Annotated in this window: 44 protein-coding genes (1 of these 44 running past the window's edge); 26 read left to right on the top strand and 18 right to left on the bottom strand. The window is 70.5% G+C overall.

Features of this window, described 5'->3' with window-relative positions; all coding sequences use genetic code 11:
• From GHC57_RS08065 to GHC57_RS08080, 4 genes are all read left to right on the top strand, one after another.
• Positions 1-794 (top strand): methyl-accepting chemotaxis protein (locus GHC57_RS08065; RefSeq protein WP_246152209.1); only part of this gene is annotated, 794 nt, incomplete at its 5' end.
• Between the two features lie 729 nt (positions 795-1523).
• A complete protein-coding gene (locus GHC57_RS08070) occupies positions 1524-3761 on the top strand; it encodes a CHASE3 domain-containing protein (protein ID WP_153343009.1) in 2238 nt (745 codons plus the stop codon).
• A gap of 964 nt (positions 3762-4725) precedes the next feature.
• Positions 4726-7464 (top strand): Rne/Rng family ribonuclease, encoded by a 2739-nt coding sequence (locus GHC57_RS08075; protein WP_153343011.1) that lies wholly within the window; start codon positions 4726-4728, stop codon positions 7462-7464.
• 255 nt (positions 7465-7719) lie between these two features.
• On the top strand, positions 7720-10398 hold the full coding sequence (locus tag GHC57_RS08080) for a penicillin-binding protein 1A (protein WP_153343012.1): 2679 nt from the start codon (positions 7720-7722) through the stop codon (positions 10396-10398).
• Here the strand turns inward: GHC57_RS08080 and GHC57_RS08085 are convergent, their stop codons facing one another.
• From GHC57_RS08085 to GHC57_RS08095, 3 genes are all read right to left on the bottom strand, one after another.
• Entirely contained in the window at positions 10399-11604 is a 1206-nt protein-coding gene (locus tag GHC57_RS08085) for an acetate/propionate family kinase (protein WP_153343014.1), read from the bottom strand.
• Positions 11605-11737: 133 nt separating this feature from the next.
• Complete coding sequence (locus tag GHC57_RS08090) at positions 11738-13222, bottom strand: bifunctional enoyl-CoA hydratase/phosphate acetyltransferase (RefSeq protein ID WP_153343015.1); 1485 nt, start codon at positions 13220-13222, stop codon at positions 11738-11740.
• A gap of 197 nt (positions 13223-13419) precedes the next feature.
• Complete coding sequence (locus tag GHC57_RS08095; RefSeq protein WP_153343017.1) at positions 13420-15408, bottom strand: methyl-accepting chemotaxis protein; 1989 nt, start codon at positions 15406-15408, stop codon at positions 13420-13422.
• Between the two features lie 220 nt (positions 15409-15628).
• Here GHC57_RS08095 and GHC57_RS08100 point away from each other — a divergent pair, with 220 nt between their 5' ends.
• Together GHC57_RS08100 and GHC57_RS08105 are read left to right on the top strand one after the other, a co-directional pair.
• Positions 15629-16060, top strand: coding sequence for a MaoC family dehydratase (locus GHC57_RS08100; RefSeq protein WP_153343019.1), 432 nt, complete (start codon positions 15629-15631; stop codon positions 16058-16060).
• A 203-nt stretch (positions 16061-16263) separates the two neighbouring features.
• Positions 16264-16458, top strand: coding sequence for a DUF1192 domain-containing protein (locus GHC57_RS08105; RefSeq protein ID WP_246152210.1), 195 nt, complete (start codon positions 16264-16266; stop codon positions 16456-16458).
• A 33-nt stretch (positions 16459-16491) separates the two neighbouring features.
• On the opposite strand, the gene GHC57_RS08110 is transcribed toward GHC57_RS08105, so the two are convergent.
• Complete coding sequence (locus GHC57_RS08110; RefSeq protein WP_170294760.1) at positions 16492-16830, bottom strand: type II toxin-antitoxin system PemK/MazF family toxin; 339 nt, start codon at positions 16828-16830, stop codon at positions 16492-16494.
• A complete protein-coding gene (locus tag GHC57_RS08115) occupies positions 16820-17044 on the bottom strand; it encodes an AbrB/MazE/SpoVT family DNA-binding domain-containing protein (RefSeq protein WP_153343023.1) in 225 nt (74 codons plus the stop codon). The genes GHC57_RS08110 and GHC57_RS08115 overlap by 11 nt, the downstream gene beginning before the upstream one ends.
• Positions 17045-17301: 257 nt before the next feature.
• Here GHC57_RS08115 and GHC57_RS08120 point away from each other — a divergent pair, with 257 nt between their 5' ends.
• From GHC57_RS08120 to GHC57_RS08150, 7 genes are all read left to right on the top strand, one after another.
• The gene (locus tag GHC57_RS08120) at positions 17302-19173 is read left to right on the top strand and encodes an ABCB family ABC transporter ATP-binding protein/permease (RefSeq protein WP_153343083.1); all 1872 of its coding nucleotides are present in this window, start codon (positions 17302-17304) and stop codon (positions 19171-19173) included.
• A gap of 15 nt (positions 19174-19188) precedes the next feature.
• A complete protein-coding gene (locus GHC57_RS08125) occupies positions 19189-19461 on the top strand; it encodes a hypothetical protein (protein WP_153343025.1) in 273 nt (90 codons plus the stop codon).
• 232 nt (positions 19462-19693) lie between these two features.
• The gene (locus GHC57_RS08130) at positions 19694-20644 is read left to right on the top strand and encodes a bifunctional riboflavin kinase/FAD synthetase (RefSeq protein ID WP_153343027.1); all 951 of its coding nucleotides are present in this window, start codon (positions 19694-19696) and stop codon (positions 20642-20644) included.
• A 3-nt stretch (positions 20645-20647) separates the two neighbouring features.
• Positions 20648-23470: an isoleucine--tRNA ligase gene (ileS, locus tag GHC57_RS08135; protein ID WP_153343029.1), complete on the top strand. Its 2823-nt coding sequence runs from the start codon at positions 20648-20650 to the stop codon at positions 23468-23470.
• Positions 23471-23487: 17 nt separating this feature from the next.
• Positions 23488-23982, top strand: coding sequence for a signal peptidase II (gene lspA / locus GHC57_RS08140; RefSeq protein ID WP_153343031.1), 495 nt, complete (start codon positions 23488-23490; stop codon positions 23980-23982).
• 23 nt (positions 23983-24005) lie between these two features.
• Positions 24006-24572: a DUF3035 domain-containing protein gene (locus GHC57_RS08145; RefSeq protein ID WP_153343032.1), complete on the top strand. Its 567-nt coding sequence runs from the start codon at positions 24006-24008 to the stop codon at positions 24570-24572.
• 70 nt (positions 24573-24642) lie between these two features.
• Entirely contained in the window at positions 24643-24984 is a 342-nt protein-coding gene (locus tag GHC57_RS08150; protein ID WP_153343034.1) for a hypothetical protein, read from the top strand.
• A gap of 1319 nt (positions 24985-26303) precedes the next feature.
• Here the strand turns inward: GHC57_RS08150 and pbpC are convergent.
• Both pbpC and GHC57_RS08160 read right to left on the bottom strand, forming a co-directional pair.
• Positions 26304-28430: a penicillin-binding protein 1C gene (gene pbpC / locus GHC57_RS08155; RefSeq protein WP_343031140.1), complete on the bottom strand. Its 2127-nt coding sequence runs from the start codon at positions 28428-28430 to the stop codon at positions 26304-26306.
• Positions 28415-28693, bottom strand: a complete 279-nt coding sequence (locus tag GHC57_RS08160) for an acylphosphatase (RefSeq protein WP_170294762.1) — start codon at positions 28691-28693, stop codon at positions 28415-28417. Before GHC57_RS08160 ends, pbpC begins: the two co-directional genes overlap by 16 nt.
• Positions 28694-28816: 123 nt before the next feature.
• Between GHC57_RS08160 and GHC57_RS08165 the strand changes: the two genes are divergently transcribed.
• The 3 genes from GHC57_RS08165 to GHC57_RS08175 all read left to right on the top strand — a co-directional run bounded on the left by GHC57_RS08165 (position 28817) and on the right by GHC57_RS08175 (position 31236).
• Positions 28817-29503, top strand: a complete 687-nt coding sequence (locus tag GHC57_RS08165; RefSeq protein WP_246152211.1) for a septation protein A — start codon at positions 28817-28819, stop codon at positions 29501-29503.
• A 148-nt stretch (positions 29504-29651) separates the two neighbouring features.
• The gene (gene radC / locus GHC57_RS08170; protein ID WP_153343038.1) at positions 29652-30431 is read left to right on the top strand and encodes a RadC family protein; all 780 of its coding nucleotides are present in this window, start codon (positions 29652-29654) and stop codon (positions 30429-30431) included.
• Between the two features lie 70 nt (positions 30432-30501).
• Positions 30502-31236: an Nmad3 family putative nucleotide modification protein gene (locus tag GHC57_RS08175; RefSeq protein ID WP_153343041.1), complete on the top strand. Its 735-nt coding sequence runs from the start codon at positions 30502-30504 to the stop codon at positions 31234-31236.
• 27 nt (positions 31237-31263) lie between these two features.
• On the opposite strand, the gene GHC57_RS08180 is transcribed toward GHC57_RS08175, so the two are convergent.
• Entirely contained in the window at positions 31264-31923 is a 660-nt protein-coding gene (locus GHC57_RS08180; protein WP_153343043.1) for a thiamine phosphate synthase, read from the bottom strand.
• A 42-nt stretch (positions 31924-31965) separates the two neighbouring features.
• On the opposite strand from GHC57_RS08180, the gene GHC57_RS08185 reads away from it, so the two are divergent.
• Complete coding sequence (locus GHC57_RS08185) at positions 31966-32670, top strand: YggS family pyridoxal phosphate-dependent enzyme (protein WP_153343045.1); 705 nt, start codon at positions 31966-31968, stop codon at positions 32668-32670.
• Between the two features lie 111 nt (positions 32671-32781).
• A complete protein-coding gene (locus tag GHC57_RS08190; RefSeq protein WP_153343047.1) occupies positions 32782-34935 on the top strand; it encodes a TRAP transporter permease in 2154 nt (717 codons plus the stop codon).
• 61 nt (positions 34936-34996) lie between these two features.
• Here GHC57_RS08190 and GHC57_RS08195 read toward each other — a convergent pair whose 3' ends face one another.
• The 3 genes from GHC57_RS08195 to GHC57_RS08205 all read right to left on the bottom strand — a co-directional run bounded on the left by GHC57_RS08195 (position 34997) and on the right by GHC57_RS08205 (position 41293).
• Positions 34997-36154 (bottom strand): iron-containing alcohol dehydrogenase, encoded by a 1158-nt coding sequence (locus GHC57_RS08195; protein WP_153343048.1) that lies wholly within the window; start codon positions 36152-36154, stop codon positions 34997-34999.
• A 5-nt stretch (positions 36155-36159) separates the two neighbouring features.
• Positions 36160-37542, bottom strand: a complete 1383-nt coding sequence (locus tag GHC57_RS08200; RefSeq protein WP_153343050.1) for an aldehyde dehydrogenase family protein — start codon at positions 37540-37542, stop codon at positions 36160-36162.
• A 199-nt stretch (positions 37543-37741) separates the two neighbouring features.
• Positions 37742-41293: an FAD-dependent oxidoreductase gene (locus tag GHC57_RS08205; RefSeq protein ID WP_343031141.1), complete on the bottom strand. Its 3552-nt coding sequence runs from the start codon at positions 41291-41293 to the stop codon at positions 37742-37744.
• Between the two features lie 410 nt (positions 41294-41703).
• Here GHC57_RS08205 and GHC57_RS08210 point away from each other — a divergent pair, with 410 nt between their 5' ends.
• From GHC57_RS08210 to GHC57_RS08220, 3 genes are all read left to right on the top strand, one after another.
• Entirely contained in the window at positions 41704-42909 is a 1206-nt protein-coding gene (locus GHC57_RS08210; protein ID WP_153343053.1) for an MFS transporter, read from the top strand.
• Between the two features lie 96 nt (positions 42910-43005).
• Complete coding sequence (gene msrA / locus GHC57_RS08215) at positions 43006-43494, top strand: peptide-methionine (S)-S-oxide reductase MsrA (RefSeq protein WP_153343055.1); 489 nt, start codon at positions 43006-43008, stop codon at positions 43492-43494.
• Between the two features lie 113 nt (positions 43495-43607).
• Positions 43608-44624 carry a DnaJ C-terminal domain-containing protein gene (locus GHC57_RS08220; RefSeq protein WP_153343057.1) on the top strand — a complete coding sequence of 339 codons (1017 nt, stop codon included), beginning with the start codon at positions 43608-43610 and terminating at the stop codon, positions 44622-44624.
• Positions 44625-44649: 25 nt separating this feature from the next.
• On the opposite strand, the gene GHC57_RS08225 is transcribed toward GHC57_RS08220, so the two are convergent.
• Positions 44650-45201 (bottom strand): MamS/MamX family magnetosome protein, encoded by a 552-nt coding sequence (locus tag GHC57_RS08225; RefSeq protein WP_153343059.1) that lies wholly within the window; start codon positions 45199-45201, stop codon positions 44650-44652.
• Positions 45202-45491: 290 nt separating this feature from the next.
• Between GHC57_RS08225 and GHC57_RS08230 the strand changes: the two genes are divergently transcribed.
• The 5 genes from GHC57_RS08230 (at position 45492) to GHC57_RS08250 (ending at position 50318) form a co-directional block, all read left to right on the top strand.
• The gene (locus GHC57_RS08230) at positions 45492-46700 is read left to right on the top strand and encodes an ABC transporter substrate-binding protein (protein ID WP_211369149.1); all 1209 of its coding nucleotides are present in this window, start codon (positions 45492-45494) and stop codon (positions 46698-46700) included.
• A gap of 208 nt (positions 46701-46908) precedes the next feature.
• Positions 46909-47823 (top strand): branched-chain amino acid ABC transporter permease, encoded by a 915-nt coding sequence (locus GHC57_RS08235; RefSeq protein WP_153343061.1) that lies wholly within the window; start codon positions 46909-46911, stop codon positions 47821-47823.
• A complete protein-coding gene (locus GHC57_RS08240) occupies positions 47816-48847 on the top strand; it encodes a branched-chain amino acid ABC transporter permease (protein ID WP_153343063.1) in 1032 nt (343 codons plus the stop codon). The genes GHC57_RS08235 and GHC57_RS08240 overlap by 8 nt, the downstream gene beginning before the upstream one ends.
• Positions 48844-49617 (top strand): ABC transporter ATP-binding protein, encoded by a 774-nt coding sequence (locus tag GHC57_RS08245; protein ID WP_153343065.1) that lies wholly within the window; start codon positions 48844-48846, stop codon positions 49615-49617. The genes GHC57_RS08240 and GHC57_RS08245 overlap by 4 nt, the downstream gene beginning before the upstream one ends.
• Entirely contained in the window at positions 49602-50318 is a 717-nt protein-coding gene (locus GHC57_RS08250; protein ID WP_153343067.1) for an ABC transporter ATP-binding protein, read from the top strand. The genes GHC57_RS08245 and GHC57_RS08250 overlap by 16 nt, the downstream gene beginning before the upstream one ends.
• Positions 50319-50329: 11 nt before the next feature.
• Here the strand turns inward: GHC57_RS08250 and GHC57_RS08255 are convergent, their stop codons facing one another.
• The 6 genes from GHC57_RS08255 to gcvPA form a co-directional block, all read right to left on the bottom strand.
• Positions 50330-53038 carry a sensor histidine kinase gene (locus GHC57_RS08255; protein WP_246152212.1) on the bottom strand — a complete coding sequence of 903 codons (2709 nt, stop codon included), beginning with the start codon at positions 53036-53038 and terminating at the stop codon, positions 50330-50332.
• A complete protein-coding gene (locus GHC57_RS08260) occupies positions 53035-53337 on the bottom strand; it encodes a hypothetical protein (protein ID WP_153343069.1) in 303 nt (100 codons plus the stop codon). Before GHC57_RS08260 ends, GHC57_RS08255 begins: the two co-directional genes overlap by 4 nt.
• Entirely contained in the window at positions 53334-53705 is a 372-nt protein-coding gene (locus GHC57_RS08265; RefSeq protein WP_153343071.1) for a response regulator transcription factor, read from the bottom strand. Before GHC57_RS08265 ends, GHC57_RS08260 begins: the two co-directional genes overlap by 4 nt.
• Positions 53706-53762: 57 nt before the next feature.
• On the bottom strand, positions 53763-54569 hold the full coding sequence (locus GHC57_RS08270) for an alpha/beta hydrolase (RefSeq protein WP_153343073.1): 807 nt from the start codon (positions 54567-54569) through the stop codon (positions 53763-53765).
• Between the two features lie 362 nt (positions 54570-54931).
• Positions 54932-56446, bottom strand: a complete 1515-nt coding sequence (gene gcvPB, locus GHC57_RS08275) for an aminomethyl-transferring glycine dehydrogenase subunit GcvPB (RefSeq protein WP_153343075.1) — start codon at positions 56444-56446, stop codon at positions 54932-54934.
• Positions 56443-57671 carry the 3' portion of an aminomethyl-transferring glycine dehydrogenase subunit GcvPA gene (gene gcvPA / locus GHC57_RS08280; RefSeq protein WP_153343077.1) on the bottom strand. The gene runs 127 nt beyond the window's last position, so only the last 1229 of its 1356 coding nucleotides appear in the window; the start codon falls outside the window, past its right edge; the stop codon is at positions 56443-56445. Before gcvPA ends, gcvPB begins: the two co-directional genes overlap by 4 nt.

Here is a 57671-nt window from a genome sequence, read left to right on the forward strand (position 1 = left end):
TCCTGGAGGCCGTGGCCGCCGCCGCGACGCAGTTGCAGTCCTCCGCGCAGAGCATGGCCTCGATCGCCGAGGAGACCAATACGCAGGCCACCACCGTCGCCGCCGCGTCGGAGGAGGCGTCGAGCAACGTGCAGACGGTGGCCTCGGCGGCCGAGGAACTGTCCTCGTCGATCCACGAGATCGGCCGTCAGGTGCAGCAGTCCAACGACATCTCGCATCAGGCCGCCGAGGAGGCCCAGCGCACCAACGCGGTGGTCTCGGGTCTGGCCGACGCCTCCAAGAAGATCGGCGAGGTGGTGGACCTCATCACCGACATCGCCGACCAGACCAACCTGCTGGCGCTGAACGCCACCATCGAGGCCGCCCGCGCGGGTGATGCGGGCAAGGGCTTCGCGGTGGTCGCCAACGAGGTCAAGAGCCTCGCCACCCAGACCGCCAAGGCCACCGAGGACATCGGCCGCCAGATCGGCGCGGTCCAGTCCGAGACCCGGACGGCCGTGGGCGCCATTGAGTCCATCTCGGGCATCATCAACAAGATCACCGAGGTCGCCACCACCATCGCCTCGGCCATGGAGGAGCAGGACGCGGCGACCCAGGAGATCGCGCGCAACGTGCAGCAGGCCAGCCAGGGGACGGCCGAGGTCTCCCAGACCATCGTCGGCGTGACCGAGGCGGCGCGCGAGGCCGGGTCGGCCGCTGAAAGCGTGCTCCAGGCTACGGGCTCGCTCAACGAGCAGTCCACGCAGCTCAAGGCGATGGTGGAACGCTTCCTGGCGGACGTCCGCGCGGCGTGACCCCCAAGCGGGCCGGGCGGGGCGGCGTGCCCCGCCCCGCCCCGCCCGGCGCTGGTCCGGCGTCGGGCCGGCGCGGGTGGCCCCAATGGCCGGGAGATGGGGCGCGGGGGCCGGTGCCGAACCAGGCGGACACGGACGGGTCGCGCGCGCTGGCTCATGGCGGGACACGGATCGGCGATGAACCGGACGGATTCGGGTCACCGGCGCCGCCGACGCCGCGTCTCGGAGCCGGCCCAGTGGCGCCGGTGCCGCGACAAAAGATCACTCAGTTCTTCGCGTTGGATGATTTGGGGAGACTCGCAGTCTTGTGCGGGTCGGCGAAATCGCGGTCCTGTTTGTCGCGTGTCCGGTTCGGCCGCACGACCTCACCGCGACCCCAAGGCCGGACCCCACGGCCGGACTTGGCCCTGATTCATCGTCATCATGGCCAGCCACGTTCGTACAACCAAAGACCCGTTTTTTGTATTGCGGTCGCAGGGGTTGTCGGGTCCTGCCAAGTCGTAGGCCAAGTTTATTATCGAATGTTATAGGAAGGTTCTTTTTTAGTGATGGTGGGCATGCTCTTTCCGCACATGTCATCTTTTGGTGCGGCAGGGCATTCGTTTGATCTTGCGCGGCTCGTTCTTTTGCAAAATAGGAAGGCCGCACTAATTGTGCCATAATTCAAGCATGTTGAGAGCTTGGTCTCCGGGCTTGGAGCCCGGCTGCCAAAATTGAGGAGCGCAGTCGATGAGTGCGGCCTGGCAAAACCTGAAAACAAAACCCAAGATTCTGATCGGCGTGCTGTCGCCTCTCACGCTTCTTGTTTTGGTTGGCGTCATCAGCCTCTACAACATCAACTCCATCATTCGAACGAACACCGCCGTCGATCATACCCGAGAAGTCCTGTTGGACGCTTCCGACATTGTCGGGTACGCCGTCGATATGGAAACCGGGATGCGCGGCTACCTTTTGGCTGGAACGGACGGGTTCCTGGCGCCCTACCTGGCAGGAGAGGAGCGGGCGTTCGGGGCGATCGAAGACCTGCAGCGGCTGGTCTCGGACAATCCCGCGCAGGTGGCGCGGCTGGGCAAGGCCGCGGCCGTTCTGAAGGACTGGGAGGCCAATGTGGCCACCCCGTATATCGCGCTGCGCCGCGAGATCGGGGACGCGCCCACCATGAATGACATGGCGGCGTTGGTCGGCCAGGCGCGTGGCAAGGCCTTCTTCGACCGCTTCCGCGATCAGATGGCCACGTTCCTGGGGCGCGAGACCGCTCTGCTCGACACGCGCCGTGCCGAGGTGGAGGCGACCTGGGACGAGGTCAACGCGCGCATGTCCGCCCGATCCCGGTTCCTTGGGGACGCCGCGGGGACCGAGGGCTTGGCCGACTCGCTGGACGCCCTGGAAGAGGACCAGCGCTGGATCGTCCATACCTACAGCGTCATTCAGGCCGCCAACGCCCTGATCGCCAGCGCCGTGGACATGGAAACCGGCATGCGCGGCTATCTTCTGGCGGGCGACGAAGCGTTCCTGGACCCCTTCACGGCCGGCCGGGCGCGCTTCCAGAGCCAACTGACCGCGCTCCAGGAGACCGTCAGCGACAATCCCGCCCAGGTCGAACTGTTGACGGAGGTCGGCGCGAGCATCACGGGCTGGCTGACGGAGGTGGTCGAGCCGACCATCGACCTGCGCCGCGCGATCGGCGATGCGAAGACCATGGACGATGTCTCCGACCTGATCGCGAAAGCCGAGGGCAAGCAGTATTTCGATGCCTTCCGCCAGCACATGGCGGATTTCGTGGACGAGGAAATGGGCTTGCTGGAACAGCGCCAGGCCGCCAACGCGGCCACGGTCTCGATGACGTCCATGCTGATCTGGGGGTGCATCGTCGGTGGGCTTGCGATCGGCGTCATCCTGGCCCTGGTGCTCGGGGGGAGTATTTCCCGCCCGATCCTTGCCATCACGGGCGCCATGCACCGTCTCGCGGATCGCGACATGACCACGGACATCCCGGGGGCCGGCCGCAAGGACGAGATCGGCGAAATGTCCGACGCCGTCCGGGTCTTCAAGGAAAGCATGCAGAAGGCGGACGCCCTCGCCGCCGAGCAGGCGGCCGAGGTGGAGCACCGCCAGGCCCGCGCGGCGCGCATCGAGGAGTTGAACCACGAGTTCGACGTGGGTGTGAGCGGCGTCCTGGAGGCCGTGGCCGCCGCCGCGACGCAGTTGCAGTCCTCCGCGCAGAGCATGGCCTCGATCGCCGAGGAGACCAATACGCAGGCCACCACCGTCGCCGCCGCGTCGGAGGAGGCGTCGAGCAACGTGCAGACGGTGGCCTCGGCGGCCGAGGAACTGTCCTCGTCGATCCACGAGATCGGCCGTCAGGTGCAGCAGTCCAACGACATCTCGCATCAGGCCGCCGAGGAGGCCCAGCGCACCAACGCGGTGGTCTCGGGTCTGGCCGACGCCTCCAAGAAGATCGGCGAGGTGGTGGACCTCATCACCGACATCGCCGACCAGACCAACCTGCTGGCGCTGAACGCCACCATCGAGGCCGCCCGCGCGGGTGATGCGGGCAAGGGCTTCGCGGTGGTCGCCAACGAGGTCAAGAGCCTCGCCACCCAGACCGCCAAGGCCACCGAGGACATCGGCCGCCAGATCGGCGCGGTCCAGTCCGAGACCCGGACGGCCGTGGGCGCCATTGAGTCCATCTCGGGCATCATCAACAAGATCACCGAGGTCGCCACCACCATCGCCTCGGCCATGGAGGAGCAGGACGCGGCGACCCAGGAGATCGCGCGCAACGTGCAGCAGGCCAGCCAGGGGACGGCCGAGGTCTCCCAGACCATCGTCGGCGTGACCGAGGCGGCGCGCGAGGCCGGGTCGGCCGCTGAAAGCGTGCTCCAGGCTACGGGCTCGCTCAACGAGCAGTCCACGCAGCTCAAGGCGATGGTGGAACGCTTCCTGGCGGACGTCCGCGCGGCGTGACCCCCAAGCGGGCCGGGCGGTGCGGCGTGACCCGCCCCGCCCCGCCCGGCGCTGGTCCGGCGTCGGGCCGGCATCACCGGCCTCATCCCGAAATCCTTCGCGCCCTTAGGGCGCTCAGGATGACAAACTCTATTAAAAGTGTGCCATCCTGAGGGAGCCCCCGCGACCATCGTTCCGATGGTCGCACGCCTTTGCGGCGACGCGACGCGTCGCTGGGGGCGACCGAAGGACCTCGTGAGGCAGGTTCCCCCCATCCGTGTCACAGAACGGCAATCCGGATTCGGGGCCCTGGGCTTCATCACCTAGCTCTTCATCACCTAGCTATTGTATCCGAGGGTCTGCCCGACTATTCTCTTCGAGGTTTTCTGTCGTCGCTCGCACAGGGGCCGCGCAGGCGGGTGCGTCATATTCATCCGTCGACCGTGATGCGTCGGTTCGCGCAGGGGACGCGAACGCGGCGCCGGCCTGGATCGCGGTGGCCCTCGTGGCCGTCCGCAGACGGGGTGCGCCGAGGAGCACGGGGGCCGTTCGGCCCGGGGCGCGCCGTCAGGTCAAGGCAGGGGGAGCCGGGGACGGGGTGGCGCCTGCGCCGCATCGGCCCTCGGTCGGGCCTCCGTCGCGACCCGCCCGGCCCCGTCGTTGAGCGACAGACCGAGAGTTCGCTTCACTCATTCGAGACCGGACCGGAAGGGTCCGGATCAGAAGGGTCCCGTCATGCCGCTCACCCGCCCCCCGCACCCGTTCGGACCCGCGTCCCGGTCGCTCGCGACCGGGCCGCTTGGCGTCGGGCGGTGTGGCCTAGCGCGGGGCGCGGCCAGGGCGGCGCGCCTCGCTGCGGCGATGCGCGCCACGGCCCGACGGGGGCCTCTGGCCCGTTCTTCCGGCGGTCTCTTGTCAGGATCAGGTCCCGGCGCCCCCGCCCAGGCGGGGTCGGCGCCGGCGACCCCACGGAGTTCGTCCTTGAATGGCAAAGAGACTATTGATCGACACGGGCCACCCGGAAGAAACCCGGGTCGTCGTGCTGGATGGAACACGCCTCGAAGAATTTGATGTCGAGACCAGTACCAAGAAGCAGATCAAGGGCAATGTTTACCTGGCCAAGGTTGTCCGGGTCGAGCCTTCGCTTCAGGCCGCCTTCGTCGAGTACGGCGGCAACCGGCACGGTTTTCTCGCCTTCAGCGAGATTCATCCCGACTACTATCAAATTCCGGTCGCCGACCGTCAGGCGCTGATCGCGGAACAGACCGAGCGCCAGCGCGCCGCCGAGGCCGAGGACGACCACAACGGCGATGGGGACGCCGGGGACGGGGACGACAGCGACGGCGACGGTGGCGACGCCCCCGATGGCAACGGCAACGGCGCCCCCCGCGAGGTCGAGGACCTGGGCGGCGAGGAGACCGTGACCGCGGCCTCGCCGCGCACCCAGGCCAACGCCCTGCGCAACTACAAGATCCAGGAGGTCATCAAGCGCCGCCAGATCCTGCTGGTGCAGGTCGTCAAGGAGGAGCGCGGCAACAAGGGCGCGGCCCTGACCACCTATCTGTCGCTCGCCGGGCGCTACTGCGTGTTCATGCCCAACACGGCGCGCGGCGGCGGCGTGTCGCGCAAGATCAGCAGCCAGACCGACCGGCGCCGCCTGAAGGCGATCCTGTCCGATCTGCACGGTCCGCCCGGCGGCTCGGTGATCCTGCGCACGGCCGGCGCGGAACGCAGCAAGGCCGAGATCAAGCGCGACTTCGAGTACCTGACGCGGCAGTGGGAGCTCATCAAGGAGACCACGCTGCAGTCCATGGCGCCGGCCCTCATCCACGAGGAAGCGAATCTCATCAAGCGCGCGATCCGCGACATCTACACGCGGGACGTGGAGGAAATCCTGGTGGACGGCGAGGACGGGTACCGCGCCGCCAAGGACTTCATGAAGATGCTCACCCCGTCGCACGCGCGGAAGGTGAAGCCCTATCGCGAGACGGCCATGCCGCTGTTCCACCGCTTCCAGGTGGAAAGCCAGCTCGACGCCATGCACAGCCCGGTGGCGCAGTTGCGCTCGGGCGGCTACGTGGTCATCAACCAGACCGAAGCCCTGGTCGCGATCGACGTCAACTCCGGCAAGTCCACCAAGGAACGCCATATCGAGGAGACGGCCCTCAAGACCAACCTTGAGGCCGCCGACGAGATCGCGCGCCAGCTCCGCCTGCGCGACCTGGCCGGGCTGATCGTCATCGACTTCATCGACATGGACGACAACCGCAACAACGCGGCGGTCGAGCGGCGCCTGAAGGAGGCCCTGAAGCAGGACCGGGCGCGCATCCAGATGAGCCGGATCAGCGCCTTCGGCCTGCTGGAGATGTCGCGCCAGCGGCTGCGGCCCAGCCTGATGGAAACGGCCTTCCACACCTGCCAGCAGTGCCACGGCACGGGCGTGGTGCGCTCCATCGAATCCACGGCCATCGCCATGCTGCGCGTGATCGAGGAAGAGGGGGTCCGCCGCCGTTCGTCGGAGGTCACGCTGCGGGTGCCGACGCCGGTGGCGCTCTACATCCTCAACAACAAGCGCGCCATGCTGACGGCCATCGAGAGCCGCTACGACTTCCGGGTCAATATCGAGGGTGACGACAGCCTCATCATCCCGGCCTACACCATGGACCGGATCAGGGCCGAGGGCCGGCCCGATGCGCCGCCGGAGACGACCACCGCGCCGCCCGCGATCATTGCGCCGGACGACGAGGACGACGACGACCCGGGCACCGAGACGGACACGGACGCCGAGGCGGACGATGCCCGCCCGTCCGACCGGGGACGCGGTCGCGACCGGGACACCGGCGAGCGGGACGAGGACGACGGCGGCAGCCGCAAGAAGCGGCGGCGGCGGCGGCGCAAGCCGCGTCGTGAGGGCGACCGCGAGACCGACCGCGACGGCGAGAGCAACGGGGACGGCGGCGACGATCAGGACGGCGGCGCAGACGACGCCGGCCAGGGTGACGCGGCGGACGGCGATGCCGGGGGCGAGTCCGATGCCGAGGGCCGCCAGGACGGCGAGGGCGCCGACGAGGACGGCAACGGTCCGCGCCGCTCCCGGCGTCCCCGTCGCCGCCGGGGCGGGCGTCGCAACCGCACCCGCGCGAACGGCGAGGGCACGGGGGAGACCGAGGGGGGCGAGGCCGGTTCGGACGCCGAGGCCGACACCGACACCGACACCGACACCGACACGGAAACCGACCGATGGGACGGCGACGAGCCGAGCCGCGCCGACGAAGGGGCCTTCGTCGAGGCGACGTCCGACACGGCCGCGTCGCATGCGGACGACTCCGGCTCGGATCCGACGGACGAAGGCGCGCCGGCGACGGCCGATGGGGCCGCGTCCGTCGCGCCGGTGGCGGCCAACGACACCGACGCCGTGGCAGACGCGGGGGCAGACGCGGGGGCCGAAGCTGGGGCGTCAGTCGATGCGCCCTCCGACGCGGAATCTCTGGTCGAGCCGGACGCGCCGCCGCCGTCCGCTTCGAGCGACGACACCAACGACCCCGGCGACCCCGCCGAGTCCGCCGAGGTCGATGACCATGGCGCGGACGAGGACGGGGCGGCCGGCGAGGAGGCCGTCGCCGATGCAGGGGACGGGGACGCTCAGCCCACAGAGGCCGAAACCGAGACCGAGGCGGAGTCCGACGAGACCCGGCCGGTCCGCCGGGGCTGGTGGCGGCGCTGACGGACCGGGTGCGGCCGGACCCATGGCGCGCGTCACGGGTGGGGTGATGGCACCCCGCCCGGGCCGCCCTCTTGGAGCGCCGGGCCATGGGCGGGAAGCCTTGAGCGCGCCACATTCCGCGCGTATCACGGCGACCATCAGACGCGGGCGCGCGGGCGCGGCCCGGGCCCGCAGGTGGATGTGCGCCGGTGCGTCACCGGACGGTCCGGTTGCGCCGATCCCCCGCGTTTTCCCTGATAACTGTGCGGCGGCCCCATGTTGAAGGTTTTTCGGCTCTTCCTGAGCACCGCGATCGTCCTGGGTCTGGTCGGCCTGGCGTCCGTCGGCTACGTGTTCTACCACTTCAGCCAGGATCTGCCGGCCTACGGCCACCTCAAGGAATACGAGCCGCCGATCACGACGCGCGTCTATGCCAACGACGGGCGGCTGATGGCGGAATACGCCATCGAGAAGCGCGTGTATCTGCCGATCGAGGCGATCCCCGAACGGGTGACGAACGCCTTCCTGTCGGCCGAGGACAAATCGTTCTATTCCCACCCCGGCATCGACGTGCAGGGTCTGATCCGGGCGATCATCACCAACGTCCAGAACCTGAACACCGACCGGCGGCCGGTGGGGGCCTCGACCATCACCCAGCAGGTGGCGAAGAACTTCCTGCTGACCAACGAGGTTTCCATTGAGCGCAAGATCAAGGAAGCGCTGCTGGCCTTCCGCATCGAACAGGCGTTCAGCAAGGATCATATCCTTGAGCTGTACCTGAACGAGATCTATCTGGGGTTCCGCTCCTACGGGGTGGCGGCGGCCGCGCTGAACTACTTCAACAAGTCGGTGGATGAACTGACCATCGGCGAGGCCGCCTTCCTGGCCGGCCTGCCCAAGGCGCCCAACAACTATCATCCGATCCGCCGCCCGGACGCCGCCATCGAGCGCCGCAACTACGTCATCGGCCGCATGCTGGAAGATGGGCACATCACGCCCGCGCAGGCCGAGGCGGCGCGCGCCGAGGAGATCATCCTCCGCAATCGCGACGAGACCCAGACCGTGTACGGGGCTGGCTTCTTCTCGGAGGAGATCCGCCGCACCCTGGCCGCGCGCTACGGCGAGGACGCGCTGTACCAGGGCGGTCTGGCCGTGCGCTCGACCCTGGACCCGGACCTGCAGAAGATCGCCGGACGGGTGCTGCGCAAGGGCCTGATCGCCTATGACCGCCGCCATGGCTGGCGCGGCCCGGTCACCACGCTTCCGGTCGAGACGGGCTGGGCCGAGGCCCTGGCCGACCTGGAGCGGCCCGCCGGCGCGCCCGACGACTGGCGCCTCGCGCTGGTGCTGCGGGTTGAGCCGCGCACCGTCACCCTGGGCTTCGGCACCGGCACCCAGGGCAGCATGGCCCTGGAGACCATGACCTGGGCGCGGCCCTGGCGGGAGGATCAGCGCGTGGGGCCCGAACCCAACAGCGCCGACGATGTGGTTTCGGTCGGCGATGTGATCCTGGTCGAGGCGGTCGGGGGGGAAGACGGCGAAGAGGCCGAAGAGGGCGAAGAGGGCCAGGCCGACCCGAACACCTTCGCGCTGCGCCAGATCCCCAACGTCGAGGGCGCGCTGGTCGCCTTGGACCCGCACACCGGCCGCGTGCTGGCGATGATGGGCGGCTTCTCCGCCGAACGCTCCGAGTTCAACCGCGCCACCCAGGCGCTGCGTCAGCCCGGGTCGGCGTTCAAGCCGTTCGTCTATCTGGCCGCGCTGGAAAACGGCTACACCCCGGCGTCGATCATCCTGGATGCGCCGTTCGTCTACGACCAGGGCCCCGGTCTGGCCAAGTGGAAGCCGAAGAACTATTCCAACAAGTTCTACGGTCCCTCCACCCTGCGCATGGGCATCGAGAAATCCCGCAACCTGATGACCGTGCGGCTGGCCCAGGCGGTCGGCATGGAAGAGGTCGCGGACATCACCGAGCGCTTCGGCATCAACGACGACATGCCGCAGTATCTGGCGGCGTCGCTGGGCTCCATCGAGACCACCGTGCTGCGGCTGACCACCGCCTATGCGATGATCGTGAACGGCGGCCACCGCATTGATCCGACCCTGATCGACCGCATCCAGGACCGCCACGGCGAGACCATCTACCGTCACGACGGCCGCCCCTGCCTGGACTGCCAGACGGTGGGGTGGAGCGGGCAGGGCGTGCCCCGGCTGCAGGACGCCCGACCGCAGATCCTGGACCCGCTGACGGCGTATCAGATGGTCTCGATCCTGGAAGGCGTGGTCCAGCGCGGCACCGGCGTGCGCGTGGGCCGGATCGTGCAAAAGCCGGTCGCGGGCAAGACCGGCACGTCGAACGATTCGTTCGACACCTGGTTCGTGGGCTTCTCGCCCGATCTGGCCGTGGGTGTGTTCGTCGGCTTCGACGAGCCGCGCACCCTGGGCTCGCGCGAGCAGGGCGCCTTGACTGCCGGTCCCATCTTCGCCGAGTTCATGAAGGCGGCGCTGGAAGACGTGCCGGCCCGGCCCTTCCGGGTGCCGCCGGGCATCGAATTCGTGACCATCGACCGGGTCTCCGGCCAGCGGTCCAGCGGCGGCGAAGGCACCATCACCGAGGCGTTCAAGCCCGGCGAAGGCCCCGCGTCCGATCCCACCGTGCTGGACGGGACCGGCTCGCTGGCCGGGTACGGCGGCGACTATCCGGGCGGCTACGGCGGCGGCTACGGGGTGCCGTCGGCCGCCGGTGTGGGCGTGGTGCCCTCGCCGGGGGCGGTCAATCTGGGCAGCGGGTCACAGTCACAGGGTCAGCCGGGCCAGCAAGGCGCCGGTCAGCCGTCCTCGGGCCAGCCGTATCCGGGCCAGCCGTCGGGCGCGTCGAGCGGGCAGGTGGGCGCGGCCCCTCCGCCGCGCCCGTCCGGCGGCGGCGCCGCGCCCCAGGCCGGCGGGCTGTATTAGTCAGGCCATCAGCGCCCGGGTGTGGGCGGCGATCATGGCTTCCTCGTTGGTCTCGATGACATGGACGGCGACCCCGGCGCCGTCGGCCGAGATGCGACCGGCGTCCGCGCCGGCGATGTTGCGGGCCGGATCCAGCGTCACCCCCAGGAAGCCCAGGCCGCCGCAGATGCGCGCGCGCAGGCCGCTGGCGTTCTCGCCGATGCCACCGGCGAACACCAGGCCGTCGAGCCCGCCCAGGGTGGCGGCCAGGGCGCCGATCTCCCGGCGCACGCGGGCCTCGAAGTAGGCCACGGCGCCGGCGGCCTCGCGGGTGCCGGCGGCCTCCAGGGTGCGCATGTCGTGGCTGAGACCGGACAGCCCCTTGAGCCCCGACTGCTTGTACAGCAGGTCGGAAACGGCCTTTGTGTCCATGCCCTTCTCGTCCATCAGCCACAGCACCACGCCGGGGTCGAGCTGGCCGCAGCGCGTCCCCATGGCGAGGCCGTCCAGCGCGGTGAAGCCCAGCGTGCATTCGATGGAGCGGCCGCCCTGCATGGCGCACAGGCTGGCGCCGTTGCCCAGATGGGCGACCACGACCCGGCCCGCGAGCACATCGGGGGCCGTGCGGCCGAGCGCACCGGCGACGTATTCATAGGACAGGCCGTGGAACCCGTAGCGCCGCACGCCCTCGTTGTAGTATTCGGCCGGCAGGGCGTAGGTGTCGTTCACCCAGGGGTGGCCGCGATGGAACGCGGTGTCGAAGCAGGCCACCTGGAGGGCGTCCGGAAACGCCGCGCGGGCCGCATGGACACCGCGCAGGTTGTGCGGCTGGTGCAACGGCGCCAGCGGCACCAGCCGGTCCAGCCGGCCCAGGGTGGTGTCGTCCAGGACGATGGGGCGGTCCAGCTCCGGCCCGCCGTGCACCACCCGGTGGCCGATGGCGGCGATGTCCAGGTCGCCGACGTGCTCGCGCTTCCAGGTCAGGATCAGGTCCAGGGCGCCCTTGTGGTCGCCCGGGCCGTCCGGATCGCCTGCCGCCCAGCGGTGCTCGGTCAGCACGGCCCCGCCCGGCCCCTTCAGCACGAAGTGGGGCGCGCTGCCCAGGTTCTCGATCTGGCCGTGGGCCAGTTCCTCCAGGTGGTCCGGGGTCTCGCCCAGGTGCCACAGGGACACCTTGAGGCTCGAAGACCCCGCGTTGAGGGTCAGGATGTGGCGGGTGTCGGTCATGGGGAGTCCCTGGCGTTGAAACCGGCCGACACGAGAGTGTCGGGTGTCGGGCGGCCGGTGCGACCGCACCGGCGCGGCGAAGCCGCGGAGGCGATGACCCGGACGCGTCCGGGGCATCGCCGATCCATCAAGACTACTGCGCGGCCTGCCTGGGGGGCGTGGCGGCCTCCGCCTGGGCCTTGGCGGCGGCGCCGGCCTCCTCGTCGAGGCGCGACGTGCCGGTGGCCGTCCAGTGCTGGTACAGCAGCGCCACCGCGCAGGAGACCAGGCGGGCCTTGTCGTTGTCGGCGCGGCTGGTGACCATCAGCGGCACCTTGGCGCCGAGGACCAGCCCGGCGCTCTCCGCGTGGGCGACGAAGGCGAGTTCCTTGGCCAGCATGTTGCCCGACTCCAGGTTGGGCACGATCAGCACCTCGGCGCGGCCGGCCACCAGCGAGGTGATGCCCTTGGTCTCGGCGGCGTGGATGTCGATGGCGTTGTCCATGGCCAGGGGGCCGTCCACGATGCCGCCGGTGATCTGGCCGCGCTCGGCCATCTTGGACAGGATGGCGGCGTCGAGGGTCGAGGGGATCTTGGGGTTCACCGTCTCCACCGCCGACAGAACGCCGACACGCGGCTGACCCAGACCCAGGGCGCGGCCCACGTCGATGGCGTTCTGGGTGATGTCCACCTTGGCGTCCAGGTCGGGCGCGATGTTGATGGCGGAATCCGAGATCAGCAGCAGGTGGTCCAGCCCCGGCACATCCATCACGAACACGTGGCTGATGCGCCGGCCGGTGCGCAGCCCGCCGTCCCGCTTGGTGACCTGGCCGAGCAGGATGTCGGTGTGCAAGTGGCCCTTCATCAGCGCCTTGGCCTGGCCCTTGTTGGCCAGCTCGACGGCCTTGGCCGCCGCCGCCAGATGGTCGGGCACATCGATCACCTCGAACCCGTCCAGCGAGCGGCCCATGCCGGCCGCGACCTCGGCCATGCGCACGGCCTCGCCGATCAGGATGGGCGCGATCAGGCCGTGATCGGCGGCCATCAGGGCGCCGGCGAGAGCCGACTCCTCCTCGGGCGCGACCACTGCGGTGGGCAGCGGCGGCAGGCCCTCGCAGGCGCGCAGCAGGGCTTCGAAGTGGCGGTGGCTCTCCACCAGCAGATCGGGCAGCACGCTGCCGCCCACCTCGACCTTCTCGGTGGGCGCGACCACCTCGGCCAGCCCCTCGCAGATCAGGGTCTCGCCCCGGCCGTCCTCGTCCGGGTCGCGGACCACGATGCACGACAGCACGACCACGTTGTCGGGCCGCTTGTCCACCACGGTCACGCGCACGCTGAGCGGGTCGCCCACATGGGCGCGGTCGTGGAACTTCAGGGTCTGGCCCAGATAGAGCGTGCCAAAGCCGGGCAGCAGGTTGCCCAGCACGGCGGAGAACAGCGAGCCCACCCACATGCTGGGGGCCACGATCTGCGTTTCGTCGCCCCGGTTCGCCTGCGGCAGGTGCACCGGGTTGTAGTTGCCGGAGGCATGAGCGAACACGATCATGTCCCGCGCCGTGCAGACGCGCCGGATCGTGGCCTCGTCGCCCACGGCGATCTCGTCATAGGTCCGGTTCGCGCGGGTCTGGCTGGCGGTCATGGCTGGTCCCCTTCTGGTGGCGGGGCGCGGGCCGCGCGGTCATGCCGCGCTGCACAGGCCCTGTTCGCATGTGCGAAGTGCTGGCCCAGACTGTTTGCTTCCGGGTCCCGTCCGTCAAGGGGCCAGGGGTCGCGCCGTCTGCATGCGGGCATTGCCCTGTGTGCGGGGCGCAACAGGCGGGCGCCGCCCGAGAGGGATCAGGTCTCCGTCTTCATGAAGTCCAGGAAGCTTTGCACCTCCCGGCTCAGGGTGTCCGCCTGCCGGGACAGGTCCTGGGTGGCGGCTCGCACGCGCTCCACGACCTCCAGGGTCTCGCGCGACAGGGTGGCGAGGCCCGAGACATCGCTGGACACCAGCCGGGTGCCGCCGGCGGCGTCCTCGACCGTGCGCCCGATCTCGGCGGTCGCCTCGGCCTGCTGGCCCATGGCGTCCGAGATCGATCCGGCGACCGCCTCCAGGCCCTGGATCACCTCCGCGATGGCGGTGATGGCCTGGGCGATGGCGCCGGTCTGCGTCTGCATGTCGCCCACCTGGGTGGCGATCTCGTCCGTGGCGCGGCTGGTCTGGTTGGCGAGGGTCTTGACCTCGTTGGCCACGACGGCGAAGCCCTTGCCGGCCTCGCCGGCGCGGGCGGCCTCGATGGTGGCGTTCAGCGCCAGCAGGTTGGTCTGCGCCGCGATATCGGTGATGATCTGCACCACGGTCCCGATGCGGTCGGCGGCGGTGCGCAGGGAGTCCATGACCGTCTGGGCGCGTCCGGTCTCCTCCACGGCGCGGCCGGTCATGGCGCCGGCCTCCGCGACCCGGCGGTTGATTTCCGCGATGGCGGCGGTCATTTGCTCGGCCGAGGCGGCGGCGGCCTGGACGTTGGCCGACGTTTCCTCTGCCCCCGACGCCGCCGAGGTGGTGCGGACCTCGCTCTGACGCGCGGTCTGCTCCAGCGTTTCGGACAGGCCCGCCATGGTGCGGGCGGCCTCGGCCACCGAGTCGGTCACGCCCTTGACGTTGGCCTCGAAGGTGTCGCTCATCGCCACCGCGCGGGTGATGTCGGTCCAGGTCAGCATGGGGGCGACGAAGGTGCCGTGCCGGTCGTGGATGGCCGAGACCTTGCTCTCGATGGTCAGCCCGGCGCGCGTGAACCGGCTGGTGTGGGGCAGCCGCGCGGGATCGCCGAGCACGGGGCGCAGATCGCGGGCCTCCGGCGCGATGTCCAGGACGGTGCGGCCCAGCGGGTCCGTCACCGCGCCTCCGGTCAGGCGGCCGATCAGGTCGCGGGCCGGCGGATTGACGTAGGTGATGGCGTGGCTCGACGGGTCACAGGTCAGCACGGGGGACGGCTGGGTCTCCACCATGCGTTCCAGGCGGAAGGCGACCTCGCTCTCCCGGTGCAGGTCGCCCAGCGCGCGGGCCATGTCGCCGACCTCGTCGCCGCGCTCGGCCATGGGCACGGCGCCCCGGAAGGTGCGCGCCGACATCTCCCCCATGACCCGGGCCAGGCGGGGCAGGGGGCGCAGCAGGACCTGGAACACCAGGAACGCGATCACGGACAGCCCCACGGCGGCCACGACCGCCGCGATCAGGATGTTGCGGGTGACGGCATCCAGCACGGCGTCGATCCGGGTCTTCTGGACCCCGGCGTACAGGATGCCGACGACGGAGCCGCCCGGGCCGTGGATCGGCTCGTAGATGGTGTAGTAGTCGCGGCCCAGGATATTGGCCTCGCCGCGATAGGTCTCGCCGGCCGTGACCACGGGGTAGACGGCCCCGTCCCGGCCCAGCGGTGTGCCCACCGCGCGGGTGCCGTCGGCCTTGACGATGTTGGTGGTGCGGCGCCAGAAGTCCCGCGTCTCGTCGTCCCAGACGAACACGGTGGCGGTCTCGCCGGTCATCCGGCCGATGGTGTCGATCAGGTCGTGGTCATCGAACGCGGGCATGGACTCCACCGACAGGCGGCGGATGTCCCCGCCCGCATCGCGCGCCACCGTGAGGTCGTCCAGGCGCTCGTCCAGCATGGTCGCCGCGACCCGCAGGCTGGTGCCCTGGCGCTCCACCACCTGCTGGCGCAGTTCGCCGCGCACCCCCTGGATGGCCGCCAGCCCGACCGCCAGCGCGGTCAGCAGGATCAGCAACATGGTGGTGATCGTGGTCTTGGTCGTCAGGCGCAGCCGCCGGATGGCGTTCATCATGGACCTGTGTTCCCCTCCCGGGGAGCCCGGCCGGCGCCGAGGCCTTTTTTCAAGAGACCTTTTCGGCCGGGGGCTCCCGTGTCCGCGTGCCTGTTCAGGGTAACGGACGCGGTTCGTTTTTCAACCGGGCGGCAGGACCTCTGGTCCCCTGCCGGATTCTTGCGCGGCCGCCGGGTTGGCACTACGGTAAGGCCGCATTGCAACACGCCGGGAGGGGCCGATGATCGAGAGTCCGGTTCACACGTTTTTCGAGGATCTGGAGGTCGGCCAGAAGGGCAGCCTGGGCCGCACCGTGGGGGAGGCGGACATCGTCGGCTTCGCCGGAATCTCGGGCGACACCAATCCCGCGCACCTGGACGAGGAATACGCGTCCGGCACCATGTTCAAGGGCCGCATCGCCCACGGCATGCTGAGCGCCGCCTACATCTCCGCGCTGGTCGGCACCAAGTTTCCGGGGCCGGGCTGCATCTATGTCTCGCAGACCCTGCGCTTCAAGGCGCCGGTGCGCATCGGCGACACCGTGCGGGTGTCGGCCGAGGTGATCGACCTGAAGCCGGAAAAGAGGTTCGCCACCTTCCGCACCATCTGCACCGTGCGCGAGACCGTGGTGGTGGACGGCGAAGCGACGCTCATGCTGCCCTCGCGCGGGTGATCTGATACCGGCCAACGGAAAGGTTCATCCTTTTCGTCGGCTGGCCGGCCCGACTGGGCCGGCGCCGCGAAGCGGCGGAGCCGCGCGCCCCAAAGGGGCGCTGCGGCGATAAAAACAATGACTCATCCTGAAAGGCCGTCGCAGCGACCCTGCGTCGCAGGAATCATCCTCATCGTCGGCCGGTATCACCTGGAGGCGCGGCCATGGCCATGGATACCGACGATCTGGAACCCCGGCGCCCGACGCTGGCCGCGCCGCCGAACCTGGAGGTGATGTCGGTCGGCGACCTGGAGCACTACATCACCCAGCTTGAGGCGGAGATCGCCCGCGCCCGCGCCATGATCGAGGCCAAGGGCGGGGCCAAGACTGCCGCCGAGTCCGTGTTCAGGAAGGGGTAGGGGCGGCCCCCATCCCGGGCCCCCCCGTGCCGGTCACGCCCGGTCGAACACCGTTCGCAAGGTCACCCGAACAGCCTCGATATCCCCGTCCGAAAGGTGGCCGACCCGGCGCAGAATAAGGGCCGTATCCAGGGTGAACACCTTTGCCCGCATGTGGCATGGAACGGTCAGCCCTGCCGACCGCCAGTCCGCGAGGGGAACGTCACTCGGCCAGGGATCGGCCCGGCTCGACGTAATCATCGCCAGAACGACCTGGTCATGCGCCGCATTGAAGGCATGGGAGGACAGTACCAACGCCGGGCGCCGCTTGCTCGCCGCCCGATCCGAAAAGGGGAAGGGCACGACCACCACGTCAAAGGGATCAAAGATCACGCCACGCGGCCTCGTCCTCGGGCGAGTCCCATTCCGACAGGGTGGCGCCCACCGCATCCGTCCAGGCGTCTTCGTCCGCCGCAGCCTTGCGCACGATGACCCGGTCGCCCTCAACGGCGAACGTCAGCGTCTCGCCACCCCGCAGGCCGATGGCCTCGCGGATGGCCTTGGGGATGGTGGTGCGGCCCGTGGCCGTCAGCCGTGCGTGTTCCATGGCCGGGTCCTTGAGTCCGTCCTGTCCATACGCTAAGCCGCCCGTGCCCGATCGGCAAGCGGCGCGGTCGGACACAGGCTCTCGCGGATCGTGTGGACCCGCCGCCCGTGGACGAGATTTCCAGAGACACCGCACCCGCCGCGTCCCCCGCCTTGCGCCGGGCGCGCCGGGGCGCTAGGTGAGTCGGACTGTTGGCCTCTCCCAGGCCACGGCCCTTTGACCCGGGACACCGACCCTTGAGAAAGCACCCGACCGAGATGCCCCCCGCCAGGCCCGAGGGCGTGCGCGGCGACTGGCGCGTGTTGCGCCGCCTGATGCCGCACCTGTGGCCCAAGGACGAACCCGCCCTGCGCGCGCGCATGGCGGTCTCGATGGTCCTGCTGGTGCTGGCCAAGGGGGCCACGGTCTATGTGCCGCTGTTCTACAAGGACGCGGTGGACGCCCTGACGGTCCCCGACGTGGTGGTGGCGATTCCGCTGCTGGCCATCCTGTCCTACGGCCTCGCCCGCGTCGGCGTGGTGCTGTTCAACGAACTGCGCGACCTGGTGTTCGCCCGCGTGGTCGAGCGCGCCATGCACGTCGTCGGGCTGGAGACCTTCCGCCATCTGCACGCCATGTCGCTGCGGTTCCACATGGACCGTCAGACCGGCGGCCTGTCCCGGGTGATCGAACGCGGCACGCGCGGCATCGAGATCGTGCTGCGCCTGTTCGCCTTCCGCGCCGGCCCGGCCCTGATCGAACTGGGCATGGTCTGCGTCATCCTGTGGAGCCTGTACGACTGGACCTTCGCGGCGGCCATCGTGGTGACCATCGCGGTCTACATCGCCTGGACGCTGGCCATCACCGACTGGCGGCTGTCCTTCCGGCGCACCATGAACCACCACGACGCCGAGGCCAACACCAAGGCCATCGACAGCCTGCTGAACTACGAGACCGTCAAGTACTTCGGCAACGAGGAGCACGAGGCGCGCCGCTTCGACCGCGCGCTGACGGCCTACGAGAACGCCGCCGTGAAGTCGCACGGCTCCCTGTCGCTGTTGAACATCGGGCAGGGCGCGATCATCGCCGCCGGGCTGGTGGTCATCATGTCCATGGCCGGGCGCGGCATCGTCAACGGCACCATGACCGCCGGCGACTTCGTGCTGGTGAACACCTACCTGATGCAGCTTTACATGCCGCTGAACTTCCTCGGCATGGTCTACCGCGAGATCAAGCAGGCGCTGGTGGACATGGAGATCATGTTCGGCCTGAAGGACCAGCCGCCCGAGGTCGCCGACCATCCGGGCGCCGGGGATCTGGCGGTGGAGGGCGGCACGGTGCGGTTCGAGGGGGTGCGCTTCGCCTACGGCCCCGACCGCGATGTGCTGCGCGGCATCGATCTGGAGGTGCCGGCCGGGCGGACGGTGGCCATCGTTGGGCCGTCGGGCGCGGGCAAGAGCACCATCGGCCGACTGCTCTATCGGTTCTACGACGTCACCGGCGGGCGGGTGGCCATCGACGGCCAGGACGTGCGCGACGTCACCCAGGCGTCCCTGCGCCGGGCCATCGGCGTCGTGCCCCAGGACACCGTGCTGTTCAACGACACCATCGGCTACAACATCGCCTATGGCCGCCCGGACGCGCCGTGGGAGGACGTGGAGCGCGCCGCCCGGCTGGCGTCGCTGCACGACTTCGTCACGAGCCTGCCCCGGGGCTACGACACGGCGGTGGGCGAGCGCGGCCTGAAGCTCTCCGGCGGCGAGAAGCAGCGGGTGGCCATCGCCCGGGCGATCCTGAAGGACCCGGCCATCCTGCTGTTCGACGAGGCCACCAGCCAGCTCGACAGCCATACGGAAAAGGACATCCAGGCGGCGCTGCGGCAGGTCTCGGCCGGGCGCACCACGCTGGTGATCGCGCACCGGCTGTCTACCGTGATCGACGCCGATCGCATCGTGGTGCTGGACGAAGGCCGGGTGGCCGAGAGCGGCACCCATCAGGCTCTGCTGGACCAGGGCGGGCGCTATGCGGCGCTGTGGCGGAAGCAGCAGGAGGCCCAGGACCTGGAAGCCCGCCTGGAGGTCGCCGCCCGCGACCCGGACACCGACCAGGAGGCGCTGCCGCCGGGCGGGGGGTGGGAGACGACGGAGTGAGGGGGGGACGCGGACATGATGGATGTGATGATCGGGGCGGGCATCGTCCTGGCCATGGGTGTGCTGGCCGTGGTGGTGGTGCGGACGAACCTCGCGCGCCGCCGCCGTCGCGGATCCGGGGCGGGGGCGGGCGCCCTGCACGCCCGGGCCGCCACGCCCGGCGGCCCCCGCTGGGATGATCGCAACCGGAACCCGATGTGGGACCGGGACCGGCCGGGTGACGCCGACGACAGCGGTCGCGGCGGGTCGGACTCGAATGGCGATGGGGACGGCGGCGGGGACGACTGACCCCGCATTGCGCCTTGCGTGCGCGGGCCGGATCGCCTACCCATGTCAGCCTTCCGCCGGAAGACCCTGTCTCCGGCCCCCCGACCGTGCCTGAAGTCAGTCCGCTTCCGGCCAGTCCTGACTTGGCGGAAGCGGCCGGCCCGACCGGGCCGGCGCGGCGCCGCCGCGTATGGCCTCGAACCCTGGCCCGTCAGGGTCAAGGCACACCAGGAACAAGGAGCCGACGCCGGCCATGCGCGTGCTGCGCCACTACGACGAGTTTCCGCCCGACCTGCGCGGCGGAGCGGTGGCGCTGGGCAACTTCGACGGCGTCCACCGGGGCCATCAGGCGGTCATCCAGGCCACCCGCGATGCGGCGGCCGCGCTGCCGGGCGATGCGCCGGTGGGTGTGATGACCTTCGAGCCCCACCCCCGCCGGGTGTTCCAGCCCGATCTGCCGCCGTTCGCCCTGTCCACGCTGCGCACCAAGGCCCGCCGAATCGAGGCCATCGGGGCGGACTTTCTGTACGTGCAGCACTTCGATGCGGCCTTTGCCAGCCATGCCGCCGAATGGTTCGTCGAGACCGTGCTGGTGCAGGGCCTGGGCGTGCGGCATGTGGTGATCGGCGAGGACTATCATTTCGGCCGGGGCCGGGGCGGCAACGCCGCGCTGCTGAAGCGGATGGCGGACAGCCTTGCGTTCGGCGTGACCACGGTGCCGCCGGTGCACGGGCCCGACGGCCGGGTGCTGTCCTCGACCCGGGCGCGCCAGGCGATCAGGGAAGGCCGCGTGGCCGATGCCGCCGCCGTCCTGGGCCACCCGTGGGAGGTGGAAGGCCGGGTGGAGCACGGCGACGCGCGCGGCCGCACCATCGGCTTTCCCACCGCCAATCTCACGCTGGGCGAGTACATCGAGCCGGCGGCGGGGGTCTACGCCGTGCGCGCGGGGGTCGATGCGGGGGCGGACACGGTGTGGCTGGACGGCGTGGCCAACTACGGCCGCCGCCCCACATTCGAGGCGGCGCACCCCCTGCTGGAGGTCCACCTGTTCGACTTCAGTGGGGACCTGTACGGCCAGCACCTGCGGGTGCAACTGATCGGCCATCTGCGGCCGGAACGGAAATTCAACGGCCTTGAGGCGCTCAAGGCCCAGATCGCGGCGGACGCCCAGGCGGCGCGCCAGATGCTCTCAGCGAAGGCTTGAGCCATGAGTGTGGACTACAAGAAGACCGTCTTCCTGCCCCGCACGGACTTCCCGATGAAGGCCGGCCTGGCGAAGAAGGAGCCGGAGATCCTGGCGCGCTGGCAGCGCATGGACCTGTACCGGCGCCTGCGCGCGCAGTCGAAGGGGCGCGAGAAGTTCATTCTCCACGACGGTCCGCCCTACGCCAACGGCCACCTGCATATGGGCCACGCGCTGAACAAGATCCTCAAGGACGTGATCGTGCGCGCCCACCAGATGCTGGGCAAGGATTCCAACTATGTGCCCGGCTGGGACTGCCACGGCCTGCCGATCGAATGGAAGATCGAAGAGGGCTACCGCAAGCGCGGCCAGGACAAGGACAGCGTGGACCCCGTGGCCTTCCGCAAGGAATGCCGGGACTTCGCCGAAAACTGGATCGATGTGCAGCGCGAGGAGTTCAAGCGCCTGGGCGTCATCGGCGACTGGGACAATCCCTACACCACGATGGCTTTTCCGGCCGAAGCCCAGATCGCCCGCGAACTGGGCGCGTTCCTGATGAACGGCAGCCTGTACCGGGGCGCCAAGCCGGTGATGTGGTCGGTGGTCGAGAAGACCGCCCTGGCCGATGCCGAGGTGGAATACGCCGACCACACCTCCACCACCATCTGGGTGCGCTTCCCGGTCCATCGGGCGCCGCTGGCCGAACTGGAGAACACCAGCGTCGTGATCTGGACCACCACACCCTGGACCATGCCCGGCAACCGCGCCGTGGGCTATGGCGAGGATGTGGACTACGCCGTGGTGCGCGTCACCGCCGCCCGGGAGGACAGCCTCGCCGTGCCCGGCGAGCGGTTCGTGGTCGCCCGCGATCTGGTCGAACAGGTCTGCGCGGATGCCGGCATCACCGGGCACGAGATCGCCCATGTCGTCCCCGGACGGGAGATGGCCGGCACCGTCTGCCACCACCCGTGGCACGGCAAGGGCTACGACTTCCCGGTGCCGCTGCTGCCCGGGGACTTCGTCACCACCGACCAGGGCACGGGCTTCGTCCACATCGCCCCGGGCCACGGCGAGGACGACTACTGGCTGGGCACCGCCCATGGCATCGCGGTGCCCGACACGGTGGGCGGCGACGGTCTGTACTTCCACCACGTGCCCCTGTTCGCCGGGCAGCACGTGTTCAAGGTCGCTCCGGCCGTGCTGGACGCCATGCGGGACGTGGGCGCGCTGCTGGCCCATGGCAAACTGGTGCACAGCTATCCGCACTCCTGGCGCTCCAAGGCGCCGCTGATCTTCCGCAACACGCCGCAGTGGTTCATCTCCATGGAGACGAACGACCTGCGCAAGAAGGCGCTGGCGGCGATCGAGTCCACCCGCTGGGTGCCTGCGGCGGGCCGCAACCGCATCGGCTCCATGATCGAGAGCCGGCCGGACTGGTGCGTGTCGCGCCAGCGGTCGTGGGGCGTGCCCATGCCGATCTTCGTGCACAAGGCGTCGGGCGAGCCTTTGCGGGATCAGGCCGTGCTGGACCGCATCGCCGATGCGTTCGAGGCCGAGGGCTCGGACTGCTGGTTCCACGCCGACGCCAAGGCGCGGTTCCTGGGCAGCGACCACAACCCGGACGACTACGACAAGGTCACCGACATCGTGGAAGTCTGGTTCGACAGCGGCTCGACCCATGCCTTCGTGCTGGAGGCGCGCGACGATCTGCAATGGCCGGCCTCGCTGTACCTGGAGGGCTCGGACCAGCATCGCGGCTGGTTCCACTCCTCGCTGCTGGAAAGCTGCGGCACGCGCGGCCGCGCGCCCTACGAAGCCGTGCTGACCCACGGCTTCATCCTGGACGAGAAGGGCGAGGACAAGATGTCCAAGTCCAAGGGCAACGTGATCTCGCCCAAGGACGTCTGGGAGGACATGGGCGCGGACATCCTGCGCCTGTGGGTCGTTTCGTCGGACTATTCCAACGATCTGCGCTTCGGCAAGTCGATCCTGAAGCAGGTCGGGGACAGCTATCGTCGCCTCCGCAACACCCTGCGCTACATGCTGGGCAACCTGGACGGCTTCACCGAGGCCGAGCGCCTGCCCGTGGCCGAGATGCCGGAGCTGGAACGCTGGGTGCTGCACCGGCTGACCGAGCTGGACGCCATGGCCCGGCAGTGCATCCACGATTTCGACTTCCATGCCCTGTTCCAGGAGCTGCATCACTTCTGCGCCAACGACCTGTCGGCGTTCTATTTCGACATCCGCAAGGACGCCATCTACTGCGACGCGGCCGACGATCCCCGCCGACGGGCCGCGCGCACGGTGCTGGACACCCTGTTCGACCACCTCGTGCGCTGGCTGGCGCCGTTCATCAGCTTCACGGCGGACGAGGCGTGGCTGATCCGCCATCCGGGTGAGGACGAGACGGTCCACGACAAGCTGTTCCCGACCGTCCCGGCGGACTGGCGCGACGAGGCCCTGGGCGCCAAGTGGGCGCGGGTGCGCCGGCTGCGGCGGGTGGTCACCGGCGCGCTGGAGAAGGCGCGCGCGGCCAAGGAGATCGGCGCCAGCCTGCAGGCCCATCCCGTCGTGTACGCCACCGCCGATCTGGTCGCGGCCTGCGAGGGGCTGGGCATGGCGGATCTGTGCATCGTCTCCGACATCACCCTGAAGGCGGACGAGACCGCGCCCGACGGCGCCTTCCGCCTGGAGGGCGAGGACGCCGTGGCGGTGGTGGTCGGCCTCGCCGAGGGCGAGAAGTGCCAGCGCTGCTGGAAGGTGCTGCCCGACGTCGGCACGCATTCGCACGACGGGGTGTGCGGCCGCTGCGACGGCGTGGTGGCCACCCAGGCGGCGGCGGAGTGATGGCCCCGGCGTCTCCGATGACCCGCCGTCCCCTGACCTGGGGCCTGCTGCTGGCGCTGATCGTGGTCGTGCTCGACCAGGTGACCAAGTACGCGGTGTTCGCGGGTGTTCAGCCGCCCATCGGCGGCGTGGCCGTGACCGGGTTCTTCAATCTGGTCATGGTGTGGAATCGGGGGGTCTCGTTCGGGCTGTTCGCCTCCGGCTCGCCCTGGACGCCGGTGCTGCTCACCGGGCTGGCGCTGGCGGTCTCCGCCGCGCTGGCGTGGTGGCTGCGCAAGGCCGACAGCCGCCTGATGGTGATCGCGCTCGGGCTGGTCATCGGGGGCGCGCTGGGCAACGCCATCGACCGCACGCTGTACGGCGCCGTCATGGACTTCCTCGACGTCCATGTGGCCGGCTACCACTGGCCGGCGTTCAACATCGCCGATTCCGCCATCACCGTCGGCGCGGCCCTGCTGGTGTGGGACGCCTTGTTCGGCGGTGGCAAATCGCATAAGACTGCGGATCGTTAGAGCCACAGACTGGAGCCGTGAGCATGCGAGGCTGGATCGCCGCAGGGGTCGCCGTGGGCCTGCTCGTGGGCCTGACCGGGTGCGACAATCCGAAACGCGCGCTCGGCCTGGAAAAGCAGGCGCCGGACGAGTTCGCCGTGGTCACCCGCGCCCCGCTCAGCCTGCCGCCGGACTTCAACCTGCGTCCGCCGCGTCCCGGGGCCGCGCGCCCGCAGGAGGGCACGCCCCGCGACCAGGCCCGGCGCGTCATCACCGGCACGCCGCTGCAGGGCGGCGTTCAGCCCCAGGCGCTGCCGCAGGGGGCCTCGCCGGGCGAACAGGCGCTGCTGGGGCGGGCCGGCACGGATCGGGCCATTCCGGACATCCGGCAGGTGGTGGACGAGGAAACCAGCGTGCTGGCCGAGGAAAGCCGCAGCTTCACCGATGTGCTGCTGTTCTGGCGCGAGCCCCAGACCTTCGGCACCGAGTTGGATGCATCCGCCGAGAGCCGCCGCCTGCGGGAGAACCGGGCGCTCGGCCAGCCGCCGACCACCGGCGCTTCGCCCTCCATCCAGCGCCGCGAGCAGGGGATCCTTGAGGGATTGTTCTAAGGCCGCACCCGCCGCCCGGCGACCACGCGCCCCCTGCTCCCGTCTCACGCGTCGCAACAGGACCCCTTCCATGCCCCCCAAGGCCAACCCGAAGAAGCTGAACACCCTTCAGCTCAAGACCCTGACCCTGGTCCAGGAACTGGCCAAGGATCCCGAGGCCGCGACCCCGGACCCGGCCACCGGCAACATCCGGATCGGCCGCCTGCCGCGTCCGCACGGCAACCATTTCCACCTGGGGCCGTATGTGGTCTCGAAGGCGGACGCCACCGGCCTGGACAACCAGGGGGTCTGGATGGCGCTGATCCGCAAAGGCCTGATCGAGCCCACGGACCAGGGCATGGCCCTGACGCCCGAGGGCCAGGACTACGAGACCGGCCTGCGCGAGACCATCCTGCACGGCTCGGATCATTGATCTTCAGCGGTGAGTGGACCCGACTCCCGCCGCCCCCCAGCGGCTCGGGATGACGAACCTATGGGTTCATCACGGAGTTCCGGGAGACCAGAAGGGCTCCGCTGGCATCGCGCTTCGAGCCTGAACTCCCTCCCGACCTCCCCCCGACCTCCCCCCGACCTCCCCCATGTATGGGCGATCTGATTCACACGTCTTTGGCGGGAGGGCGCTGGACGATCCTGCAGGGCCGGAAAAATCACCACAAAGACACGAAGAACACCAAGAGCGCGGCGAAATTTTCATAGGGCTCGCCCGCCATCATCGTGCGGGAGGGGAACTGCGGGTCCGTCAAGGCGCCAGGGCTCCGAAGCCAGATGACAGGGGGTGTCATGGTTCGTGCCTCATCCCGAGATTCTTCGCGCCCTTAGGGTGCTCAGGATGACAGGTTCTATTAATAGTGTGCCATCCTGAGGGAGTCCCCGCGACCATCGTTCCGATGGTCGCCCCCGGCGACGCGACGCGTCGCCTGGGGCGACCGAAGGACCTCGTGAGGCGGGTTCCCCCCCATCCGTGTCACGGAACGGCAATCCGGATTCGGAGCCCTGGTCAAGGCGCCGACCCCTTTGTGTCTTGGTGTCTTGGTGGTTCATCCTCTTGCCGAAGACGGCCGCTCTCGTTCGAAAATGTCTGAACGTGATAGCCTCGCAAGGGAAGGGCGGTCGGTCTGCACCCGACGCAAGGCCGAGGAACGCCTCATCGCCCCGACTGTCCGGGATGCACCTTGTCTTGGGGGGCGTCGCGGACATCCGGCGGCGCAGGGTCATGAGGCCCGGCCTGCTCTCTTCGGGCGGCGGCCCGAAGGGGGGCCCCGGACACAAGAAAGGCCGGGCGCGGAGGGGAACCGCGACCGGCCTTTTCTTGACGTCTTGTAGATCGCAACGTGGCTGAAGCGTTCGATCCGGCGGAGGGGTCTTCGTGGTGCGAACCGTTCCGTGGCTGAGGCGGTCGGGTCCGTGTCGGAGGTGCTCTTGTGCGGGGTCTCGCGTGGCTGAGGCGCGGGATCCGCGGGTCGGAGGTCTTGGGTGCGGAGTCTCACGTGGCTGAGGCGTGGGGTCCGCGGGTCGGGGGTCTGCTGGATTTCGTACGGTTCGCGTCGGAGTGCTCTGGTGTCTTTGCTGAGATCGTCGGTGGCCGTGGAGCGCCGCCTTCGATGGAACCTTTATGCCCGACCCCACGTGACGGGTATTTTTCCGCACCATGACAAATTCGTCATCTTTGTTGGGATGATTCTAAATTTTTTTGCCGACGCCATCGGATGATGGGCGTTGCAGCGCCCCGCCTCAATCCAGCCAGATCTCGGCGCTGACGGACCGTCCGTCCCGGTCGATGACGGTGATGCGCGCCCGCCCCCGGCCGTCCGGCCGCCACTGCGCGCCCCGGTGCCAGGGCGCGGTGTCCAGCGGGCGGCCATTGACCAGCCAGGCGTAGGGCCGGTCTCCGCCGGCGGCCTCCAGCGCCAGGCCCAGGGCGGCCTGGTCCCAGTCCAGCGTCGCGCCGTCCGGTGGAAAGCGCAGCCGCAGGGGATCGGCCGTGCCCGACGCAACCGATTGCCCGCCGCCCGCGTCCGGCAGGGCGAGCCGGCGCAGCGGCGGCGGCAGGTCGGCCGTGCGCATCACGGCGGGCAGGTCGGCCGGAGGCGGCCCCGGCACCGGGTGCGGCGGTAGGGGCAGCAGGTCGAACAGCGCGCGCATCAGCGGCGCGGCCGTGTCGCGCCCGATGTGGCCCGGGACGGGCGTGCCGTCGGCGCGGCCGACCCACACGCCGATGATGTGGCCGCCGTCCAGGCCCACCGCCCAGGCATCGCGGAACCCGTAGGACGTGCCGGTCTTGAAGGCCACCGTCCGCCCACCCCGGGTGGCGGCGTCGGGGGCGAATCCGGTGGCCGGCGGGGCATCGGCCAGGACGCTGCGGACCTGCCACGCGGCGGCGGGCGAGAGCACCCGCGCGGCCTCGTCCGCCTCCGTCCCGCCCGCGCCGGGCACGGCATGAACGACCCGCCGCCGGCCGTCGGTGGCGAGGGCGGCATAGAGTCCCACCAGTTCCTCCAGGGTCACGCCCAGCCCACCCAGCGCCAGCGGCAGGCCCGGCCGCCCCAGACCGCCCTGTCGGCGCGGGGTGACGCCCGCCGTGGCCAATCGGGCGGCGAATCGCAGCGGCCCCACCCGGTCCAGCACCGCCACCGCCGGCACGTTGAGTGACCAGCGCAGCGCCTCGGCCGCCGTCACCCGGCCGTAATGGGCGAAGCCGAAGTTGCCGGGGGCGTAGCCGTCGCCGAACCGCACCGGGCGGTCGTCGATGGTGGTCAACGGGTGCAGAACGCCGTCCTCGAACGCCATGCCGTAGATCAGCGGCTTCAGCGCCGACCCGGGGGAGCGCACCGCCCGCACCATGTCGATGGCCCCCAGCCGGGCCGTGTCCAGCAGGTCGGGCGAGCCCACCCAGGCGCGCACGGCGCCGGTCTCGGCCTCCACCGCCAGGGCGGCGATGGACAGACGCGGCCCCAGGGCGGCCGCATGGGCGCGCACCAGCGTCTCGGCCCGGGCCTGAAGGGCGGCGTCCAGGGTGGTCCGCACGGCGGGCGGATCGTCGGGCGCGCGCGCCGCGATCAGGTGCCGCGCCAGATGGGGCGCCAGCAGGGGCAAGGGACGGCGCAGGGTGGGCAGGGGCTCGGCCTCGGCCTCTCGCGCCTGTCGGGCCGTCAGTACGCCCGCTTCGACCATGCGCCACAGCACCTTGGCGCGGGCGGCGCGCGCGGCCTCCGGGTGGCGGTCGGGCCGCAGGCCGTTCGGGTCCTGGGGCAGGGCCACCAGGAGGGCCGCCTGCCCGGGGGTGAGCCGGCGCGGCGCCTTGCCCCACCAGGCCAGGGCGGCGGCGCGCACACCCTCGATGTTGCCGCCGAAGGGGGCGAGGGTCAGATAGGCGTCCAGCACGCCGTCCCGGCCCAGATGCGCGGTCAGTTGCAGCGCCCGGGCCATCTCCACCAGCTTGGACGGCAGGGTGCGCGGACGCGGCTCCAGCAGGCGGGCGGCCTGCATGGTCAGGGTGGACGCGCCCGAGACCACACGGCCATGGACCACCGCCTGCCCTGTGGCGCGGATGACGGCCAGCGGATCGACGCCCGGGTGCCAGCCGAATCGGGCGTCCTCGTAGGCCATCAGCATGCGCAGATAGAGCGGGTCCACGTCGGCCCGGGTCGTGGGCAGGCGCCAGGTCTCGTCCGGGCTCAGGAAGGCGCGCAGCACCGCGCCGTCGCGGGCGGTGACGGTGAGGGCCGGGGCCAGCCGGGACAGGTCCGGCGGAAACGCGCGGTCCAGCACCGGCGCGGCCACCAGGGCCGCGGCCATCAGCAGCGCGAACGCCGCGACCCTGAAGGGGCGGCGATCGCGCCTCGCTACACCGTTGCGCACTGAATAAATCCGCCGCCCGCGTCGAGGGGCGGCGCCGGCTCGTGCGACACCTGCGTGACCTTGGCCGCCGGCGGGCCCTCGTGGCAGGCGGAGAGCATGCGGCCCACCGCATCGGGCGGCCCCTGGAACACGGCCTCCACCGAGCCGTCCGCGCGGTTGCGGACCCAGCCGTCCACACCGAGGGACCGGGCGGTCTCCTCCGTCCAGCCCCGGAACCACACGCCCTGCACCCGCCCGGTGATGCGGGCGCGCACCGTCGTGATGTCGGGGGTCTCGGGCGTCTCCGTCATGGTGTCTCCTCTCTCCTGTCTGGTCTCGGGACCGGACACCCGGACCCGCCGGGGGTGGACGGCCCCGCCGGTTCGCCATACATGGACGGTCACCCGATGCCCACGGTCAACCCCTGGTCCAACGTGGCCGACCACCCGGAGTGCCGCCCTGTCATGTCCCCCGCCGAGACTCCGCCCCCGACCCCGTCCGCGCCCCAGAGCCCGGAGGCCGCCGCCGGCGGCGGCAACCAGATGCTCAAGCTGCTGCTGGAGGCCGGGCCGCTGCTGGTTTTCTTCCTGACCAACGCGTGGTTCGGGCTCATCACGGGCACGGCGGCGTTCGTCGTGGTCACGGTGGCCTCGCTGATCGCCTCGAAGCTGCTGATGGGCCGCATTCCCGTCATGCCCCTGGTCGGTGGCGTTTTCGTGATCCTGTTCGGCGGCCTGACGGTGCTGCTGGACGACGAGATCTTCATCAAGATCAAGCCGACCATCGTCAACCTGCTGTTCGCGGGCATCCTGGCCGCCGGACTGGTGAGCGGCCGGCATTTCCTGAAGCTGGTGTTCGACGGCGCGTTCCACCTGACGGAGCGGGGCTGGACGCTGCTCACGGTGCGCTGGACCGGGTTCTTCGTGGTGCTGGCCATCATCAACGAGGTGGTCTGGCGCAGCTTTTCCAGCGACACCTGGGTGTCGTTCAAGGTGTTCGGCATCCTGCCCCTGACCCTGGCCTTCAGCTTCGCGCAGATTCCCCTGCTGCTGCGCTACAAGGTCGAGGATGCCCCGGAAGAACGGGGCACGTGATTCGCGTTCCGGCGGTCTGACTGTACCCTTACGATCGGATGTGAGAGAGTGGCGCTGAAATTCGCGCGAGCGCCGTCCCGCCGCGCCGCCGGCCGGGCGATCCGGGCGCGGTCGGTCCCTCCGCTGTCCTGTGCCGGCACGCTGCCCCATGTCACGGTCCCGCCGTCGTTCCTCGACCCACGATCCCGCGCTGCCCTTCGGGGAGAGCGCCCCGCCGGACCGGCCTGAAGGCCCGGACACCGGCACCCCCGGCGTGGGCAAGCCGCACTACGCCGGGCACCGCGCCCGGCTGCGCGAACGCTTCCTGGCCAACCCGGAGGGACTGCCGGACTACGAGCTTCTGGAACTGCTGCTGTGCCTCGCCCAGCCGCGCAGCGACGTCAAGCCGCTGGCCAAGGCGCTGCTGGCGCGCTTCGGCGGTTTCGCCGAGGTGATCGCGGCCGACCCCGCCCGCCTGCGCGACGTCAAGGGCCTGGGGGACGCCGGGGTGGCGGCCCTGAAGACGGCCGAGGCGGCGGCGGTGCGCCTGCTGCGCGAACAGGTGCGCGATGCGCCCGTGCTGTCGTCGTGGGACCGGCTGCTGGACTACTGCCGGGCGGCCATGGCCTACCGCGAGATCGAGCAGTTCCGCATCCTGTTCCTGGACACCCGCAACCGCCTGATCGCGGATGAACTCCAGCAAAAGGGCACCGTCAACCATACGCCGGTCTATCCGCGCGAGGTGGTGCGGCGCGCCCTGGAGCTGCACGCCACCGCCCTGATCCTGGTGCACAACCACCCGTCGGGCGACCCCGCGCCCAGCAAGGCGGACATCCAGATGACGCAGCAGATCCGCAACGCCGCCCACGCCGTCGGGGTCACGGTCCACGATCATGTGATCGTGGGGCGCGGCGGCCACGTGTCGTTCAAGGCGCAGGGGTTGTTGTAGGGTGGTTCATAAGCCAAAACTTGCGATCTTCTGATCTCGGCCGGTTTTTTTCTGTATTGGAAATGAGACCATGAAAATTATTTTCAGCAGAAAGGGTTTTGATAGCAAGTCAGGGAGAAGGCCCTCGCCAATCATCGATGGCGTGCCGATCAGTCTGCCGATTCCTTTGGATAGGGGGTCTGAGACGACCTACGCGGACCTTGGGCTTGCTGAGATCGTTGAAGCCACCACGAAGGGTCGGATTACTGGCCAGAATATGTGCCATCACGATCCCATGTTCGAGAACGGACGGTGCGCCTTCGGTCAGGTCGACGCTGCACAAGGGCATCTTGCAAAAAATGGCGTGGGGATCGGTGATGTGTTCTTGTTCTTTGGTCTGTTCGCCGACATGGGCGAGAGAAACAGGCATCACAGATTTTTCGGGTACATGACCGTCGAGGAGACGATTCACCTGGGGAAACAGCCCGAGCCGGGGTCGCAGCCACAGGGTTTCAGTCGGCGTCATCCGCATACTCGTGGGACTTGGGGTAACAACAACACACTCTATATTGGACCTGGGGATATGGCTCGCACCGCGCACGACATGCTTCGCTTGTCGCGACCCGAGCTCGGTCTGTGCTACTGGCGGGTTCCCGCATGGCTGCAGTCGGCGGGACTCACGTATCATTCAAAGGCAGCCCGCTGGCAGGGCGTGGATACTCTCAATGTCGTCGGGCGAGGGCAGGAATTTGTTTGCGATATTGGGGATCGTGAGGATGCGCACCAGTGGCTGGACGGCATCCTGACGGCTTTGAAGTCAGCGTGATGGTCGCCATCCGCCGCGGTCCCGCCCTCATCCAGTCCTGCCGGACGAACGGGCGGGCGAAAATCCCGACACCGCCGCGAGGCCGGCCGCGGCACCCGGGGGCAGGCGGCGGGCCGTGGCGGCGGTCACTCCGCCCAGGGCGATGACGGGCCGGCCGCAGCGCCGACCCATGAGCGCGAATCGCAACGGCCCCAGCGTGGCCGCGCCGGGATGACTGGCGGTGGGGAACACCGGCGACAGCACGGCCATGTCCGCTCCCAGCGCCGCCGCCCGCGCCAGCGCGCGCGGCCCGTGGCAGGCGGCGGACAGAACGCGGCCCGCCGCCGCCCGCCGCCAGAGCAGGGCCGGGGCCGCCACGCCTTGGCGCGCCAGCCCCTCGGGCAGATGCAGGCCGTCCGCGCCCACGGCCGCCGCCAGCCGGACATCCCCCGCCACCAGAAACACCACGCCGCGTCGGCGTGACAGCCGCCGCAGCCGGCGGCCCTGCGTCAGGGCGTCGGCCCATGGCAGGCCATAGGGCCGCCAGATCAGGCCCGCGCCCCGGGGCAGCCGCGCGAGCGTGGATGCGGGGTCGGGCAGGCGCACGGGATCGCTGACCAGCCACAGGCGCGGCAGGTCCCTGTTCGTCCGCCCGCGACCCGGCTTCAATCCCGCCGCCGCACTTGCTAGGGTTCGCCCCGACGCCATGTCTGTTCCCGTCCCCGTTCCGCTCCAGCCCCGCCGGACATCATGACCCAGACCGAGTCCTCCCCCGACGCCCTCCCCGACATCGCCGCCAATCTGGCCGCCGTCAAGCGGACCATCGCCGACGCCGCCCGCGAGGCCGGGCGCGACCCCGCATCCGTCACCCTGGTCGCCGTCGCCAAGACCCACGGCGCGGCGCGGGCCGAGGCCGCGCTGCTGGCGGGCCACCGGGTGTTCGGCGAGAACCGGGTGCAGGAGGCCCAGGCCAAGTGGCCCGCCCTGCGCGCGCGCTGTCCCGACCTTGAGCTTCATCTGATCGGCGCGTTGCAGTCCAACAAGGCGGCCGAGGCCGTGGCCCTGTTCGATGTGATCGAGAGCCTGGACCGCCCCAAGCTGGCCGGGGCGCTGGCCCGGGAGATGGAGCGCCAAGGCCGCCGGCCGGCCTGCCTCGTCCAGGTCAACACGGGCGAGGAGCCGCAGAAGGCCGGCATCGCGCCGCCGGAGGTGGACGCCTTCATCGACCACTGCCGCGACGACCTGGGCTTGCCCGTGACCGGCGTCATGTGCATTCCGCCCGCCGACGAGGAGCCCGCGCCCCACTTCGCCCTGCTGCGCGAGATCGCGCGGCGCAACGGCCTGGCCGTGGTCTCCATGGGCATGAGCGGGGACTACGAGACCGCCGTTCATCTGGGCGCGACCCACGTCCGGGTCGGCACCGCCATCTTCGGGGAACGGCCCCGGCCCCGGTAAAGGCCCATCCGCCCTGCTCACTGCGCATGACTGGCATGCAAGCGGTCCCCCGTGCATAGTGGGTGCGGATCGTGCCCCCGGCGGGCACCCGCAGCGACAGGGACGCGCATCATGGCCCGCATCTGGACCGACGAGGACACCGACCCCACACCGCAGGACGGCGGCTACGAGAAGGACGTGGGCGAGGTCACGTCGGTGGCCCGCCCCCTGCGCGGGCCGCTGGGTCTGGCGGTGTTCTGGATCGGTGTCGTCACGGCCTGCGCGCACATCTACCTGAACACCTTCGGCACCATGGCCGAGCTGCGCTTCGCGGCCCTGCACTTCGGGCTGTTCGGGCTGCTGTGCGCCCTGCTGTACCCGCTCTATCCGGCGCGCAGCCGCACCGGGCGGCGCGTCGTGCTGGGCGTGGATGTGGTGCTGGGGCTGCTGTGCCTCATGACCACGGCCTACCTGTTCCTCTACGAGGACGCGTTCTACGACCGGGGCATGGCGTTCGATACCTGGGACTGGATCGTCTCGGGCGTCGCGCTGCTGCTGGCCATGGAGTTCGCGCGCCGCTCCTCCGGCTGGCTGATCCCGATCCTGATCATGATCTCGCTCAGCTACGCCATCTGGTGGGGACCGTGGGTGGACGGCGTGTTCCACTTCTCCGGCCTGTCCGCCGAAGTGATGATGATGCGCACGTACTTCACCGGGGACGGCCTGTTCGGCCCGATCGCGCGCATCAGCTATTCCTATGTGGCGATGTTCATCATCTTCGGGGCGTTCCTGGTGCGCTCCGGGGCCGGGGACTTCATCATCGATCTGGCGCGCTGCGCGGCCGGCCGCTTCGTCGGCGGGCCGGGGCTGGTGGCGGTGTTCGGCTCGGGGCTGATGGGCTCCATCTCGGGGTCCGCCGTGGCCAACACCATGAGCACCGGCGTCATCACCATTCCCCTCATGAAAAAGGCCGGCTACCCGCCCCGCTTCGCCGCCGGGGTCGAGGCCGCCGCGTCCACCGGCGGGCAGATCATGCCGCCGATCATGGGGGCCGGCGCGTTCATCATGGCCAATTATACGCTGGTGCCCTACGTGGACATCGTGGCGCTGTCTGTGCTGCCGGCGCTGATCTACTTCCTGTCGGTGGGCGCGTTCGTGCGGGTCGAGGCGATCCGCCAGGGCCTGACCGCGCAGGCGCCCGAGGACGGCAAGACCTTCCGCACCGTGATGAAGGAGGGCTGGCACTTCCTGCTGCCCATCGGCGTGCTGATTACCCTGCTGGTGCAGGGCTTCACGCCCACCTATGCGGCCGGGATCTCGATGGCGGCGGTGGTGGTGGCGTCGTGGCTGTCGCCCCATCGCATGGGGCCGCGCGCCATCCTGGAGGCGCTGTCCGATGGCGCCCGCATCGCCGCGACCATGGCGATCCTGCTGGTCGCCGTGGGCGTGGTGGTGGCCGTGATCTCGACCACGGGCGTCGGCAACACCTTCAGCCTGATGATCAACGACTGGGCCGGCGGCCGCCTGTGGGTGCTGCTGATCCTGGTCGCCATCGCCTCGCTGGTGCTGGGCATGGGCCTGCCGGTCACGGCGGCCTATGCGGTTCTGGCCCCGCTGTCGGCCCCGGCGCTCAACGACCTGATGATGGCGGACCACATCGTGCAGGCCATCGCGGCGGGCACTGTCCCGGAGCAGATGGCGATGACCATCGGCATGCTGCTGCCCGAGGTGGCCGGGTCGCTGGGCCAGCCCATGCCGCTGGCCGAGGCCGAGCAACTCTGGGCGCAGATCTCGACGCTGCCGGGCAACTTCACGGCCGGTCTGTCGGAGCAGTTGGTGGACGCCTCGACGGTGGCCATGACGCTTCTGGCCGCGCATCTCATCATCTTCTGGCTGTCGCAGGACTCGAATGTGACGCCGCCTGTCTGCCTGACCGCGTTCGCGGCCGGGGCCATCGCCGGAACCAAGCCCATGCCGACGGGCTTCATGGCCTGGAAGATCGCCAAGGGGCTGTACATCGTGCCGGTGCTGTTCGCCTATACCCCTCTGGTGAACGGAACGTGGCCGGAACAGCTTGAGGTGTTCGCGTTCGCCGTGCTGGGTGTCTACGCCTTTGCGGGCACGTTCCAGGGCTGCCTGGAAAGCCCCCTGCGCTGGTACGAGCGCCTTGCGACCGGCGCGGCCGCCCTCCTGCTGCTGTGGCCCCACGGGACCCTGCCCATCCATGCGGCGGGCGCGGCGCTGCTGGCGCTGGCGGTGTGGCTGTCGTGGCGGCGGAAGGCGTGAGCCCGGCATGCCCCTTGTCCCGACGGGTCGGGACAAGGGGCATCGGCCGTGGTCGGCCCGCCTACAGGCAGTCGTCGTACAGGCGGCGCAGGGTGTCCACCGTCAGGGGCACGGGGTTGCCGCCGGCGCTGGGGTCCTCGGCGGCCATGGCGGCCATCTCGTCCAGCCGGTCGGTCCCCACACCCATGTGGGTCAGCGTATCCGGAATGCCGAGCGCGGCGCGCAGCCCGATCACGTACGCCAGGAAGCCGTCGAAGCCCCCGGCGAGCCCCAGATAGGCCGCCAGGCGCTCGATCTTCTCCTCGATGGCCGGGCGGTTGAAGCGCAGCACGGCCGGCATGACGCAGGCGTTGGTGGTGCCGTGATGGGTGTTGTAGATCGCGCCCACCGGGTGCGACAGGGCGTGGATGGCCCCCAGCCCCTTCTGGAACGCCACGGCCCCCATGCCCGAGGCGGCCATCATGTGCGCGCGGGCCTCGATGTCCGAACCGTCGCTGTGCGCGCGCGGCAGGTAGTCGCGGACCAGCCGCATGGCCTCCAGCGCGATGCCCTGCGACATGGGGTGGTAGAAGGGCGAGCAATAGGCCTCCAGGCTGTGCGCGAAGGCGTCCATGCCCGTGCCCGCCGTGATCGCCGGCGGCAGGCCGATGGTCAGTTCCGGATCGCAGATCACGACCTCGGGCAGCATCTTCGGATGGAAGATGATCTTCTTGACGTGGGTCTCGCTGTTGGTGACCACGCCCGCGCGGCCGAACTCGGAGCCCGTGCCGGCGGTGGTGGGCACGGCGACGATGGGCGCGATCACGCTGGCGTCGGCGCGGGTCCACCAGTCGCCGATGTCCTCGAAGTCCCAGACCGGGCGGCTCTGGCCGTGCATGAAGGCGATCAGCTTGCCCAGGTCCAGGCCCGAGCCGCCGCCGAAGGCCACCACGCCGTCATGTCCGCCGCTGCGGAAGGCGGCGATGCCCTTGGCCAGATCGGCGTCGGTCGGATTCGGCTGCACGTCGCTGAACACGGCGGCGGGCAGACCGGCGGCCTCCAGCACCGCGAGCGCGGTCTGGGTGATCGGCAGGGCGGCGAGGCCCGCATCCGTGACCAGCAGCGGCCGGGTCATGCCCGCGCTCTTGCAGGCCGTGGCCAGCTCGGCGATGCGCCCGGCGCCGAAGCGGATGGCGGTGGGATAGCTCCAGGTTCCGGTCAGGGTCGGAGTTGCGCTCATGGGGCTTACGCCTTCTTCAGGTGGTACGACTTGGGGCGGGTCAGGGCATGGAAGCCGATCGGCGACAGCGCGCCGCCCCGGCCGGTGTCCTTGCAGCCGGTCCAGCACAGGGCCGGGTCCAGGTAGTCCGCCCGGTTCATGAACACCGTGCCGGTCTCGATGCGCGCGCCCAGGGCCTCGGCGCGCGCGGTGTCCCGGGTCCACAGCGAGGCCGTCAGGCCGAACGGGCTGTCGTTCATCAGCGCCAGGGCCTGGTCGTCGCTCTCGACCTTCATGATGCCGACGACGGGGCCGAAGCTCTCGTCCTTCATCACGCGCATGTCGTGGGTGACGTCGGTCAGGATCTGCGGCGCCAGATAGGTGCCGCCGTCGTCGGCCGGGAACAGCGCCGGGTCGATCATGGGCGTGGCCCCGGCCGCGATGGCCTCCGACACCTGGGCGCGGACCTCGGCGGCGAAGCGCGCGTTGGCCATGGGGCCGAGGGTGGTCTCCTGCTCCAGCGGATTGCCGAGATTGAGTTTGGAGACCTCGGCCACCGCCTTTTCGACGAAGGCGTCATACAGGGAAGCGGTGACATAGATCCGCTCGATCCCGCAGCAGCACTGGCCGCTGTTGAACATGGCGCCGTCCATCAGCCCCGCCACGGCGGCGTCGATGTCGGCGTCTTCCATCACGTAGCCGGGGTCCTTGCCGCCCAGTTCCAGGCCCAGGCCGGTGAAGGTGCCGGCGGCGGCCGTCTCGATCGCCTTGCCGCCGTTCACCGAGCCGGTGAAGTTGACGAAGTTGAACGCCCGGCCGCCGATCAGCTCTTCCGTGGTCTGGTGGTCCAGAAACAGGTTGAGGAAGACGTCTTCGGGCACGCCGGCCTCGACGAAGGCGCGCACCATGCGCTCGCCCACCAGCAGGGTCTGGGTGGCGTGCTTGAGCACCACCGTATTGCCGGCGATCAGCGCGGGCGCCACGGTGTTGATGGCGGTCATGTAGGGGTAGTTCCACGGCGCGATCACGAACACCACGCCCTGGGGCTCGCGCCGGATGAGGCGGCGGAAGGTCTCCGAGTCCTCGGCCATCAGCGGGGCCAGGCTGTCGGCCGCGATGCCGGCCATATAGGTGGCGCGCTCCTTGACGCCGCCGAACTCGCCGCCGAAGCGCACCGGGCGGCCCATCATCCAGGCCAGTTCGGGCACCACCTCGTCGGTCATCTCGCCCAGGCGGGCCACGCCGGCGAGCACCAGATCAATGCGCTCCTGGAGCGGGCGGGCGGCCCAGGCGGGCTGCGCGGCGCGGGCGCGGGCGACGGCCTTGGCGGCCTCGGCGGGCGGCGCCACGGGCCGTTCCGCGTAAACCGAGCCATCAACGGGAGAGATCAGCTTCAGCGTCTTGGTCATGGGGGCCTTCAGGGGTCAGAGGGAACTCGGAACAATGCGCCTACGGGTTCGTCATCCTGCGCCGCCCGGGTCGGACGGCGTCGGGCGGGTTCGCGCCGAAGGCGCAACCCGCCGGCCCAACCATTGGGCCTGGTGGATTGCCCCGCGGTCGCGGGGCGACTCCACCCTACAAAGGCAGCGCGTCGGAAGGCTCCCCGCCCTACTCCGCCGCCGCCGCGCCGCGCGCGCCCAGGCTGTGAAGGCAGTGGTCGATCCACGCCTTGGTCAGCTTCTCCTGGGCCGCGTTCTGGCCCAGGCGCTCGTGCAGCGCCTTGAAGTCCACTAGGTCCAGCGGCTGGTCCTGGTTGAAGCACGAGAACACGATGGTCCGCTGTCCGGTTTTCGGGTCCTCGTGGGGCTGCAGGCACTGGGCGCAGATCTCCTTCATCATGCACTGCATGGGGCTGTTGATGGAGCCGATGCCCACGGTCTCGGGCTTCAGGAACGGAGCCAGCGCCTCGTGCCGGGCGCGGCCGACGGCCTGCATCATGCGGTCGGAGCCGATGGCGATCACCCGGTCCACGTCGGCGAGCGGGATGGTCGTCTCGCCCAGGGTGCCGTCGCCGTAGGCCACCATGGCCTGCACGATGTTGCCCACGAACGCCTTGTCCTGCGGCCGTTCCGCCGTGAAGCCCGGCCCCTCGTCGGAGCACCAGACCACCACGTCGGCGGCGTCCAGGATCTCGGGCACCTTGAAGCGGTCGCGCATCGCCTTATAGCCGGCGAAGTAGAGCACCTTCGACCCGGCCGCCCGCAGCGCCTTGCCGATGGAGAACAGCACCGCGTTGCCCAGTCCGCCACCGGCCAGCAGCACGGTTTCGCCCGAGGGGATCTCGGTCGGCGCCCCGGTCGGCCCCATCACGACGACGGGTTCGCCCGGCTTCAGCAGCGCGCACAGATCGGACGAGCCGCCCATCTCCAGCACGATCATGGACAGCAGGCCCGCCTCGCGGTCCACCCACGCGCCGGTGAGCGCCAGGCCCTCCATGGCGAGCAGGGTGCCCTCGGCGTGGGGCGCCAGCCGTTCGAAGTTCTGCAGCCGGTAGAACTGGCCGGGCTGGAAGCCCTGCGCGGCCAGGGGCGCCTTGACCACCACCTCGACGATGGTGGGCGTCAGGCGCTCCACCGAATGCACCACGGGGCGCAACTGGGCGTTCAGGCGCGCGAACAGGGCCGCGCGCGGCTCGGTCCCCGCCGGGCGCCGGTCGAGCGCGCGGCTGATGACCGGATAGGCTCGCAGCGCCGAGGCGAAGGCGGTGACCACGTTGCCCGCGAACGACGGGTGCAGGTCGCCCAGAAAACTCATGGATGTGCCGTCGTCGTTGACCGACAGCATGATGTCCGTCTGCTTCGGCTTCGGCCGGGGCTCGGGGGTGACGGGCTGGCCGTCCTCGGTCACGGCCTGGAAGAACTTGCCGTCCAGCGCGAAGCGGCCCTCGTGCTCCCGCGCCAGGGTCGTGTTGGGCACCGTGCCGGCGGCCACGATGACCGTCCGCGCCGGGATGGTGCGGCTCTCGTGGGTCTCGCGGTGCTCGACCCGCAGCGCCTCGGCGTGGCCGAAGCGGTCCAGCTCGACGCGGAGCGGGCTCCACAGTTCCGAGATGGCAATGCCCTCCTGCAGGGCCTTGTCCACCTCCTCGTGGTTGTTGCGGTAGGCCGGCGAGTCGGTCAGGCGGCGGCGGTAGACCAGGGTGGAGCCGCCCCACTCTTGCAGCATCTCGCGGATCCGGGGCTCTCGGCCCTCGGCGGCGGCGGCCTCGCGCTCGGCCCGGATGGCGCGGCCGTGGGCCAGGAACTCGTCCATGACCGCGCGGTCCTCGTCCGTCCAGCCGGCGCGCACCGCCGCCTCGCCACGCGCCGCGACCAGCGTTTCATGCCGGGCCAGCAGCTTTTCCACCTGAACGGGGTAGTACGCCAGCGCCTCGGTGCAGGCATCCACGGCGGTCAGGCCGCCGCCGATCACTACGATGGGCAGGCGGACCTGAAGGTTCGCCACGCTGTCCGACCGCGCCGCGCCGGTGAGCTGCAAGGCCATCAGGAAGTCCGACGCCTGCCGCACCCCGCGCGCCAGGCCGTTTTCCATGGGCACGATGGTCGGCTTGCCCGCCCCCATGCACAGGGCGACGTGATCGAAGCCCATGGCGTAGGCGTCGTCCGGCGCCAGGGTGCTGCCGTAGCGCACGCCGCCGATCATGGCGAACTCGGCCCGACGCTCCAGCAGCAGCCGGATGACGGTCAGGAAGTTCTTGTCCCAGCGCACGGTGATGCCGTACTCGGCCACGCCGCCGAAGCCGCCCATCACCCGGCTGCCCAAAGGTTCCTTGAGGGCTTCGAAGTCGCGCACGGGGCTGAACGGCGCCCGGCCGCCCATGGCGTCCACACCGGACAGCACGGGGTCCATGGGCTCGATCTTCAGGCCGTCGATGCCGACCACGTCGTGGCCGTCGTTCATCAGGTGGTGCGCCAGCGAGTACCCGGCCGGCCCCAGCCCCACGATCAGCACGCGCTTGCCGGTGTCGGGGCGCGGCAGCGGGCGCCGGATGTTGAGCGGATTCCAGCGCGTGAGCAGGCTGTAGACCTCGAACCCCCACGGCAGGTCCAGCACGTCCTTGAGGATGCGGGTCTCGGCCTGCGGGATGTCGACCGGGTCGCGCTTCTGCTTCTGGTAGATACAGGCCACCATGCAGTCGTTGCAGATGCGGTGGCCGGTGCCCGCGCACAGCGGGTTGTCGATGGTCACGATGCCGAGCGCGCCGACGAGGATGCCCTTCGTCTTGGCCTCGTGCATCTCGCTGATCTTCTCCTCCAGCGGACAGCCGAGCATCTCGCGGCCCAGGTCGTTGACCTGGACGGCCCCGGACTTGCGGTCCTTCAGGCCGGTGGAGCAGGAGTCGTTGCCCTGGTGGTGGCAGAAGATGCAGTAGTGCGCCTCGTCCAGCCCCTTGACCAGATCGGCGCCCTGGTCGGTCAGGTCGAAGCCGTCGCGGCGGCGCAGATGGTGGGCCCCCAGCCGTACGGCGGGCAGGGGGCCGGAGTCGTCCGCCTCCAGCGGGATCAGCGCCATCGGGTCGTTCTTGGCCGGCTGGCGGAACAGCACGCCCTCGGGGAAGCGGGCGAGACCCTCGGGCGTCAGGCCGGCCCAGGCGGCGAAGCGCTTGGCGAGGTCGAGGGTGTCGGCGTTGCCCGCCTCGTCCTCCATCCAGGCCATGACCCGTTCGGCGAACAGCGCCTCGGTGACCGGGCCGCCCAGCCGGTCGGCAAGCTCCGCTTCCAGCGCCGGGCCGTCCAGGGTGGCGGCTTCGGCCGGCTTGATGCGCTTGAAGGCGATGCGCTGCACGAACAGCCGCTTGCAGGCGAACAGCACGGCCAGGCGGTCGTGCTCGGCGGCCAGGGTGCGGATCTCGGCGCCGATGCCGAACATCAGCCCCAGAAAGTCCTGAAGGTGCGGGGCGAGGTCCAGGATCAGGGCGGACTCGGCCTTGCGGTCCAGGCCCTCCGGATCGGTGCGCGCGGCCGTCAGGCGCGCGGTCAGGTCGGCGTCCGCGTCGGACAGATGGCCGAGAAAGGCCGTGTCCACCTTGGCCAGCCCGGCCTTGTCGTAGAGGTCGGCGAAGGCCAGCCCGAAGGCCAGGGGCATGGCGTCGGGGGCGGCGATGGCGCCGGCGGCGGTCTGCTGGGGCGCGGCGTCCACGCGCGAAAGGCTGTCGTCCATGAGGGCTGTTCCGATCCCTGCCGTGTCGTCTGGATGATCCCGTCCACCGGGCTGCGGGGGCATACGGCGGACTCCGCCCCACCGGATCCCGGGGCACGGATCACGTCAGGTGTTCTGCCACACCGGAACGTCAAGGGGAACGCGCAAAGTGGCATGGCAGAGGCGCGACGGCGCCGGTGTCTCCGCACGATGCGGCGCCCCCCGTTCAGGGGCGGCACGACGGGGCGGCCGGGAGCCTCGGCCTTGGTGCCTTTGTGCCTTGGTGGTTTTTTCGCTCCGGCACGCGCTGAGATGCCCGATCGAAAACAGGCGTCGTCCCAGCGGCCGCCTTGCGCCCCGCCCCGCCGGGTGCGACAAAAGACCAAACGGATGGCTCGGCCATCCAGTCTTGAGTCCGAAGGACACCGACCATGACTCCCGTGCAGGCTCGCACGGCGCTGGGTTTCTCCTGCGTCGGGCACTCCATCAGTCATATCTTCGAGCCGATCTTCTACGTCGTCGCTCTGGTGCTGCCGGCGCAGTTCGGCATTTCCTACGAGGCGTCGCTGGCGCTCATCCTGGGCGGTAAGCTGCTGTTCGGCATCGCGGCCCCGTTCACGGGATGGCTGGGCGACCGCTGGAGCGCCACCGGCATGATGGCGCTGTACTTCCTGGGCATCGGCGGCGGGGCCATCTGGGCCGGGCTGGCGACCAGTCCGCTGGAAATGGCCATCGCCCTGGGGGTGCTGGGCCTGTTCGGCTCGATCTATCACCCGGTGGGCATCGCCTGGCTGGTGCGCACGGCCGTCAACCGGGGCAAGGCGCTGGGGATCAACGGCGCGTTCGGCGGCTTCGGGCCGGCCCTGGGCGGCGTGCTGGCGGGCGTGCTGATCGACGCCTTCGGCTGGCGCTCGGCGTTCCTGATTCCGGGGGCCGTCACGGTGCTGATCGGGTTCGGTTTCATCTGGCTGGTGCTGACGGGCGTTATCATCGAGACCCGGACCGAGGCGCGCACCGATCCGACGCCGGACCGGCGCGACACCGCCCGGGTCTACATCATCATCGCCATGACCATGCTGGTGGGCGGCCTGATCTATCAGGCGACTCAGGCCAGCATGCCCAAGGTGTTCGACGAGCGCCTGGGCGGGCTGCTGGGCGAGGGCGCCAGCGGCGTCGGCCTGGGGGTCATGATCGTCTACGGGGTGGCCGGGCTGTTCCAGATCGTGACCGGGCATCTGGCGGACCGCTTCCCGCTGAAGACCGTCTATGTCTCGATGTACGTGCTGCAGGTGCCGGTTCTGGCGATGGCGGCGACGGCAGTGGGCCTGCCGCTGCTGCTGGTCATGCTGATGATGGTCTCGTTCAACATCGGCGCGTTGCCGGCGGAGAACAGCCTGCTCGCCCGGTACACGCCGCCGTCGTGGCGCTCCACCGCTTACGGGCTCAAGTTCGTGCTGGCGTTCGGGATCAGCGGGCTCGCGGTGCCCCTGGTGGCCTGGATCCGGGCGGCGACCGGCGACTTCACGGTGCTGTTCCTGCTGCTGTCCAGCCTGGCCGCGCTGGTGCTGATCGCCCTGGTGCGGCTGCCGCGCGAGCGGTCGGACCCGCTGCCCGCCGCGACGGCCGCGGCGGAGTAGCCGGCGGGCTTGCCCGGGAGGGGCGGGCCGCCCATATGCCTGACGACGGCGGTCCCTGTACGGCGGGGCCGCCCCGACCAGGACGAGCGAGGTCCCATGACGACGCGATACGCGACCTTCGGCGCCGGCTGCTTCTGGGGCGTCGAACTGGCCTTCCGCAACACGGACGGCGTGATCTCCACCGCCGTGGGCTATGCCGGCGGGCACGTGGCCACTCCGACCTATCAGCAGGTCTGCACCGACACGACCGGCCACGCCGAAGTCGTGCGGGTGGAATACGACCCGGCCGTGGTGAGCTACGAGGCGCTTCTTGTGGTGTTCTGGGAGAGCCACGACCCCACCCAGATGAACCGCCAGGGGCCGGACGTGGGCAGCCAGTACCGCAGCGTCATCTTCACCCACGACGCCAGCCAGACCGCCGCCGCCGAGGCCAGCCGGGCGACGCTCGCCGCCTCCGGGCGCTACCGGCGGCCCATCGCCACCGTGATCGAACCGGCCGGCGACTTCTGGCCGGCCGAGGAGTATCACCAGCAGTATCTGGAAAAGCGCGGGTATCGTGCGTGCGGCGCCAGCTTGAGAGCGTGACGCATCACGCCGCGCGGAGGCTTCCGGACGTCGGGTCGTGATCCCGGTCGCTGGCGGGCGCGGCGTCTCCGCCCTATATTGACGGTCAGCGTTCAATCCTGCGGTTTGCAACGATGGCCACAACGGACCCTTACAGTGTGCTGGGCGTCGCCAAGGACGCCTCCGCCGACGACATCAAGCGGGCGTACCGGAAGCGCGCCCGCACGATGCACCCTGACGTCAACACCCAGGACCCCCGGGCCGAGGACCGCTTCAAGGAACTGAGCGCCGCCTATGGCCTGCTCTCGGACCCGGACAAGCGGGCCCGCTTCGACCGGGGCGAGATCGACGCCGACGGCCATGAGCGCCCGTTCGGTTTCCGCCATCACACCGGCGGGCGCGGCGGCGGCTTCGGCAGCCACTTCCGCAGCGCCTTCGGCGGCGGCGCGGGGCCGCGCGGCGCGGCCGGCGGTGACGATGCAGGGATGCACTTCCGTTTCGAGGACCTGTTCAAGGGCGCCAACAGCTTCGACGACATCTTCGCCCGCGCCCAGTCCGCCAAGCGCAAGGGCAGCGGCGGGGCGGAACCGGCCCGGGGCGGCGATGCCCGCTATCGGCTGACGGTCTCGTTCGAGGAGGCCGCGCTGGGGGCCCGCCGCCAGATCTCGCTCGCCAACGGCAAGACCCTGAAGGTGCGCGTGCCGCAGGCCTGCACCGGCGGCACCACGCTGCGCCTGCGCGGGCAGGGCCACGCCTCGCCCCAGGGCGGCGACGCCGGGGACGCGCTGGTCGAAATCGTGGTGCGCCCGCACCCGGTGTTCTCGGCCCAAGGCGACGACATCATCGCCGAGGTGCCAGTGAGCCTGCGCGAGGCCGTGCTGGGCGGCAAGATCACCGTGCCCACCGTGGACGGCCGGGTGGCGGTGACCGTGCCCGAGGGCTCCAACACCGGCGCCACCCTGCGGCTGCGCGGCAAGGGTCTGCCCAAGGCGGATGGCCCCATCGACGCGCGCGGCGACCAGCTCGTGCGGCTGCGGGTCGTCCTGGAGGACCCGAAGGACGACGCGCTCAAGGCCTTCGCCCGAAAGTGGCGGCCCGAGGGCGCGGCGGACGTGCGGACCGGCCTGGAGGACACGGCCCCGGAAGGCTGACCGTCCGGAGCCGGTCCCTCACGCGCTACCACCAGCAGGGGCGGCCGCTCCGGCCCATACCCTGGCCCTGGCCCATACCCTGGCCGACTCCCCCGCCGCGCCCCATGCCGGCCCCACCCTTGGGGCCGCCGCCCGGACCGATGGCCCAGTGCGGCCGCAGAGTCGGGCCGCGCAGTTCAAAGGTCGTGCCGTCCACGGTCACGGTGCGCGCAACGAAGGCGTCCGCCGGCATGATGTCGGTGCGGAAGGCTTCTGCGCTGAGGTCCTCGCCGGGCTGCAGGTGGGCGGTCAGGTCCTCCAGGGCCACGGCCGGCCCCAGATGCAGATTGACGGTGCCGTGGTCGGGCGTCTCGACGATGGCATGGACGCCGGTCACGGCCCGGCCGGTGGTCTGTTCACAGGTGTCGATCTTAAGATCCCGCACCACGCCGGACAGCATGGTCATCGGCAGGGTGGCCCCCTGCCGGGTCAGGCCCTGGGCCTCTCCCATCCCGCGCTGGGCCGCGGCGGGCGCGGCAAGTGTGGCGGCGGCAAGGGCGGTATACAGTCCCAGAGTCACAAAGGACGAACGACGCATGGTGGCCTCCCATTGCCATGTCGGCCGGCGCCATGTCGGCCGACAGAGTCCATGATCCGCCGAGTCATCCAGCGGGGCAAGGACAGCGCCCGAGCGCGCCCGCAAAGCCGACAGCACGAGTCGGGCTTGCGGCCGCGCGTGCGGGCCGCCGGCGCGACCGTTCGTCGGCAGGCAACGGCCGCTGGCATCGCCGTTGGCTTTCCGGTATGTCTGATCCAGGCGCCGGGGCCGCGGGGGCGGTCCGGGCCGACACAGGTCGAAAAGACACGTCGAACAGGGGGTTGTCACCGATGAGCCGATCCGTCCGCACATCCGCCCGGCGCGCCGCGCTGGCCGCCATGCTGTCCGTGCCCCTGGCGCTGGGCGGCGCCGCGTCCCATGCCTTTGCCGCAGACGAGCCCGTCAGGATCGGCATGGTCACCACGCTGTCCACCAAGGCCGGCTATCTGGGCGCCGACGTGCGCGACGGCTTCATGCTGGCGATCAAGCAGGGCGGCGGCGCCCTGGGCGGCGTGCCGGTGGAGCTGCTGGTCGAGGACGACGACCGCGACCCCGGCAAGGGCCGCGAGATCGCCGACCGCTTCATCGAGCGCGACGGCGTCAGGATCATGACCGGCATCATCTTCTCGAACGTGGGCCTCGCCGTGATGCCCAAGGTGGTCAAGGACGGCGTGATCTACGTCAGCCCCAATTCCGGGCCGTCCCAGATGGCCGGCAAGGGCTGCCACCCGTACCACTTCAACGTCGCCTGGCAGAACGACAACCTGCACGAGGCCATGGGCCAGTACGCCACCGACGCCGGCCTGGAGAAGGTCTTCATCCTCGCCCCCAACTACCCGGCGGGCAAGGATGCCCTGGCCGGCTTCAAGCGGTTCTATGACGGCGAGCCGGTGGGCGAGACCTATACCCAGCTCGGCCAGTCCGACTACGCCGCCGAGATCGCCGCCATCCGCGATGCCGACCCGGACGGCGTGTTCTTCTTCCTGCCCGGCGGCATGGGCATCAACTTCATGAAGCAGTTCCACCAGTCCGGCCTGGGCGAGAGCGTGCAGTTGATCGGCTCCGCGTTCTCCGCCGACCACAAGCTGTTGAACGCGGTGGGCGAGGCCGCCGAGGGCATGCTGAACTCGGCCCAGTGGAGCCCGGACCTGGACAACCCGGTCAACCACGCCTTCGTCGAGGCTTATATGGCCGAATACGACGCCGTGCCGACCATCTACTCCCAGCAGGGCTACGACGCCGCCCTGGCCATCGGGGCCGCGCTGGAGGCCACCGGCGGCGACCTGTCGGACCTGGACGCCTTCGCCGCCGCGCTCAAGACGGCCGAGTTCGAGAGCCCGCGCGGGCCGTTCAAATTCGGCGTCAACAACTTCCCGGTCCAGAACATCTACCTGCGCAAGGCGGTGATGCAGGCGGACGGCACCCTGCGCAACGAGGTGCAGGGCACCATCTTCACCGACCAAGTGGATGCCTACGCCGCCGAATGCTCCATGGAGTAGGGGCGGCCGCACTCCATCACGTCATCCCGAGGGACCGAGAGGGACCGAGGGATCTCGGGCCTTGGGATGCTGCCCCCCGAGATCCCTCGCCGCTCTCCGGCGGGTTGCGCCTTCGGCGCGAACCCGCCCTACGGGACCCGGCAGGTCGGGGTGACCCGGTTTCGATCAGACCCTTTCCCGTCCCCGTGACAGACTCGCCGCATATCTGATGCTCCTTTTCGTTGAACAGGTCCTGAACGGGCTCCAGCTTGGCGTGATGCTGTTCCTGATGGCCTCCGGGCTCACCCTGGTGTTCGGCATCATGGGGCTCATCAACCTCGCCCACGGTTCGCTATACATGATCGGGGCCTATGTGGCCGCCACCGTCACCCTGCACACCGACAGTTTCCTCCTCGGGCTGGCGGCGGCGCTGCCGGCGGCGGCCTTGACGGGTGCCATCATAGAGCGCGTGGTCATGGCCCGCCTGTACGCCCGCGAGCACCTGGATCAGGTGCTGGCCACGTTCGGGCTGATCCTGTTCTTCAACGACCTGATGGTGATCCTGTGGGGCCGCCAGCCCCTGTTCATGAACGTGCCGGACGCCCTGGCCGGCACGGTCGAGGTGCTGCCGGGCGCGCCCTATCCCGTGTTCCGGCTGGTCATCATCGCCGTGGGCCTGCTGGTGGCGCTGGGGCTGTGGTATCTCATCACCCGCACCCGCCTGGGCATGCGCATCCGCGCCGGGGCCAGCGACCGCGAGACGGCCGGCGCCCTGGGCATCGACATCGCCCTTCTGTACACGGGCGTCTTTGCGCTGGGGGCCATGCTGGCGGGCCTCGCCGGGGCCATGGCCGGACCGATCCTGGCCGTGGAGGCCGGCATGGGCGAGAGTATCCTGATCCTGACCTTCGTCGTGGTGGTGATCGGCGGCATCGGCTCGGTCCGAGGGGCCCTGATCGGCGCGCTGTTGGTCGGGGTGGTGGACACCCTGGGCCGCGCCTTCCTGCCCGACCTGCTGGCCCTGGTCCTGGACCGGGCGACGGCCGACGGGGCGGGGACCAGCCTGTCCACCATGTCGGTCTACATCCTGATGGCCGCCGTGCTGGTCTGGCGCCCCAAGGGACTGTTCCCCGGCCATGGCTGAGCGCGCGCCCCTCTCCCCCCGGGTCCGTCTGGGCCTGCACCTGCTGGGCCTGCTGGCGCTGGCCCTGCTGCCGCCGCTGCTGACCCTGATCGACGAGCCGTTCTACGTCACCCTGGCCACGCGCGTGCTGATCCTGGCCCTGGCGGCGGTGAGCCTGGACCTGATCCTGGGCTACGGCGGCATGGTTAGCTTCGGTCACGCGGCGTTCGTGGGTGTGGGCGGCTATGTGACCGGGATCCTCGCGCATCACGCCTTCATGGGCGACCCGCTGATGCTGTTCGGCCTCGCCGTGCCGGGGATGAACGAGGCGCTCATTGTCTGGCCGCTGGCCATGGCGGTCTCGGCCGTGGCGGCGCTGCTGATCGGGGTGCTGTCGCTGCGGACCGGCGGCATCCACTTCATCATGATTACCCTCGCCTTCGCCCAGATGCTCTATTACCTGCTGGTCTCGCTGCAGGCCTACGGCGGCGATGACGGCCTGACCCTGTGGGGCCGCAACACGGTGGCGGGCACCGACCTGCTGGCCGACCGCGAGACGTTCTATTACGTCTGCCTGGGCCTGCTGGCGGTGGTGGTGCTGGCCTTCCGCCGTCTGGTGGACAGCCGCTTCGGCCTCGTGCTCCAGGGGGCGCGCCAGAACGAGCGCCGCATGCGGGCGCTGGGCGTGCCGGTCACGCGCTACCGGCTCGCCGCGTTCACGCTGGCGGGGGCGGTGGCGGGCCTGGCGGGCGTGCTGTCGGTGAACCAGGCCGAGTTCGTCTCGCCCACGCTGCTGCACTGGACCCACTCCGGCGAACTGCTGGTGGTGGTGATCCTGGGCGGCATGGGCACGCTGGTCGGGCCGGTGCTGGGGGCCTTCGTGCTGATGGGCCTGGAAGAGGTCCTCGCGGGCGTCACCGAGCACTGGCGGGTCATCCTGGGGCCGGTGCTGGTGCTGGTGGTGCTGTACGCCCGCGCCGGCCTGCACGGCTGGGTGATCGGGCCGCGCCGGCATGCCGATGCGGACGGGGAGGGGGCCTCATGAGGGCGCCGGGACCGCTGCTGGAGGTGGAGGGCCTGTCCAAGGCGTTCGGCGGGGTCACCGCGTCGGACGCGCTGTCGTTCACCGTGATGCCGGGCGAGGTCCACGCCCTGATCGGTCCCAACGGCGCGGGCAAGACCACGGCCGTGGCCCAGATCGCGGGCGAACTGAAGCCCGACGACGGCCGCATCCGCCTGGATGGGCGCGAGATCTCCCACCTGCCCGTCCACCGCCGCGCGCTGCTGGGGCTGGGGCGGTCGTTCCAGATCACCTCGGTGCTGCCGGACTTCTCGGTGCTGGACAACGTGGCGCTGGCCGTCCAGGCCCACGCCGGGCACAGTTTCCGCCTGATCCGCAACGCCCGGCGGGACGCCCGCCTGCGCGACCCCGCCCGCGCCATGCTCACCCGCGTGGGGCTGGCGGCGGTGGCCGGACGCGCGGCCGGGGCGCTCTCCCACGGCGAGAAGCGCAAGCTGGAACTGGCGATGGCGCTGGCCGGTCATCCGCGCCTGCTGCTGCTCGACGAGCCCATGGCCGGCATGGGCGGTGAGGACTCGGCGCGCATGGTCGAGGTCCTGCAGGGCCTGAAGGGCACCGTCGCCATGCTGCTGGTCGAGCACGACATGGACGTGGTCTTCGCCCTGGCCGACCGCATCACCGTGCTGGACGGCGGCCGCGTGCTGGCCACGGGCGACCCGGAGGCGGTGCGCGCCGATCCGGCGGTGATCGCCGCCTACCTGGGCGAGGAGGGGGTGGCATGCCAGCCCTGCTGACCCTGGAGGGCGTCGCGGCCGCCCACGGCTCCACCCCCGTGCTGTTCGGCGTGGACCTGACGGTGGACGAGGGCCAGGTGGTCGCCCTGATGGGCCGCAACGGCATGGGCAAGACCACCACCGTGCGCACCATCATGGGGTTGATGCCGGTGACGGCGGGGCGGGTGGCCTTTCGCGGGCGGGACCTGGCGGGCTTGGCGCCGCACCGCATCGCCGCGCTGGGGCTGGGGCTGGTGCCGGAGGGCCGGCGCATCTTCCCCACCCTCTCGGTGATCGAGAACCTGGTGGCCACCGCGCGCCCGCCCGCCCCCGGACAGGGGGGCGCGCCCTGGACGCTCGATCGGGTCACCGCGCTGTTCCCCCGTCTGGCCGAGCGCGCCGACAGCATGGGCAACCAGCTTTCGGGCGGGGAACAGCAGATGCTCGCCATCGGCCGGGCGCTGATGACCAACCCCGCCCTGCTGATCCTGGACGAGGCGACCGAGGGCCTCGCCCCCGTCATCCGCGACCAGATCTGGGCCGTGCTGGCGCGCCTGAAGGGCGAGGGCCTGTCCATCCTGGTGATCGACAAGACCGTGGCCGCGCTGGCCCGCATCGCGGATCGCATGACCATCCTGGAAAAGGGCCGCGTGGTCTGGGACGGCACCCCGGCCGCCCTGATGGCCAACCCCGACCTGCAACACCGGCACCTGGGGGTGTAGTTCGGGGGGCCTCACGGCGGCGGGTCCTCCGTCGTGACCGGCAGGGTGACCCGAAAGCGCGCGCCCGTGCCGGGGGGGCTGTCGTCCAGGGTGAGGTCGCCGTGCATGCGGTGCATGATGCCCCGGCTGATGGCGAGTCCCAGCCCGGCGCCCTTCTCCCCCGCGCGGGTCCAGGTGGCCGAGAACAGCGAGAACACCCGGTCCCGGTCCGGCGGCGCGACGCCCGGGCCGTTGTCGGAGACGACGGCCTCGTAGGAGACGCCGTCCACGACCCGGCTTTCCACCGCGATCTCGACCGGGTCCTTGTCGTTGTGGCGCACGGCGTTGGACAGCAGGTTGATGAACACCTGCCGCAGCCGGTCCGGGTCGGCCGCCACCCGCACCGGCCCGGCCTGAGCACCCACGGTGATGCGCACGGCGGCGGCGCCGCGCAGCCCCTCGCAGGTCTGCACCGCCTGATCCAGCACGGCGTCGGGTTCGATGGGCTCCAGGTTGATGGGGATTTCGCCGCGTTCCACCACGCGCATGTCCAGGATCTCGTCGAGCAGGCGGGTCAGCCGCAGGCTCTCGTCATGGATGATGGTGACGAAGCGGCGGGCCTGCTCGCTCTCCAGGTCGTCGGAGGTGCGCAGGATCTCCGAGAACGACCGGATGGCGGTCATGGGGGTGCGCACCTCGTGGCTGACCTGGCCCAGAAAGTCGTCCTTCTGGCGGTCGATCTCGCGCAGGCGGGCGTTGGCCTCGCGCAACTGGCGGGCGGTGGTCTCCAGTTCCTCCGACTTGCGCTCCAGCGCCTGACTGTAGCGCATGATCCGCGCGGTCTCGTCGGCGATGCTGACCAGCTCGTCGATGCTGACCTCCTCGCCGCCGGCCACCTGGGCCATCATGGCCCGGGCCGACGCGCCGCCCACGCTGCCCGCCAGCCGGCGTTCCAGGTCCTCGATCAGCTCCGGGGTGGGCAGCGGCAGGCCCTGCGCCAGCCCCTGGCGGCGGGCGAAGGTCTCGAACAGGTCGTGCGCCGGGGCCGCGCCCAGGATGCGCTGGGCGAGAATGAACAGGTCCTCGCTGGTGGCGGTGCGGTGGAAGCGCGGCCCGGCCGGCTCCGCGCCCAGGCCGCCGCCCCGGAACACGTCCACGAACTGGCGCGCCTGCAGCCATTCCAGCGGGCGCGGCGCGCGGCTCAGCGAGCCCAGGATGAACAGCAGGGTGTTGGCGGTCAGGCTCCAGAAGGTGGCGTGCACCAGGGGGTCCAGACCGTCCAGGCCCAACAGCGCCTCGGGCTTCAGCACCCCGATCCCGAACGGGCCATACAGCAGGGTCTCCGGGCCGAGCGGGCCGCCGTCCTCCAGGCTGGGCAGGCCGAGGGTGTACATCCACACCACGAACCCGGCCCCCAGCCCCCACAGCGCGCCGCGTCCGTTGGCCTGCGGCCAGTACAGCCCGCCGATGATGCTCGGCAGGAACTGGGCCACGCCGACGAAGGCGATCAGGCCGATGGCGGCCAGGGCGTCGGACTGCCCGCTGACGCGGAAATAGAGGAACCCGAACAGGATCAGCGTGCCGATGGCGATGCGGCGCGAGGTCAGCAGCAGCCCGCGCACGTCTCCGCTCGCCCGGGTGCGGTGGCGGAACAGCCGCACGGCCAGCGGGGCCACGATGTGGTTCGAGACCATCGTGGACAGGGCGATGGACGAGACGATAATCATCGATGTCGCCGACGAGAACCCGCCCAGGAAGGCCAGCAGGGCCAGCGCCTCGGCCTCCGCCTGCAACGGCAGGGTCAGCACGAACATGTCCGGGTCGCCGTGGCCCGGCAACAGCGTCATGCCGGCGATGGCGATCGGCAGCGTGAAGACCGACATCAGGAACAGATAGGCCGGGAACAGCCACGAGGCGGTGGCCAGGTGGCGTTCGTTCTCGTTCTCCACCACCACCACCTGGAACTGCCGGGGCAGGCAGACGACCGCCGCCGCCGACAGCACGATGAGCGTGATCCAGCGCGGCCCGAACACGTCCTCGGAATGCAGGTAGCCCTCGGGCGCGTGGGCGAACAGGTGGCCCGGTCCCTCGAACAGCCCGAAGACGACGAACACCCCCACCGCCACCAGCGCCAGCAGCTTGACCAACGCCTCCAGGGCGATGGCGGCGACCACGCCGTGGTGGCGCTCGTTGGCGTCCAGGGTGCGGGTGCCGAACAGGATGGTGAAGGCCGCCATGCCGACCGCGACCCAGAAGCCGGCGCGGAAGTCGATCCGGTCCAGCGGAATGCCGGCGATCACCTGATAGCTGGTGGTGACGGCCTTGAGCTGCAGCGCGATGTAGGGCGTGGCCGCCGCCACCGCGATCAGGGTGACCAGGACGCCCAGCACCTCGCTCTTGCCGAAGCGCGACGAGATCAGGTCGGCGATGGAGGTGATGTGGTAGACGCGGCCGATCCGCACCAGCTTTCGCAGCAGCAGCCACCAGCCGACGAACATCAGCGTCGGGCCCAGGTAGATGGTCACGAACTCCAGGCCGCCGCGCACCGCCGAGCCGACGGCGCCGTAGAACGTCCAGGACGTGCAGTAGACCGAGATCGACAGCGTGTAGACGATGGGCGAGCGCAGCCAGCGCATCCGGTTCTGGGCGGCGCGCCGGTCCACGATCCAGGCCAGGGCGAACAGCAGCGCCACATAGGCCAGCGCGGCGATGAGCGCGAACTCGACCGCCTCGGTCATCATGCGTCGTCCTCCGGCGCGCTCCGCAACGCCGCCGCCGTCAGCGCGGCGGTGACGATCAGCAGCGCCCAGACCCCGAACAGGTACAGGACGATCGCCGGAATGCCCCACAGCATGCCGCCGGGCACGGTCAGGGCGACGATGGGCGGCATCAGCAGCAGGGTGCCGAACACGGGCAGCAGGATCGCCAGATCCCGCCAGCGTCGGGGCGCGGTTCCGGGCGGGCCCGGCGGATCCAAAGGCGCGGCGGCGCCGGCCGCGCGGTCCGGGTCGGACTCACCGGCGGGCGCGGGCGGTCTCACGGCGCGGCCAACTGGCGCGCCGCCCGCACCACGTCCTGGTTGGAGAACGGCTTGGCGATGAACACGCTCGCCCCCATCTGCTCGGCCATCTGGCGGTCGCGGGCCTGGCCCTTGGCGGTCAGCATCAGCACGGGCACCGCGGCCAGCGCCGGATCGGCGCGCACGGCCTTCAGCACGTCGAACCCGCTCAGGGTGGGCAGCATCACGTCCAGGATCACCAAGCCGGGCGCGTCCGCCTCCTTCAGGCGGTCGAGCGCGTCCTGACCGTCCCGGGCGGTGACGATGTCATAGCCCTCCCGGCCCAGAATGAAGACCAGCGATTCCAGAATGCTCGGTTCGTCCTCGGCAATCAGCAGGCGCGTGGCCAAGCCTCTTCTCCCCGTGTTCCTTCGCGAACCGCCGTAACCCGGCGTGTTGGCGCCATGTTAGCGGGATGGGGGAGGGATGACAAAGGGCGTGCGCGTCAGATCGGACCAAGCCTCTCCCCAGCAGCAGGCGTGATCGAAGCCCGGCACCACCCGCGCCGTGTCGCCGCGCCCCAGGCGCTCCAGCACGCCGCGCGCCAGATCGGGCGGCACGATGCGGTCCTCGGCGCCGATCCAGTGGCGCTGGTCCGGCAGGCGGGCCAGGGCGGCCCGGGTGTCGGGCGGCAGCGGGGGCAGGGGGGTGACCCCGTGATGGGCGGTCCAGGCGGCGGGGTCGAGCACGCCGGCCACGGTCTCCAGCGTCGTGACGTCGTGCCGCGCCGCTGCGAGCCGGGCGGCGATGTGCGCCCCGCCCGAGTAGCCCACCAGGCGGAGGGTTTCGGCCCCGGTACGTTGGCGCAGGTCGTCCAGGGCGGCGTCGGCCAACCGGACCGCTTCATCGGAAAAGCGCTCGGTGGTCCACAGCGCGACCGTGCAGGCGGCCGGGCGGTGGTATTGGCACGGACGGGCCAGAGCGGCGACCGCCGGTGCGGGGTCGGCCAGGGCGAGGCCCAGGCCCACCGGACGGGCCGGCGTGGGGTCGGCGGGCGGGCGGTCCCGGCGCGGCCAAGCGGCGCCGTCGCCCTCGATCACCACGGTCAGGGTGCCGCCCTCGGGGACGGTCCCGGGCCGCAGCCAGGCGACCAGCGGCAGGGCCGGGTCCCCGACCGTCAGGCGCTCGAACCCATGCGCGCGGGCCTGGGCCTCCAGCGTGGCGCGGTCGGGCACACCCGACCCGGTGGCGCAGGCGGCCAGCAGCCCGGCCACAGCCAGGGCAAGCCACCAGGCCGGGCGGGCGTTGTACTCCCGCCCGGACCGTTCATCCCTGTCGCAAGAAAAAACGGTCCGGACGGGGCTGCAAGCCCCGTCCGGCACACGCCCGTCTGTCCGTGCACCGCTTTGAGATGTGTGAACGTGATAAGCGGTAGGGGGGAGGGTGGGAGGGGGCAAGGGCGGCACTTGATGGGTTTGCGTGTCCGGGCCTTTGCCTCTCCCCACCCCTCCCCTTGCCAGGGGAGGGAGTCCGGACAGCACGCGTCGAGGACGCGGCGCCCCGACCATCCGAAGGCACCAGACGGACGCAGGCGGCGTGCCGCGCACGGCCCTGGGCGCCCGCCCGCGCCGACGGATCATTCCGCCGCCCGGGCCGGGGCCGGGGGTTCCCACCGCAGCACCGGGGTGCGGGCCGCCTTGGTCTCGTCCAGGCGTCGGCGCGGGGTGTGGCGCGGGGCCTCGGTGAAGAACGCCGCGTCCCCGGCCCTGGCCTTGGCGGCCAGCGCCAGCACGGCGTCGCAGAAGGCGTCCAGGGTCTCGCGGCTTTCCGTCTCCGTCGGCTCCATCAGCATGGCGCCGTGCACCACCAGCGGGAAGTACATGGTCATGGGGTGGAAGCCCTCGTCGATCATCGCCTTGGCGAAATCGAGCGTGGACACCCCGGTGCCCTTCAGGAAGCGGTCGTCGAACAGGGCTTCGTGCATGCACGGTCCCTCGAACGAGGCCGTGAGTGTGTCGCCCAGGCGGGCCATCAGGTAGTTGGCGTTCAGCACCGCATCGCCCGAGGCCTGCCGCAGGCCGTCGCGGCCCAGGCTCATCATGTAGGACAGGGCGCGCACGAACACGCCGAACTGGCCGTGGAAGCCCTTCATGCGGCCGAAGGGCTGCATGTCGCCCTCGATGTGCTCGATCAGCCGGACGCCGTCGCCCTCGGCCACCACGTGCGGCAGGGGGGCGAACGGGGCCAGGGCGGCGCTCAGCACCGTGGGGCCGGCGCCCGGGCCGCCGCCGCCGTGCGGCGTGGAGAACGTCTTGTGCAGGTTGATGTGCATGGCGTCCACGCCGAGGTCGGCGATCTTCACCCGGCCGACGATGGCGTTGAAGTTGGCGCCGTCGAGGTAGAAGTACGCCCCGGCGGCGTGCACGGCCTCGGCCAGCTCCACCATGTCGCGCTCGAACAGGCCGCAGGTGTTGGGGTTGGTCAGCATCACCCCGGCCACGGTGTCGTCGAGCGCCGCCTTGAACGCCGCCACGTCCACCCGGCCGGTTGCGTCGCCGGGGATGCCGCGCACCTTGAAGCCGCACAGGGCGGCCGTCGCCGGGTTGGTGCCGTGCGCCGAGTCCGGCACCAGCACGGTGCGGCGATGGTCCTCGCCCCGGGCGTCCAGGGCGGCGCGCACCGCCTGCATGCCGCACAACTCGCCGTGGGCCCCGGCGGCGGGCGAGAGCGCCACCGCTTCCATGCCCGTCAGGCCGAGCAGCCAGTCCGACAGATGGTGCATCACCGCAAGCGCGCCCTGAACGGTGGCCTGCGGCTGGAACGGATGCAGGTCGGCGAACCCGGGCAGGCGCGCCATGCGCTCGTTCAGGCGCGGGTTGTGCTTCATGGTGCACGACCCGAGCGGATAGAACCCGGCGTCGATGGCGTAGTTCTTCTGCGACAGCCGGGTGTAGTGGCGCACCACTTCCGGCTCGCTCAGGCCCGGCAGGCCGATGGCGCCGCTGCGGGCCAGCCCGCCCAGACGGTCCGGCTTGTCGGCGGGGTCGGGCAGGTCCACGCCGCACTTGGCCGGGCTGCCCTGTTCGAAGATCAACGGCTCCTCGATCACGAGGCCGCGGTTGCCGGTCACGGTGGCCATGTCGCCGGTCATCGCAGAACCTCCGTCAGGGCGTTCGCCAGGGCGTCGATGTCCTGGGTCTCGGTGGTCTCGGTGGCGCACAGCAGCAGGGCGTCCGCCAACTCCGGATAGTTGGGGTGGAAGCGCGACAGCGGCACGCCGGCCAGGATGCCCCGCTCCGCCAGGGTCTCGACGATCCCGGCGGCGTCGTGGCCCGGCAGACGCACCAGCACTTCGTTGAAGAACTGGCGGGTCATGACCTGCAGGCCGGGCACCTGCTCCAGGCGCTCCACCATCTCCACCGCCTTCATGTGGTTCAGGCGCGCGAGCTTGGTGAACCCGGCCTCGCCCAGCAGCGTCATGTGGATGGTCCAGGCCAGCGCGATCAGCCCCGAGTTGGTGCAGATGTTGGACGTGGCCTTTTCGCGGCGGATGTGCTGCTCGCGCGTGGACAGGGTGAGCACCCAGCCGCGCCGGCCGTCCTCGTCCACGGTCTCGCCGGCCAGACGGCCCGGCATGTGGCGGACGAACTTCTTGCGGCTGGCGAACAGGCCCACGCCCGGGCCGCCGAAGTTCAGCGGGCTGCCGATGGCGTGGCCCTCGCCGACGACGATGTCGGCCCCCATTTCGCCCGGCGGCGTGACCAGCCCCAGCGAGACCGGCTCGGCCACCGCGACGACCAGCAGCGCGCCCAGGGCGTGGCACTCGGCCGCCAGCGCCGACAGGTCGGCCAGATTGCCGAAGAAGTCCGGGTTCTGGACGATCACGCAGGCGGTTTTTTCCGACACGCGGCCCATCAGGTCCTCGATCCCCAGCGGGTTGGGGTCCAGCACCTCGGTGGCGATGTCGGTGTAGCGCAGGAACGATTCCGTGACCGCGCCGTAGTGCGGATGCACGCCGCCCGAGACCAGCACGTGCTTGCGTCGGGTGATGCGGCAGGCCATGGCGGCGGCCTCGGCCACGCCGGTGGCGGCGTCGTACATGGAGGCGTTGGCCACCTCCATCCCCGTAATCAGCGCGACCTGGGTCTGGAACTCGAACAGGGTCTGCAGGGTGCCCTGGCTGACCTCGGGCTGATAGGGCGTGTAGGCGGTCAGGAACTCGCCCCGCTGGATCAGGTGGTCCACCGACGCCGGGATGTGGTGGCGGTAGGCCCCGGCCCCCAGGAAGCACGGCACCGATCCGGCTGGCACGTTGCGGGCGGCCAGCGCGGAGAGCTGGCGTTCCACCGCCATTTCGGTGGCATGGGGGGGCAGGG

The sequence above is a fragment of the Roseospira navarrensis genome, from assembly GCF_009601025.1.
GTDB classification, from domain to species: domain Bacteria; phylum Pseudomonadota; class Alphaproteobacteria; order Rhodospirillales; family Rhodospirillaceae; genus Rhodospira; species Rhodospira navarrensis.

Coding starts and splice junctions, on each gene's coding strand:
- GHC57_RS08205 (WP_343031141.1), bottom strand. CDS start 41,293: ATGGACGACAGCCTTTCGCGCGTGGACGCCGCGCCCCAGCAGACCGCC.
- GHC57_RS08070 (WP_153343009.1), top strand. CDS start 1,524: ATGAGTGCGGCCTGGCAAAACCTGAAAACAAAACCCAAGATTCTGATC.
- GHC57_RS08095 (WP_153343017.1), bottom strand. CDS start 15,408: ATGATGAACGCCATCCGGCGGCTGCGCCTGACGACCAAGACCACGATC.
- GHC57_RS08235 (WP_153343061.1), top strand. CDS start 46,909: ATGCTCCTTTTCGTTGAACAGGTCCTGAACGGGCTCCAGCTTGGCGTG.
- GHC57_RS08200 (WP_153343050.1), bottom strand. CDS start 37,542: ATGACCAAGACGCTGAAGCTGATCTCTCCCGTTGATGGCTCGGTTTAC.
- GHC57_RS08210 (WP_153343053.1), top strand. CDS start 41,704: ATGACTCCCGTGCAGGCTCGCACGGCGCTGGGTTTCTCCTGCGTCGGG.
- GHC57_RS08150 (WP_153343034.1), top strand. CDS start 24,643: ATGCCCCCCAAGGCCAACCCGAAGAAGCTGAACACCCTTCAGCTCAAG.
- lspA (WP_153343031.1), top strand. CDS start 23,488: ATGACCCGCCGTCCCCTGACCTGGGGCCTGCTGCTGGCGCTGATCGTG.
- GHC57_RS08195 (WP_153343048.1), bottom strand. CDS start 36,154: ATGAGCGCAACTCCGACCCTGACCGGAACCTGGAGCTATCCCACCGCC.
- GHC57_RS08255 (WP_246152212.1), bottom strand. CDS start 53,038: ATGATGACCGAGGCGGTCGAGTTCGCGCTCATCGCCGCGCTGGCCTAT.
- GHC57_RS08120 (WP_153343083.1), top strand. CDS start 17,302: ATGCCCCCCGCCAGGCCCGAGGGCGTGCGCGGCGACTGGCGCGTGTTG.
- GHC57_RS08185 (WP_153343045.1), top strand. CDS start 31,966: ATGACCCAGACCGAGTCCTCCCCCGACGCCCTCCCCGACATCGCCGCC.
- ileS (WP_153343029.1), top strand. CDS start 20,648: ATGAGTGTGGACTACAAGAAGACCGTCTTCCTGCCCCGCACGGACTTC.
- GHC57_RS08245 (WP_153343065.1), top strand. CDS start 48,844: ATGAGGGCGCCGGGACCGCTGCTGGAGGTGGAGGGCCTGTCCAAGGCG.
- GHC57_RS08145 (WP_153343032.1), top strand. CDS start 24,006: ATGCGAGGCTGGATCGCCGCAGGGGTCGCCGTGGGCCTGCTCGTGGGC.
- GHC57_RS08175 (WP_153343041.1), top strand. CDS start 30,502: ATGAAAATTATTTTCAGCAGAAAGGGTTTTGATAGCAAGTCAGGGAGA.
- GHC57_RS08100 (WP_153343019.1), top strand. CDS start 15,629: ATGATCGAGAGTCCGGTTCACACGTTTTTCGAGGATCTGGAGGTCGGC.
- GHC57_RS08080 (WP_153343012.1), top strand. CDS start 7,720: ATGTTGAAGGTTTTTCGGCTCTTCCTGAGCACCGCGATCGTCCTGGGT.
- GHC57_RS08220 (WP_153343057.1), top strand. CDS start 43,608: ATGGCCACAACGGACCCTTACAGTGTGCTGGGCGTCGCCAAGGACGCC.
- gcvPB (WP_153343075.1), bottom strand. CDS start 56,446: ATGACCGGCGACATGGCCACCGTGACCGGCAACCGCGGCCTCGTGATC.
- GHC57_RS08130 (WP_153343027.1), top strand. CDS start 19,694: ATGCGCGTGCTGCGCCACTACGACGAGTTTCCGCCCGACCTGCGCGGC.
- GHC57_RS08190 (WP_153343047.1), top strand. CDS start 32,782: ATGGCCCGCATCTGGACCGACGAGGACACCGACCCCACACCGCAGGAC.
- GHC57_RS08085 (WP_153343014.1), bottom strand. CDS start 11,604: ATGACCGACACCCGCCACATCCTGACCCTCAACGCGGGGTCTTCGAGC.
- GHC57_RS08115 (WP_153343023.1), bottom strand. CDS start 17,044: ATGGAACACGCACGGCTGACGGCCACGGGCCGCACCACCATCCCCAAG.
- GHC57_RS08240 (WP_153343063.1), top strand. CDS start 47,816: ATGGCTGAGCGCGCGCCCCTCTCCCCCCGGGTCCGTCTGGGCCTGCAC.
- GHC57_RS08165 (WP_246152211.1), top strand. CDS start 28,817: ATGCCCACGGTCAACCCCTGGTCCAACGTGGCCGACCACCCGGAGTGC.
- GHC57_RS08180 (WP_153343043.1), bottom strand. CDS start 31,923: ATGGCGTCGGGGCGAACCCTAGCAAGTGCGGCGGCGGGATTGAAGCCG.
- GHC57_RS08105 (WP_246152210.1), top strand. CDS start 16,264: ATGGCCATGGATACCGACGATCTGGAACCCCGGCGCCCGACGCTGGCC.
- GHC57_RS08075 (WP_153343011.1), top strand. CDS start 4,726: ATGGCAAAGAGACTATTGATCGACACGGGCCACCCGGAAGAAACCCGG.
- GHC57_RS08125 (WP_153343025.1), top strand. CDS start 19,189: ATGATGGATGTGATGATCGGGGCGGGCATCGTCCTGGCCATGGGTGTG.
- GHC57_RS08250 (WP_153343067.1), top strand. CDS start 49,602: ATGCCAGCCCTGCTGACCCTGGAGGGCGTCGCGGCCGCCCACGGCTCC.
- msrA (WP_153343055.1), top strand. CDS start 43,006: ATGACGACGCGATACGCGACCTTCGGCGCCGGCTGCTTCTGGGGCGTC.
- GHC57_RS08090 (WP_153343015.1), bottom strand. CDS start 13,222: ATGACCGCCAGCCAGACCCGCGCGAACCGGACCTATGACGAGATCGCC.
- GHC57_RS08225 (WP_153343059.1), bottom strand. CDS start 45,201: ATGCGTCGTTCGTCCTTTGTGACTCTGGGACTGTATACCGCCCTTGCC.
- radC (WP_153343038.1), top strand. CDS start 29,652: ATGTCACGGTCCCGCCGTCGTTCCTCGACCCACGATCCCGCGCTGCCC.
- GHC57_RS08230 (WP_211369149.1), top strand. CDS start 45,492: ATGAGCCGATCCGTCCGCACATCCGCCCGGCGCGCCGCGCTGGCCGCC.